The 55634-nt window shown below is 71.7% G+C and carries 55 protein-coding genes (1 of these 55 running past the window's edge); 31 read left to right on the top strand and 24 right to left on the bottom strand.

Going from position 1 to position 55634, the window contains the following annotated elements; translation table 11 throughout:
* The 3 genes in view from KDK95_RS01965 to KDK95_RS01955 are tightly spaced (at most 55 nt apart) and all read left to right on the top strand, a layout consistent with a single transcriptional unit that may run on beyond the window.
* Positions 1–80, top strand: the 3' portion of a protein-coding gene (locus KDK95_RS01965; protein WP_212516218.1) for a LysR family transcriptional regulator. Its footprint begins 874 nt before the window's first position; 80 of the gene's 954 nt are visible here — the last part of the coding sequence; the start codon falls outside the window, past its left edge; the stop codon is at positions 78–80.
* A gap of 55 nt (positions 81–135) precedes the next feature.
* The gene (locus tag KDK95_RS01960) at positions 136–825 is read left to right on the top strand and encodes an SRPBCC family protein (protein ID WP_212516217.1); all 690 of its coding nucleotides are present in this window, start codon (positions 136–138) and stop codon (positions 823–825) included.
* On the top strand, positions 822–2012 hold the full coding sequence (locus tag KDK95_RS01955) for an XdhC family protein (protein WP_212516216.1): 1191 nt from the start codon (positions 822–824) through the stop codon (positions 2010–2012). The genes KDK95_RS01960 and KDK95_RS01955 overlap by 4 nt, the downstream gene beginning before the upstream one ends.
* A 91-nt stretch (positions 2013–2103) precedes the next feature.
* On the opposite strand, the gene KDK95_RS01950 is transcribed toward KDK95_RS01955, so the two are convergent.
* The 9 genes from KDK95_RS01950 to KDK95_RS01910 all read right to left on the bottom strand — a co-directional run bounded on the left by KDK95_RS01950 (position 2104) and on the right by KDK95_RS01910 (position 13263).
* The gene (locus KDK95_RS01950) at positions 2104–2619 is read right to left on the bottom strand and encodes a hypothetical protein (RefSeq protein ID WP_212516215.1); all 516 of its coding nucleotides are present in this window, start codon (positions 2617–2619) and stop codon (positions 2104–2106) included.
* 183 nt (positions 2620–2802) lie between these two features.
* Positions 2803–4650: an AfsR/SARP family transcriptional regulator gene (locus tag KDK95_RS01945; protein ID WP_212516214.1), complete on the bottom strand. Its 1848-nt coding sequence runs from the start codon at positions 4648–4650 to the stop codon at positions 2803–2805.
* A 223-nt stretch (positions 4651–4873) separates the two neighbouring features.
* Positions 4874–6553, bottom strand: coding sequence for a CHAP domain-containing protein (locus KDK95_RS01940; protein WP_212516213.1), 1680 nt, complete (start codon positions 6551–6553; stop codon positions 4874–4876).
* 165 nt (positions 6554–6718) lie between these two features.
* Entirely contained in the window at positions 6719–8131 is a 1413-nt protein-coding gene (locus tag KDK95_RS01935; RefSeq protein WP_212516212.1) for a helix-turn-helix domain-containing protein, read from the bottom strand.
* Positions 8132–8373: 242 nt separating this feature from the next.
* Positions 8374–8868: a hypothetical protein gene (locus KDK95_RS01930; RefSeq protein WP_212516211.1), complete on the bottom strand. Its 495-nt coding sequence runs from the start codon at positions 8866–8868 to the stop codon at positions 8374–8376.
* A gap of 220 nt (positions 8869–9088) precedes the next feature.
* Positions 9089–9874, bottom strand: a complete 786-nt coding sequence (locus tag KDK95_RS01925) for a G1 family glutamic endopeptidase (RefSeq protein WP_212516210.1) — start codon at positions 9872–9874, stop codon at positions 9089–9091.
* Between the two features lie 163 nt (positions 9875–10037).
* On the bottom strand, positions 10038–11087 hold the full coding sequence (locus KDK95_RS01920; protein WP_212516209.1) for a tetratricopeptide repeat protein: 1050 nt from the start codon (positions 11085–11087) through the stop codon (positions 10038–10040).
* Positions 11088–11191: 104 nt separating this feature from the next.
* The gene (locus KDK95_RS01915) at positions 11192–12403 is read right to left on the bottom strand and encodes an AAA family ATPase (protein ID WP_212516208.1); all 1212 of its coding nucleotides are present in this window, start codon (positions 12401–12403) and stop codon (positions 11192–11194) included.
* 131 nt (positions 12404–12534) lie between these two features.
* Positions 12535–13263, bottom strand: coding sequence for a DinB family protein (locus KDK95_RS01910; RefSeq protein WP_372463249.1), 729 nt, complete (start codon positions 13261–13263; stop codon positions 12535–12537).
* A 228-nt stretch (positions 13264–13491) separates the two neighbouring features.
* On the opposite strand from KDK95_RS01910, the gene KDK95_RS01905 reads away from it, so the two are divergent.
* Complete coding sequence (locus tag KDK95_RS01905) at positions 13492–16092, top strand: right-handed parallel beta-helix repeat-containing protein (protein ID WP_212516206.1); 2601 nt, start codon at positions 13492–13494, stop codon at positions 16090–16092.
* 102 nt (positions 16093–16194) lie between these two features.
* Here the strand turns inward: KDK95_RS01905 and KDK95_RS01900 are convergent, their stop codons facing one another.
* Positions 16195–16737, bottom strand: coding sequence for an FMN-binding protein (locus tag KDK95_RS01900; protein ID WP_212516205.1), 543 nt, complete (start codon positions 16735–16737; stop codon positions 16195–16197).
* A gap of 18 nt (positions 16738–16755) precedes the next feature.
* Positions 16756–18111, bottom strand: coding sequence for a ferredoxin reductase family protein (locus KDK95_RS01895; protein ID WP_212516204.1), 1356 nt, complete (start codon positions 18109–18111; stop codon positions 16756–16758).
* Between the two features lie 215 nt (positions 18112–18326).
* On the opposite strand from KDK95_RS01895, the gene KDK95_RS01890 reads away from it, so the two are divergent.
* On the top strand, positions 18327–19094 hold the full coding sequence (locus tag KDK95_RS01890) for a response regulator transcription factor (RefSeq protein ID WP_212516203.1): 768 nt from the start codon (positions 18327–18329) through the stop codon (positions 19092–19094).
* Positions 19091–20683, top strand: coding sequence for a sensor histidine kinase (locus KDK95_RS01885; RefSeq protein WP_249160036.1), 1593 nt, complete (start codon positions 19091–19093; stop codon positions 20681–20683). Before KDK95_RS01890 ends, KDK95_RS01885 begins: the two co-directional genes overlap by 4 nt.
* Positions 20684–20699: 16 nt before the next feature.
* Here the strand turns inward: KDK95_RS01885 and KDK95_RS01880 are convergent, their stop codons facing one another.
* Complete coding sequence (locus tag KDK95_RS01880) at positions 20700–21425, bottom strand: DedA family protein (protein WP_212516202.1); 726 nt, start codon at positions 21423–21425, stop codon at positions 20700–20702.
* 362 nt (positions 21426–21787) lie between these two features.
* Between KDK95_RS01880 and KDK95_RS37585 the strand changes: the two genes are divergently transcribed.
* Both KDK95_RS37585 and KDK95_RS01870 read left to right on the top strand, forming a co-directional pair.
* Entirely contained in the window at positions 21788–22309 is a 522-nt protein-coding gene (locus KDK95_RS37585; RefSeq protein ID WP_212516201.1) for a COG4315 family predicted lipoprotein, read from the top strand.
* A 40-nt stretch (positions 22310–22349) separates the two neighbouring features.
* Complete coding sequence (locus KDK95_RS01870; RefSeq protein WP_212516200.1) at positions 22350–22808, top strand: hypothetical protein; 459 nt, start codon at positions 22350–22352, stop codon at positions 22806–22808.
* Between the two features lie 9 nt (positions 22809–22817).
* Here KDK95_RS01870 and KDK95_RS01865 read toward each other — a convergent pair whose 3' ends face one another.
* Complete coding sequence (locus KDK95_RS01865) at positions 22818–23111, bottom strand: SHOCT domain-containing protein (protein WP_372463250.1); 294 nt, start codon at positions 23109–23111, stop codon at positions 22818–22820.
* Between the two features lie 365 nt (positions 23112–23476).
* Here KDK95_RS01865 and KDK95_RS01860 point away from each other — a divergent pair, with 365 nt between their 5' ends.
* Positions 23477–23944 carry a hypothetical protein gene (locus tag KDK95_RS01860; protein WP_212516198.1) on the top strand — a complete coding sequence of 156 codons (468 nt, stop codon included), beginning with the start codon at positions 23477–23479 and terminating at the stop codon, positions 23942–23944.
* Between the two features lie 102 nt (positions 23945–24046).
* Positions 24047–24964, top strand: coding sequence for a DUF8832 domain-containing protein (locus KDK95_RS01855; protein ID WP_212516197.1), 918 nt, complete (start codon positions 24047–24049; stop codon positions 24962–24964).
* A gap of 27 nt (positions 24965–24991) precedes the next feature.
* Here KDK95_RS01855 and KDK95_RS01850 read toward each other — a convergent pair whose 3' ends face one another.
* On the bottom strand, positions 24992–25447 hold the full coding sequence (locus KDK95_RS01850) for an ArsR/SmtB family transcription factor (protein WP_212516196.1): 456 nt from the start codon (positions 25445–25447) through the stop codon (positions 24992–24994).
* 90 nt (positions 25448–25537) lie between these two features.
* Here KDK95_RS01850 and KDK95_RS01845 point away from each other — a divergent pair, with 90 nt between their 5' ends.
* From KDK95_RS01845 to ligD, 3 genes are all read left to right on the top strand, one after another.
* Positions 25538–27523, top strand: coding sequence for a heavy metal translocating P-type ATPase (locus KDK95_RS01845; protein WP_212516195.1), 1986 nt, complete (start codon positions 25538–25540; stop codon positions 27521–27523).
* Positions 27520–27978 carry a hypothetical protein gene (locus tag KDK95_RS01840; protein ID WP_212516194.1) on the top strand — a complete coding sequence of 153 codons (459 nt, stop codon included), beginning with the start codon at positions 27520–27522 and terminating at the stop codon, positions 27976–27978. The genes KDK95_RS01845 and KDK95_RS01840 overlap by 4 nt, the downstream gene beginning before the upstream one ends.
* Before the next feature lie 119 nt (positions 27979–28097).
* Complete coding sequence (ligD, locus tag KDK95_RS01835) at positions 28098–29108, top strand: non-homologous end-joining DNA ligase (protein ID WP_212516193.1); 1011 nt, start codon at positions 28098–28100, stop codon at positions 29106–29108.
* 152 nt (positions 29109–29260) lie between these two features.
* On the opposite strand, the gene KDK95_RS01830 is transcribed toward ligD, so the two are convergent.
* From KDK95_RS01830 to KDK95_RS01820, 3 genes are all read right to left on the bottom strand, one after another.
* Positions 29261–29545: a hypothetical protein gene (locus tag KDK95_RS01830; RefSeq protein WP_212516192.1), complete on the bottom strand. Its 285-nt coding sequence runs from the start codon at positions 29543–29545 to the stop codon at positions 29261–29263.
* A gap of 128 nt (positions 29546–29673) precedes the next feature.
* Positions 29674–31122 carry an MFS transporter gene (locus KDK95_RS01825; RefSeq protein WP_212516191.1) on the bottom strand — a complete coding sequence of 483 codons (1449 nt, stop codon included), beginning with the start codon at positions 31120–31122 and terminating at the stop codon, positions 29674–29676.
* 287 nt (positions 31123–31409) lie between these two features.
* Entirely contained in the window at positions 31410–31985 is a 576-nt protein-coding gene (locus tag KDK95_RS01820) for a TetR/AcrR family transcriptional regulator (protein WP_212516190.1), read from the bottom strand.
* A gap of 89 nt (positions 31986–32074) precedes the next feature.
* Here KDK95_RS01820 and KDK95_RS01815 point away from each other — a divergent pair, with 89 nt between their 5' ends.
* The gene (locus KDK95_RS01815; RefSeq protein ID WP_212516189.1) at positions 32075–33031 is read left to right on the top strand and encodes an NADP-dependent oxidoreductase; all 957 of its coding nucleotides are present in this window, start codon (positions 32075–32077) and stop codon (positions 33029–33031) included.
* Between the two features lie 189 nt (positions 33032–33220).
* Positions 33221–33937, top strand: a complete 717-nt coding sequence (locus tag KDK95_RS01810) for a sigma factor (protein ID WP_212516188.1) — start codon at positions 33221–33223, stop codon at positions 33935–33937.
* A gap of 30 nt (positions 33938–33967) precedes the next feature.
* Here the strand turns inward: KDK95_RS01810 and KDK95_RS01805 are convergent, their stop codons facing one another.
* Positions 33968–35293, bottom strand: coding sequence for a serine/threonine-protein kinase (locus tag KDK95_RS01805; RefSeq protein WP_212516187.1), 1326 nt, complete (start codon positions 35291–35293; stop codon positions 33968–33970).
* Positions 35290–36231, bottom strand: a complete 942-nt coding sequence (locus tag KDK95_RS01800; protein ID WP_212516186.1) for a universal stress protein — start codon at positions 36229–36231, stop codon at positions 35290–35292. The genes KDK95_RS01805 and KDK95_RS01800 overlap by 4 nt, the downstream gene beginning before the upstream one ends.
* Before the next feature lie 182 nt (positions 36232–36413).
* On the opposite strand from KDK95_RS01800, the gene KDK95_RS01795 reads away from it, so the two are divergent.
* From KDK95_RS01795 to KDK95_RS01765, 7 genes are all read left to right on the top strand, one after another.
* The gene (locus tag KDK95_RS01795; protein ID WP_212516185.1) at positions 36414–36758 is read left to right on the top strand and encodes an STAS domain-containing protein; all 345 of its coding nucleotides are present in this window, start codon (positions 36414–36416) and stop codon (positions 36756–36758) included.
* 117 nt (positions 36759–36875) lie between these two features.
* Positions 36876–37706, top strand: coding sequence for a DUF1206 domain-containing protein (locus KDK95_RS01790; protein ID WP_212516184.1), 831 nt, complete (start codon positions 36876–36878; stop codon positions 37704–37706).
* A 183-nt stretch (positions 37707–37889) separates the two neighbouring features.
* Positions 37890–39497: a PP2C family protein-serine/threonine phosphatase gene (locus KDK95_RS01785; protein WP_212516183.1), complete on the top strand. Its 1608-nt coding sequence runs from the start codon at positions 37890–37892 to the stop codon at positions 39495–39497.
* Between the two features lie 26 nt (positions 39498–39523).
* Positions 39524–40636, top strand: a complete 1113-nt coding sequence (locus tag KDK95_RS01780) for a cobalamin B12-binding domain-containing protein (RefSeq protein WP_212516182.1) — start codon at positions 39524–39526, stop codon at positions 40634–40636.
* Positions 40633–41316 (top strand): STAS domain-containing protein, encoded by a 684-nt coding sequence (locus KDK95_RS01775; RefSeq protein ID WP_212516181.1) that lies wholly within the window; start codon positions 40633–40635, stop codon positions 41314–41316. Before KDK95_RS01780 ends, KDK95_RS01775 begins: the two co-directional genes overlap by 4 nt.
* Complete coding sequence (locus KDK95_RS01770) at positions 41316–41699, top strand: ATP-binding protein (RefSeq protein ID WP_212516180.1); 384 nt, start codon at positions 41316–41318, stop codon at positions 41697–41699. The genes KDK95_RS01775 and KDK95_RS01770 overlap by 1 nt, the downstream gene beginning before the upstream one ends.
* A gap of 15 nt (positions 41700–41714) precedes the next feature.
* Positions 41715–42062, top strand: a complete 348-nt coding sequence (locus KDK95_RS01765; protein WP_212516179.1) for an STAS domain-containing protein — start codon at positions 41715–41717, stop codon at positions 42060–42062.
* Between the two features lie 81 nt (positions 42063–42143).
* Here the strand turns inward: KDK95_RS01765 and KDK95_RS01760 are convergent, their stop codons facing one another.
* A complete protein-coding gene (locus KDK95_RS01760) occupies positions 42144–43088 on the bottom strand; it encodes an anti-sigma factor RsbA family regulatory protein (protein ID WP_212516178.1) in 945 nt (314 codons plus the stop codon).
* Entirely contained in the window at positions 43085–43876 is a 792-nt protein-coding gene (locus KDK95_RS01755) for a DEAD/DEAH box helicase family protein (protein WP_212516177.1), read from the bottom strand. The genes KDK95_RS01760 and KDK95_RS01755 overlap by 4 nt, the downstream gene beginning before the upstream one ends.
* A 161-nt stretch (positions 43877–44037) precedes the next feature.
* Here KDK95_RS01755 and KDK95_RS01750 point away from each other — a divergent pair, with 161 nt between their 5' ends.
* Together KDK95_RS01750 and KDK95_RS01745 are read left to right on the top strand one after the other, a co-directional pair.
* On the top strand, positions 44038–44565 hold the full coding sequence (locus tag KDK95_RS01750) for a DUF488 domain-containing protein (protein WP_212516176.1): 528 nt from the start codon (positions 44038–44040) through the stop codon (positions 44563–44565).
* A 38-nt stretch (positions 44566–44603) separates the two neighbouring features.
* Positions 44604–45836 carry an NAD(P)/FAD-dependent oxidoreductase gene (locus KDK95_RS01745; RefSeq protein WP_212516175.1) on the top strand — a complete coding sequence of 411 codons (1233 nt, stop codon included), beginning with the start codon at positions 44604–44606 and terminating at the stop codon, positions 45834–45836.
* A gap of 12 nt (positions 45837–45848) precedes the next feature.
* Here the strand turns inward: KDK95_RS01745 and KDK95_RS01740 are convergent, their stop codons facing one another.
* A complete protein-coding gene (locus KDK95_RS01740) occupies positions 45849–47549 on the bottom strand; it encodes a hydroxysqualene dehydroxylase (protein ID WP_212516174.1) in 1701 nt (566 codons plus the stop codon).
* 45 nt (positions 47550–47594) lie between these two features.
* Positions 47595–47843 carry a DUF4235 domain-containing protein gene (locus tag KDK95_RS01735; RefSeq protein WP_212516173.1) on the bottom strand — a complete coding sequence of 83 codons (249 nt, stop codon included), beginning with the start codon at positions 47841–47843 and terminating at the stop codon, positions 47595–47597.
* A 195-nt stretch (positions 47844–48038) separates the two neighbouring features.
* On the opposite strand from KDK95_RS01735, the gene KDK95_RS01730 reads away from it, so the two are divergent.
* Positions 48039–48380 carry a hypothetical protein gene (locus KDK95_RS01730; RefSeq protein ID WP_212516172.1) on the top strand — a complete coding sequence of 114 codons (342 nt, stop codon included), beginning with the start codon at positions 48039–48041 and terminating at the stop codon, positions 48378–48380.
* A gap of 4 nt (positions 48381–48384) precedes the next feature.
* Complete coding sequence (locus KDK95_RS01725) at positions 48385–49476, top strand: glycosyltransferase family 2 protein (protein ID WP_212516171.1); 1092 nt, start codon at positions 48385–48387, stop codon at positions 49474–49476.
* Between the two features lie 210 nt (positions 49477–49686).
* Here the strand turns inward: KDK95_RS01725 and KDK95_RS01720 are convergent, their stop codons facing one another.
* On the bottom strand, positions 49687–50820 hold the full coding sequence (locus KDK95_RS01720) for a carboxylate-amine ligase (protein ID WP_212516170.1): 1134 nt from the start codon (positions 50818–50820) through the stop codon (positions 49687–49689).
* 98 nt (positions 50821–50918) lie between these two features.
* Here KDK95_RS01720 and KDK95_RS01715 point away from each other — a divergent pair, with 98 nt between their 5' ends.
* The 5 genes from KDK95_RS01715 (at position 50919) to KDK95_RS01695 (ending at position 55537) form a co-directional block, all read left to right on the top strand.
* Positions 50919–51206: an adhesin gene (locus KDK95_RS01715; RefSeq protein ID WP_212516169.1), complete on the top strand. Its 288-nt coding sequence runs from the start codon at positions 50919–50921 to the stop codon at positions 51204–51206.
* Positions 51181–51591 carry a PfkB family carbohydrate kinase gene (locus KDK95_RS38790; protein WP_212516168.1) on the top strand — a complete coding sequence of 137 codons (411 nt, stop codon included), beginning with the start codon at positions 51181–51183 and terminating at the stop codon, positions 51589–51591. The genes KDK95_RS01715 and KDK95_RS38790 overlap by 26 nt, the downstream gene beginning before the upstream one ends.
* The gene (locus tag KDK95_RS38785; protein ID WP_212516167.1) at positions 51540–51959 is read left to right on the top strand and encodes a PfkB family carbohydrate kinase; all 420 of its coding nucleotides are present in this window, start codon (positions 51540–51542) and stop codon (positions 51957–51959) included. The genes KDK95_RS38790 and KDK95_RS38785 overlap by 52 nt, the downstream gene beginning before the upstream one ends.
* 357 nt (positions 51960–52316) lie before the next feature.
* The gene (locus tag KDK95_RS01700) at positions 52317–53858 is read left to right on the top strand and encodes an MFS transporter (RefSeq protein ID WP_249160033.1); all 1542 of its coding nucleotides are present in this window, start codon (positions 52317–52319) and stop codon (positions 53856–53858) included.
* A gap of 161 nt (positions 53859–54019) precedes the next feature.
* Complete coding sequence (locus KDK95_RS01695) at positions 54020–55537, top strand: hypothetical protein (RefSeq protein WP_212516164.1); 1518 nt, start codon at positions 54020–54022, stop codon at positions 55535–55537.
* Positions 55538–55634 lie beyond the last annotated feature (97 nt).

The following is a 55634-nucleotide window of genomic DNA, read 5'->3' as shown; positions in this document are numbered from 1 at the left end:
AGGCGCTGCTGGCCCGCGCCTCGGGGGTGCCGGCGGACCGCTATCACCCGACGGTCCACGTGACGCTGTGGGGCACTTAAGCGATGGCTGAAGAGCCCGTTGACGGGTGGGGACACCGCGCTGATCGTGAGGTCCGTGGACTTCACCAACGAGTTCCGCGTGAGCCTGCCCCTGGAATCCGCCTGGGAGCTGCTGGGCGACGTGGAGCGGATCGCCCCGTGCATGCCCGGCGCGCAGCTGACCGGCGTCGACGGCGACGAGTACCGGGGCACGGTGAAGCTCAAGGTCGGGCCGATGACCACGCAGTACCTCGGCACGGCGACGATCGAGGAGCGCGACGCCGAGCACCACACGATGTCGCTGCGGGCACGGGGACGCGAGAGCCGCGGCCAGGGCAGTGCCGATGCGACCGTGACCGCGAGCCTGCTCCCGGACGGCGACGGCACCGTCGTGAGGGTGGCCACTGAGCTGAGGGTGACCGGGAAGGTCGCGCAGTTCGGCAAGGGGGTGATCGAGGACATCAGCCGGAAGCTGATGGACCAGTTCGCCACGTGCCTGGAGCGGAAGCTCGCGGTTCCGGGCGAGGCGTCCGCGGCGCAGTCCGCGCCCGAGTCCGTGGCCGGGTCCGCGGCGGAGTCCGCTCAACCGTCGTCGTCGCCATCGTCGCCATCGTCGTCTCCGCCCTCGGCGCGGGCGGCGGCGCCGGCGGCCGAGCCCGAAGCCGTGGACGTGCTGAGCATCGTGCGCGGCCCGCTCGCCAAGCGCGTCGTGCCCCTGGTCCTCGTGCTGGTGGCCGCGGCCATTCTGGTCAAGAAGCTGACATGAAGGACCGCCCGGCGACCGCGGACACGCTCCGCGAGATCCTCGAGACCGTGTATCCCCGGTACGTCTCGGGCGAGACCCTCGCGCTCGCCACCGTGGTCTCCACGGTCAGGAGTGCGCCGCGCGGTCCGGGCGCGGCGATGGCGGTCGCGCAGGACGGCGCGGTCGTCGGCAGTCTGTCAGGCGGCTGCGTCGAGGGCGCCGTCTACGACGCAGCCGTGGAGGTACGCGAGTCCGGCCGTCCACGGCTGCAGACGTACGGCTTCACCGGCGGCGACCTGGAGGCTTTCGAGGTCGGGCTGACGTGCGGCGGCGTCATCGAGGTCTACATCGAGCAGATCTCGCGCGCCGCGTTCCCCGAGCTCGCCGCGCTGCGGGAATCGCTGGCCGCGGGCGAGCCGGTCGCCCTCTCGACCGTCGTCGCGGGCCCCGAGGAGGGGCCCGGCAGGATCGGTTCGCGGCTCGTCGTCTGGGAGGACCGGCGGGCCGGGACGTTCGGATCGGCCGCGTTGGACGACATCGCGGCGGCCGACGCCCGCGCCCGGCTCCGTCGGGGTTCCACGGACCTCCGGCACTATTCGAGCGCGGGCCGGCGCGAGGGCGAGGAGGTGTCGGTGTTCACGCAGTCGTTCGTGGCCGCGCCGCGCATGCTCGTCTTCGGGGCGGTGGACTACGCCGCGGCGCTCGCCCGCCTCGGCGCGTTCCTCGGCTACCGCGTCACCGTCTGCGACGCCAGGCCGGTGTTCGTCACCGCGGAGCGCTTTCCGGACGCTGACGAGGTCGTGCGGCGGTGGCCGCACGAGTATCTCGAGGCCGAGCACGCGGCCGGAAGACTCGACGACAGGACCGTCGTCGCCGTGCTCACCCACGACCCCAAGTTCGACGTCCCGTTGCTCGCCGCGGCGCTGCGTATGCCGCACCTCGCCTTCGTCGGCGCGCTGGGCTCGAGGCGGACGCACGAGGACCGTCTCGCCAGGTTGCGCGAAGCGGGTCTCGGCGAGGCCGAGCTCCGGCGGCTGCATTCCCCGCTGGGACTCGACCTCGGCGGCCGCAGCCCCGAGGAGACCGCGGTCTCCATCGTCGCCGAGATCGTCGCCGAGGCACACGGCGGCAGCGGCCGGCGCCTTCACGACACCGAGGGCCCCGTGCATGCGAACAACCGCGGGCTGGCCGCCGTGGACAGCGGGTGATCGACCCGCCGCGCCGGCCGTGATGGCGCCCTCGAGGCGTAGACGTGCACGGGTTGACGAGCGCGGCGGTTCCTATCCGGTCGGGCCAGTATCAGCCGCAGTGGCCGCCGATGAAGGCGCTCGCGTATTCGGTGCCCGTATCGATGCCGCCGAAGGCCTTGATGCACACGCCCGCCGCGCTTCCGAGGGTGTTGACCGGCCCGGCATAGGAGATGTAGTTCCCGTAGTCATCGTTCGCGGTGCCCGTTACGAGCGGGTCCGAGTCCTGGCAGGTGCTCACGGTCTGCCCGGTTCCGGCGGCACACCGCGTGATATACACGTCCATCTCGTGTCGGACACCTGTGTTGTTCGTGGCGTACGCGCAGTTCTTGCCCGTCGAGGAGTCGTAGTACAGGTACAGCGTTCCGCGGGCCACATCGGTGCCTTCCACGTCGACGAGCGATGCGTGGTCCACCTCCACGCCGCTGCACAGGGACGATGCCTGGGCGGGTGCGCTGCCTGCGAAGAAGAGCCCTGCTCCGACGATCGCGCCGGTGGCGGCCAACGCGGCGGTACGGCGGAACGGGGCCGTGCGGCGGAACGCGGCGGAGGGCAGAGGAATCCTCATGGGTGTGCAACCCCTTCATGGGTGGTGGCGGTGGATCCGACGGGTGGGGCCGGCGGGTGAGGGCCGCGCGCGGTCGCCGCGCAGCCAGGGTCGAACGATCGCAGGGCCGAGTAGCGCGAGGATCGCGCCGCCGTATCGCGCCGTATCGCGCCGCCGTGACCCGCCGTCGGCTGTGACCCCCGGTCACGCATCGACGGGGCTTGCAGTCCGGGCCGGCACGAGCGCCTGTTCGCGGGCGAACTCCCTGACGAACGCGGGAAAGTGGTAGCTTCCGGACCGCGCCGTGGCGAGGAACCGGTGGTCGACCAGGCATTCGAGCACCTGCTCGGCCCTCGGCCGGGGCACGCCGAGCAGTGCGGCCGCGTCCTGCACGCTCAGGGGCTGTTTGTCGGTCGCGGCCAGGCGGGGGAGGGCGGCGGCGGCGGTCGTCGGCAGCGAGCGGTAGCTGCTGGCCAGGCAGGCCCGCACGTCGAGCTGTCCGGTCCGGAGCTCGTCGAGGCGGCGGCTCCGGTCCGCCAGGCGGTCGGCCAGAGTGCGCACGCTCCATGATGGTCTGGCCGCCAGCCGGGAGCCCGCTATACGCAGCGCCAGGGGGAGGTTTCCGCACGCGCGGTAGAGGTCCTGCATGGGCTTCGGTTCCGCGGTGATCCGATCGCGCCCCGCGATCCGGGAGACGAGCTGCGCGGACTCCGCCTGAGAGAACAGCGCGAGTTCCATATGCCGTGCTCCCGCGAGGTCGTCGAGCCGAAGCCGGCTGGTGACGAGCGCCGCGCTTCGCGGGGTGCTCGGGAGCAGCGGACGGACCTGAGCGCTGTCGGTCGCCCCGTCGAGCACGATCAGGACCCTGCGGCCGGCGAGGTGGCTGCGCAGCAGCGCGCTGCGGCCCGCGGTCCCGTCGGGAACGGACCGCGGGTCCCTTTCGAAGGCCTCGAGGAGGGACAGGAGCGCCTGGCCGGAGGGGACGCGCTCGCCGTCCTCGGTGCGCAGTCCCGTATAGAGGATTCCGTCCGGGTACGACGCGCTCAGGGCGTGGGCGATGTGGATGGCGAGGCTGCTCTTGCCGATCCCGGCACGTCCGGTGATGACGATGACCCCTCCCGCTCGCGGACCGGCCGGCCCGAGCAGGGCGACGGCGGCCGCGGTCTCCCGGTCGCGACCGGTGAAATCGGCCAGGTCGGCGGGGATCTGGAAGGGTACGCTCGGCCCGCCGGCGGTGCGGGCACGCGGTGCCCGGTCCGAGACGTCCACGGGCGCGAGCCGGGCGCGCGGTGCCTTGTCCACGACGTCCACGGGCGCGGGCACGGCCCCCGAGAGACGCCGGTGCAACGCCCGTAGGCGCGCTCCCGGAGCGACCCCGAATTCCGTCTGCAGGGTCTGCCGGATGCGGTGGTACTCCGCGTCGGCCTCGGCTCTGCGGCCGTTCTGCAGCAGGGCGAGGATCAGATGCTCGCCCAGTGACTCGCGTTCGGGGTGGGCGGATGCGAAATGCCGGAGTTCGCCGAGGGACGTGCTGTACCGGCCGATGGCGTGCTCGACCTCGAGTTTGAGCTCCAGCGTGTCCACGCGGTCCGCCGTCAGCCGGGGGCATTCGTCGCGCTGCAGCGGATCGGAGTCCACGTCGCACAGCGCCGGGCCGCGCCATTGGCCCAGGGCCCGGGTGAGGGAGCCGGACGCCAGGGCGAGGTCGCCGCGTTCGAACGCGGCGGCACCCTCCTTGCGGAAGCGGTCGAATCTCAGCAGGTCGAGCTCGTCCTCGGCGACGTCGATCAGGTATCCGCCGTCCCGGCTCAGGATCCGCTCGCCGGCCGCTCCGAGGGCCCGTCGCAGCCTCATGATGTAGTTCCGCAGGCTCAGCACGGCGCTGGCCGGCGGATATCCGTTCCACAGCAGTTCCGTGAGGCTCTCCACCGGCACCGGCTGGCCGGCGCGCAGCAGCAGCACCGCGAGTATGACGCGCTGCTTCGCCGCGGTGACCGTGCGAGCCCCGCTCTCCTCACTGATCGTCAGCGGCCCCAGTATTCCGAACTCCATACGCCAATCCCTTCCCCCGACGGCCCGCTCGGGCAGGGTCGGCGATGTGGGTGGCGCCCTGCCTGCGGGATTCACGCGGACTGCGTTGGCAGTTCTACGGGGACGCCGATTGACCGGCAAGGCTTCGGCCCGCCGGTCAATCTATGCCGGACAATCCCGGAGGCGTGCGGGTCCGGCAACCGGGCGACCGGTCCCGAACCCGCACGTCAGAGAACGGATCCGGCTAGCAGTGGCTCCAGCCGCTCGTCCAGGACGAGCCGGCGTACGAGCCGCCCCACTCCACGCAGGAGGTCGGGGCGTACTCGACGACCGGGCCGGCGTAGTCCGTGAAGGTGCCCGGGTTGCTCGCCGAACTGCCGCCTTCGACGGCGAGGGTGGCGTTCATGGACACCGCGCTCGTCGGGCTGGTGGCCATGGTGGCCACGCAGTTGTCACCCGTCGAGGAGTTGTAGAGCAGGTAGATCGTCGCACCGGACAGCGGGTGGGAGTCCACCACGCCGTAGCCGGAGCCGCAGACCTGGGTCGGGGTGTACGGGTTGGTCGAGCCCGACGGGGAGCCGCCGGCGCCGCAGTGGCTCCAGGAGCTCGTCCACGAGCTGGTCTTGTACGAGCCGCCCCACTCGACGCAGCTGTTCGGGGCGTACTCGACGACCGGCCCGGCGTAGTAGGTGAAGCTGCCGGGGTTGCTCGCCGAACTGCCTCCCTGCACCGCCAGGGTCGCGTTCATCGACACCGCGCCGCTGGCGGTGGTGGCCAGGGTCGTGACGCAGTTGTCACCGGTCGAGGCGTTGTAGAGCAGGTAGACCGTCGCGCCGGACAGGGCGTGCGAGTCGATCACGCCGTAGCCGGATCCGCACACCTGGGTCGGGGTGTAGATGTTGTTGCCGGACGGGGCCGGGGCGCCGCTTCCGCCGCCGCAGTGGCTCCAGCCGCTGGTCCACGAGCTGGTCTTGTAGGAGCCGCCCCACTCGACGCAGCTGCTCGGCGCGTTCTCGGTCACCGGACCGGCGTAATAGGTGAATGTCCCTGGATTACTTGCTGAAGCTCCGCCTTGTACCGCGAGTGTCGCGTTCATCGAGACCGCGCTGCTCGGGGTGGTGGCCAGGGTGACGACGCAGTTGTCTCCGTTTCCGCTGTTGTAGAGCAGGTAGATCGTCGCGCCGGACAGCGCGTGCGAGTCGATCACGCCGTAACCCGAGCCGCACGCGGCGTTCGGGCTGTACGGGTTCGCCCCGGAGACGGGCGGCGGCGTGTTGCCCGAACCGCTGGCGACCGGCGTGACGTAGCCGGAGATCGTCATGCCGGCGGCGCCGACGTAGTCGCCGCTCGCCCGCTCGCTCGCCGGGATGGTCACGGAGACCACCGAGGAGCTCTCCGCGAACGTCGCCTGGGAGCTGCCGCTGATGCCGTTCCAGTCCCCGTTGGCGGTGACGACGTTCCCGCTGGAGTCGACGGACGTCACGATGCCGACGTGGTCCGCCGAGCCGCCGCCCGCGTAGTCGTACACCACCGCGTCGCCGGGCTGCGGGACGTAGGAGGACGAGGTGTGCAGCGTGCCGTTGTTCTCGCCGTAGACGTAGAAGCTGCCGGCCGCGGCGGTCAGGCCGCCGGTGTAGAAGCCGGAGTTCTGCCAGACCCACTCGGCGAAGTCGGCGCACCAGAACTCGCCGGCGCCGCCGTTGCCGCTGCAGCTGGTCTCGAACTGGTCGCCCCCGAGGCTGTTCGTGCTCGGGCTGTCCGCGCAGTACCCCGCGCTCTTGCCCAGGTTGGCGGCGGCGAGGCTGGCCGCGTTGCCGCCGGCCGCCGCCGAGGCCATCGGAGCGCTCAGCGCGCTCGCGAGGCTCAGCAGCAGGATCGCCACTGCCGCGCCGGCGAACCGGCGTATGTAACGTTTGATATTCACTGTTCTCCCGTGCTGCGGGTAAGGTCCGTGCGGACCGGGCCACGAATCAGTGGCCTGCGGCGAATTGTGCGCATCGGCGGTAGCGCTCGAGTAGCCGCCGCGTAGCGCGCGAGCCCCGGAGAACGGGAGGGAGGACGGGAACGGGAACGCGAACTGGCAGGGGGGTCAGGCCCCGGACGGATACTGGCACGCCGTCTGCTCCGCCGCGGCCAGCATCGAGGTGCCGAGCGGAGCGGGGCGCAGGGCCGCCGGCCGGTCGGCCGGCAGGGAGCCCGCGGCCACGACCCCGGTCGGGCCGTCGCCGCCCAGGCACGCGACGGCGACGACGGGGATGGTCGGCGCCGGTGGGGCGGCCGCCGCGTACGGGATCCGCAGCGCCGCGTCGAACGATCCGCCTGCCGACTCCGTCAGCGCGAGCTGGTGCCACCCGGTCGGGCCGCCTCCGGGGCCGGTCGCGTAGTAGGCGGCGAATCCGACGATCCACAGATTGCCGCCGGCTGCCCGCAGCCCGACGAACCCGTCGCCGGAGTCGGCGGCCGACAGGGTCAGCGTGATCGAGCTCGGACCGGGAACGTTGTCGGGGCATGGGCGCGGCGGCAGTCCGGGCGGCGGGTTGCCGTGCACGACGGCCGAGGCCACCTCGCCTTCGCCGGGCAGTATGAACCACCGAAGATCGGGCGTATCGGCGGTGGTGTCCTTGACCACGTCGCCCAGGCAGTAGCCGGAGAACCGCAACGTGCATCCCGAGGGGATCCGCTCGCGGACGTCGGCGGACAGGCTCGCGCCCGACCGCACGTTCGCGCCGGGCCCGTAGGTCTCGCCGGAGAACCCGCCCGCCGGAGCCGTCGGCGTGGCGGGGCACCGCACGGGCTGCGTCGCACGGGCGGAGGGCGAGGCCGCCGGGGCAGCCGTGGGCCGGAGATCGAGGACTGCGAGGGGCACTACGAGGACCGCCGCGGCGAGAGCCGCGATCTTGAAGCGGGACACGCGCCTGCCGGAACGGGCCTCGGCGGCGGGTTCCCCGGACGCGGTGGCGGGCGGCGGGTCCGCGGACGGAATGTCCGCGGGAGGCTGCGGAACCGTCGGCGCAATGGGGATCTCGCCGGGATTCCCACTCAGACGCGCGTCACCGTCGTCATCGTCGTCACTGGGGTCAACGCGGCTACCGTCGCAACCGTCGTCAGCGGGGTCGCCGTGGTCACCATCGTCGCCGGAGTCGGCAGGGTCGCCGTGTCTTCCGTCGCCACCACCGTCGCCGGGGCCGCCGTCGTCACCGTCCTCGCCGGGGCCACCGTCGTCACCGCGCCGGGTCGCGAGCTGCCGGTTGACCGATTGCCAGCGCGCCCGCCAGGCCGCAGTCTCGGCGCCGCAGGCCCCTACGTAGGCGAGCGTCACCTCGAGACTGGGCAGCCTGACCCCGCCGGCGGCGTCGCTGAGGGTGCTGGCGCTGAAGCCGGCCGTCCTGGCCAGCGAACGGTATGTCGGATTCCCCGCCGCCTCGCGCACCGCGCGGAGATCGAAGGCGAAGGACTGGATCGGACCGTCCTCCGGATTGACCGGACGAGCCGTGCGCGCCATGACTCCCCCCGAGTAGACCTCAATATACGCCGATACTCAGCGTTTCGCCCCGTGTGCGCAGAGACTCTACCCAATGCCGCGCCCGGATGTCGAACAGAGGTTCGTCAGGGAAAAGACGAGGGCCCATCCGCCTTCGGCCTGCGTCTATGGTCGCCGCACACCGAGCCGGAAGGCCCTCGCCCGCATCAGTACGCCCTCGCCGTCGCCGTGAATCGCTTCACGAACTCAGGCGGGCAGCTCTTTCAGCCGCAGTGGCCGCCGAGGTTGGCGGTGGCGACGACGTTGCCGTAGTCGATCTCGCCGTAAGCCTCGACACACACCCCCGCGGCGCTCCCGAGGGTGTTCGCGGGACCGGCGTAGGAGATGTAGTTCCCGGCGTCGTAATCCTCCCCCTGGATCAGGCTGTCCGAGCCCTGGCAGTTGTACCACTCCTGGCCGGTGCCGGGCGCGCACCGCGAGACCCAGACGGTCATGCTGTGCCGGGCACCGGTGGCGTTGGTGGCATAGGCGCAGTTACGGCCGGTCGAGGAGTTGTAGTACAGGTACAGCGTTCCGCCGACCGCGCCGCTGCCGTTGATGTCGGTCATCGACGCGGAATCCACCTGCGTACCGCTGCACACGGACGACGCCTGGGCCGGCGCGCTGCCCGCGATGAAGACACCCGTCGCGGCGAGAGCGGTGGTGACGGCCAGTCCGGCGACCCGGTGCATCGCGCGGGAGGTCTTGAAACCGTTCATGGATAGAGAGCCCCTCTGTGGGTTGTGGACGCGAAAAAAGCGTCTCAGCGCCGGGTAGCGCGGACGTATCGCCGCGGTAGCCCCACCCGCCGAGGCCCAGAGAGAGCTCTGATTCACTCCGCTGATCCGGCAACGGCCTCGCCCACCGTCCAGGTTGGACAAGGCCCGCGGCCCGGGGACGGCTCCACGCCGTCCCCGGGCCGCGGCCGGGTTCAGCGGGTCAGCAGAGGTTGTCCCACGTGGTGGTGAAGTTCTCCCCGCTGCTGAGCGACGAGGTGGTGTCGCACAGCGTGCTGCCGGACTCGATCTCCATCTGGTGCGTGGTGCCCGCCGAGCCGGCCGCCACGCCGTTCACGGTGAAGGAGGTGAACGGGTCGGTGCCGCTCCACTGGGTCAGCTCGTCCGCCGCCATCTCCATGATCGCCTCTGCCGACGAGTTGGCGTCGCCGCTGGCCGTCTTGGTGACGGTGTTGGTCCAGCCCTGGGTCTCGTCCTTGAGCGTCAACGTGTACGACGTACCCGAGCGGGTGACGGCGCCGTAGAAGGTGTCGCCCGCCTTGACGGTCTTGTTGATCGTGACGAAGTTCGCCGGGTACATCTCGTACCAGGCGTAGTAGGTCTTGGTCGAGCCGGAGCAGTCCACGGAGGTGCCGGTCTGCTCGACGGTGGACGAGCTGTAGCCGTCGATGCCGACCCACGGCGACATGTCCGTGTCGGTGTCGCTGGAGCTGCAGGTGCCCGCGTTCTGCACCCAGGTCGCCGACACGCTGGTGTACGTGCCTCCGGTCACCGCGTAGCCGGACCAGTTGCTCGAGTACTCGATCTTGCCGCCGGCGCGTGCGGCGTGCGTGCCGAGGGCGGTGGCCGGCTTGAACAGCACGCCGCCGGGCACGAAGCGGCTGTGCGCGGCGGGGGAGGCGGTCGTGGCCATGGCGGGGGTGGCGATCGCCAGCGATCCGGTGGCCAGGGCGAGCGCGGCCACGGGTATGGACCAGTGCCTGATCATCAGGGAGCTCCTTCAGTTGTGGGTAGTCGGCGGCACGGACCGGAGGTGGGTCGCGGATCCGATGGGCAGCCGCCGAGGCAGGGAGGACTCTACAACGCGAGGCGGCCGCAGTGAATGGTCAGGCATGAGTGTCCTGATTCACAGTTTGGGCAGTTCAATCGGCTTAGAGCGCGTCCGGATCCCCGCCGGACCGGCGCCTGAGGGCGAGCAGCAGAAGCAGTACCGCGACGTTCAGCAGCGTCACGGAGACCCGCACCGCGGTGTATGCGCCGATCTCGACGATGCCGGGAACGACCGCGGCGATCGCGATGAGCACGGCGGACGTCGCGATGACCGCCTTGCAGGCCGAGGCTGCGCGATTCCTGCGGAGCAGCCGCACCCCTAAGGCGTCCGAGCCGTGTTTCGCCGACCACGCCGAGGCCGCGAACAAGACGAGCAGCACCGCCTCGTAGCCGACCGCGAGCGCCCGGGTCCGCCCGGGCCCGCCTGAGCGGCCGGCGATGACAGCCAGAGTCGCGATCACCGCCAGCCAGCCCAGACCCCACAGGCGGAGCAGGACCAGGGCTTCGAGGTTGCGTTGCACCGTGTGATGCTGCGGGTCGGCGCCCAGCGCACGGCGGAAGCCGCGCCTTGCGCTCGCGAACCGCCAACGACGCTCATCGAGCAGGGCCAGTCCGTTCAGTGACGGCAGATGCTGCGGATCGATCTCCAACGCGCGCAGATACGCCGCACGCGCCTCATCCTGGCGGTATCCGAGCGTGGCCAGCAGGGCACCGCACAGGTAGTGCGGCTCCGCATTCTGCGGCGCCAGCCGGCGAGCCTCTTCGGCGGCGGCCAGGGCCCGTCCGCGGTTGACGCGGTAGAGGCTCTGGGCGAGCGCCGAGAACGCGCGCCACTCGTGGGGCGCGAGCCTGACCGCCTCGGCCGCCGCGTCCGCCGCCTCCCGATGGTGCTTGATCCGGCGCAGGGCCATGGACAGGATGCGGAATCCGTATTCGGCACCCGGGTCGGCGGCCACCGCGGCCCTGGCGATGCGCACCGCCTCGCGATGCTCGCCCAGTGCCATATGGCAGCGGGCGAGCAGGCGCAACGCGACGGGGCTGTTCGGCCGGGCCGCGAGCGCCGATGCCGCGAGCTCGCGCGCCTGCGCGGCGCGACCCAGGTCGAGCAGTTGCTGGGCGCGTTGCAGATCGGTGTCGGGGTCGTTGCCCATGGATTCTCCCGGGGTGGTCCGGTCCGGAACAGCTGCTGCGTCCGCGATGCGGGTGCGGCGGGCGCCGCGTGCGGGTTCGCTGTGTCGCGGTCGGTGGCAGGTGCTCAGAGCAGCTTGCGCACATTGAGATAGTCGACCAGCTCGTCGTAAGTGCCGGATTCGTTGGCGAACAACGCGACGTTGCGGGCCGCCTCGAGCCAGGCCCCGATGGAAGGGCGGATCTGCGCGAGGGCGGATTCGAGTTCCGCCATGGTGATCGGGTGCACCGTGTTGCTCGCGGCAGATCTCATCAAGGCCAGCTCGGCCGCGGAGTCGCAGAGGTGCGCGAGGTCGGCGCCGGAATAGCCGTCGGTGCGCGTGGCCAGCGCGTCCAGCCTCAATTCACCCACCGGCCGGCCCTTGAGATGATGCCGCAGGATCGCTTCGCGGGCCGGTCGGTCGGGGGGAAGCACCAGCAGGGTGCGATCGAGGCGGCCGGGGCGGCGCAGCGCCAAATCCACGTCCCACGGCGCGTTGGTGGCGGCGAGCACGAACACGCCGTCGTTGACCGCGTCCACGCCGTCGAGCTCGGTCAGGAACTGGTTGACGACCCCGCGCGCCGCGTTGTTGGCCAGCTGGCTGCGCTTGTGGCCGAGCGCGTCGATCTCGTCGAAGAACAGTACGCAGGGGACGTTGCGTCGTGCCGCGGCGAACACGTCCCGCAGGTGGCGCTCGCTGTTGCCGATGAACATGTCGAGCACGTCGGCGAGGGTGACGGAGTGGAACCGGGCGCCGAGCTCACCCGCGATCGCGCGGGCGATGAACGTCTTGCCGCATCCCGGCGGCCCGTAGAGCAGCAGGCCGCCCCGCAGGGACTTGCGAAAGGCGCGGCTCAGCTCGGGGTTGCGCAGGGGAGCGAGGAACGCGGCTTCGATGCGGCGCTTGACCTGCTCCATGCCGCCGACGTCGGCGAGGCGGACGGTGCCGGGCACGTCGTCCGAGACGTAGTCCGGCTGCGCCGAGCCGCGTTCGCCGGCATACGCCGCCGGGACGGCGTCGGTCAGATCCCGGGCGGCGCGATCCCAGTCGTAGCCGTCGTCGTAGCCGTCGCCCTCGGACGGCGGTGCGGGCGACGTGGACAGCGCGCGCCGCATCGCCAGGAGAGCGGGAGCGAAGTTCGGCTGCTGCCCGAGGATGACGCTCAACTGCGAGATGGCCTCCTCGTTGCGGCCCGCGTCAAGGAGATGGTTCACCAGCACGAGACGTAGTGGCCCGTCCATGGGCGCCGCATCCACGGCGCGCAGCAGGCTCGCGATGATCTCCGCTCCGTCAGACATCGAGCACACTCCCCCTCCGCGGCCCGCGCACCCACCTCCGACCGCTGCCTACAGTGTCGCAGAAGTCATCTTCAACCGCTGTCCAGCATTCGCCGTCATGGGAAAAGATTGCAGTTCATTCGCGGACGGCCCTACTCAGCGCCCTGCGTCTCGATCAGGTCGAGGTCGCGGACGCAGAAGCCGTGGTGCTCGAAGGTCTCGTTGAGCACCGTGCCGAGGCACTGTCGCACTGAGCGGCCCCGGGCGTAGGGCGGCCAGACATCGTCGTCGGGCACCGGCGCCCGCGCGGCGAGCTGCACTGCGGTGACCTCATCGAGCCAGGCCTCGAGCTCGGCAATCTGAGCGTCACGCACGCCCACGATCTCGTCGAGAGTCGGATCGAGCGAGAGGTCGAGCCCGTGTGCTTCGCGGTAGGGCTCGACGGTCGTCCCGATGCCCATCGGCGTGAACAGCTCCGTCGAGCCCAGGCAGCAGCGGCGAAACCACGAGTCATGGACGAAGACCAGATGGCGCAGGGTCTGCACGGCCGACCACTCGTCGTTCACGCTGCGACGCTCGATGCCGGGCGTACGGCGCATCCGCTCGATCGTGGCAGCCCAGCCGGCATGCAGCTGACGCGATGCCTCGCGCAGATCGGCGGGGTCCTCGGAGCGCAGGAGCACCCGCACCGGATGTCGCCGGTCGAGCTCTGCCTCGACGTACCCGGTGACCTCGACGCCGTTGACGACGAGGTTGGTGACGAGCCCGTCGATCTCGGCATCCTGCATGACCACGCCGATCAGGCGTGCCCCGGTCAGATCGCACTCGCGGAACTGCGCACCCCGGAGATCCTCGTCGAAATACCGCGCCATGCTCCGCATCTTAGGGGCACGGCAGTCAGGCCGCTCGCCAACGGGCGTACCGCAACCGCCGCCGGCCCCGGCGCGGAACCCGGCGCCGAGCTAGACCGGGTGCCGTAATGGTTCCATACTCAAGTGCGTATTCTGCGCCTCGGCTTCGGGCGTAGACGGGTTTTCGTGCGTGCAGGGGTGGGGACCGCCGACTTCCGGCTCGGCCGACTCGTGCAGTGCGCAGTGGGAGGGGATGGCATGCGTAGAAGAACTCTGCGATATATCGTCGCGCTGGTCCTGAGTGCCGGTACGGCGGTCGCGACGACGGCTGCCGCGTCGGCTTCGGACAGCCACGGCGTGGGGAGCGCGAGCAGCGGCACCGCCCCCGTCACCTACTACGTGGACAAGGCCTCGCAGGACTGCTCGAACACCGGGCCGGGCACGCTGGCGCGGCCTTTCTGCACCATCCAGGCCGGTGCCGATGCCGCGCACGCGGGCGACACGGTCGCGATCGCTGCGCAGGCCGACGGTGCGAACGCGTTCGGCGAGGCGGTGACGGTGCACAACTCGGGTACCGCTTCCGCGCCGATCACCTTCGAGCCCTACGGCGGCCCGTACTTCAGCGGGAACGAGTTCGGCAACCCCGGTTTCAAGATCGACTCAGTGCACGACATCGTCATCTCCGGCCTGGAGAGCGCCGGTAGCGAGATGGTGTCGGTCGACAATTCCACCGGCATCGTCATCGAGAACTCGGTGCTCTGGGCGGACGTCGAGAACGGCGTGGCCGTGGACGTCGAGGGCGCGAGCTCGGTGACGGTCCAGCGTTCAGATCTGGGCTCGACGACGAACGACAGCAACGCCGTCGTGCTCGGCCCGGGCAGCTCCGGCGTCATCGCCGACAACCTGGTCGCGCAGAGCGGCACGGCGATCGAAGCAAACGGCACCGCGGCCGGCACGGAGATCGTGGCCAACACGATCCATGACTCCTGCGGCCCCGGCATCGAAGTGGTGGGAGCCAGTGCGCACGCCGATATCGAGAACAACGTCATCGACAACACCCACTACGGCCCCGACGAATACATAGGCTGTGATGTCGGCGGTCCCACGACCCTCGTCGCCATCGAAGGCGCCTCCGGCGCCGGTTCCGGCGTGACGGAGCAGTACAACACCGTCGCGAACGACCTGGGTGGCACCGTTCCCTTCATCTGGAACGGCACCAAGTACACGACCGTGGCGGCGTACACGGCGGCGACCGGGAACGGGGCCTCGGACTACATCGAGTCGACGGTGGCCTTCGGCGGCAACACCGTCCCGACGGACCCGGACGTCATCGGCGTCGCGAACCCGGCCGCTCCGGGCCAGCCCGCCACGGACTACTACGGTCAGAGCCCGGTCGGAGCGACGCCGGACCGCGGGGCGTTCCAGTTCCAGAACTCGACCACTGAGACGCTCGAGGCCACCGGCGCGGAGACGCAGACCGTGGACGTGAATCTCGTGGTGCAGGGCATTCCGTGGATGACGGCCGGTGCGACGCAAAACGGCGTCACGTACTCCTGGGGCGACGGCACGCCCGACACAACCGTCGGCGTCTACGGTAGTTACATCAGCACCGACTTCCGCGGCAATTTCAGCAGCGCGCACACCTACGCGCTGGCCGGAACGTTCACCATCACCGCGACGCTGAGCGACACGGCGGGCACGTTCACGAAGACCATGCAGGTCACCACGGGTGGCAGCACGTACCTGCCGGTCAGCCCGACCCGTGTGCTCGACACCCGCCGCGGCCTCGGCGCGGCGAAGGCCGCAGTGGCCGCGTACGGCACGGTCGCGGTCGACGTGACGAGCGGCGTCGCCGGGATTCCGGCCGGCGACACGATCACCGCCGCGGTCCTCAACCTGACGGCGACCCAGCCGACGAAGAACGGCTACATCTCCGCCTATCCGGCGGGCTCGTCGCGGCCGACGTCCTCCAACGTGAACTTCGCCGCGAATCAGACGGTTGCCAACCTGGCGACCGTGCGCGTGGGAGCGGGCGGCAAGGTCGACCTCTACAACGCTTCCAGCGGTTCGACACAGCTGGTCGCCGACGTCGAGGGCTACTACGTGGCCGGAGGGTCTGGCGCCGGATACGTGCCCGTGAACCCCGACCGACTGCTCGACACACGCAAGGGAATCGGCGCCGCCAAGGCGGCCGTGGCGAGATACGGCCAGCTGTCGCTGAAGGTCGCGGGTTCCGGACCGGTTCCGGCGTCCGGGACGGTCGCGGTCGCGCTCAACGTCACCGTGACCACGCCGACCGCCGGCGGTTACCTGACCGTATGGCCGGACGGCTCGTCGCGGCCGAGCACGTCGAACGTGAACTTCAACGCCGGGCAGACCCTGCCCAACCTCGTGATCGTGAAGGTCCCCCTCGACGGGAAGATCGACTTCTACAACAGTTCCGGCGGCACGGTGCAGGTGATCGCCGACGTCGAGGGCTACTACGCGGCGAGCGGCGGCGGCGCGTTCGTGCCGCTCAACCCCTCGCGTGTGATGGACACCCGCGAGTACCTCGACGGAAGCCCGTTCACCGGCTACGGCCTCCAGACGTGGAGTGTCGCTCAGGCCGGCTTCGCCGACTACGCCGCGGTGGTCATGAACGTGACCGTCACGAACACCGCCGGCAGCGGGATCGTGACCGTCTACCCGGAAGGCGACACGCGGCCGACCACGTCGAACCTGAACTTCACCCGCGGGCAGACCGTGCCCAACCTCGTCATGTCCGGGTACACCGCGGGCACCACGGGAGGCGTGAACATCTACAACGGCTCGCCGCAGGGCATCGACGTGGTGGCCGACCTGTTCGGGTACTTCTCCTGATACCAAGGTAAGGACATCGAGACCGCTGCCCGCGGTTCCGGCCTCCGGGCTCGAACCGCGGGTAGCGGTGCCTCGAGCGGTGGGGCATCAGCTGCCCGAGAGCTAGCCGGCCTGGTCCAGGGCGCTCTGCAGCGACTGGATGTAGCCCTCGCTGGTGTACGTCGCGCCGGAGATCGCGTCGATCTGCGCGCTCTGGGCGGTCATCGCCTCCTGGTTGAGCTGCGGCAGCGCGTAGGAGTTGATCTGCTGGTCGCGATCGCTGTTCTCGGGGTATTCGAGGACTTCGATGTTGGTGATCTTCTTGCCGCTCATCGTCACCTCGACCTGGATCGGTCCGTAGCGGGTGTCGACGGCGCTGCCGGTGTAGTTCTTCGCCGCGGCGGACGTGCTCGCCGCGGCCGAGGGAGAGGACGTGGCCGAGGGGGAGGACGCGGTCGGCGAACCCGAGCCGGCTGCCGTCGAGGTCGAGCCGGTCGAGCCGCTCGAGCCGCTCGAACCGGTCGAACCGGTCGAACTGGTCGCGCCGGAGTTGGCGCTCAGTCCGATCGGGGTGCTCGCGGCGGCGGTGTCGGGGTGCCCCTTGATGCCGAGGAGCAGGACGACTCCGGAAACGGTGGCGGTGCCGGCGATGATCGCGCGACGCATGGGCTGGCTCCTTCGGTCTCAGAAGACGAACGACTCGTGGTGGATGCGGTGCCGCGGCACTCCGGCGCGGCGCAGCGCGGCGATGGCCGATTCGGTCATGGCCTGCGGCCCGCACAGGAACACGTCGTGCTGGCTCAGCCTGGGCACGAGCTTGACCAGGCTCCCGGCGGTCAGCGGGTCGGGGATCTGGGTGCGCCTGCCGACCAGGAACTTCAGCCGGGCACCGCGGGCCGCGGCGATCTGCTCCAGCTCCGGGCGGAAGAGCACGTCCTCGGCGCTGCTCGCGCGGTAGAGCAGGGTCAGGTCGCCGGGGGCGGCCGGGAGCGACTCGAACAGCGAGCGCACCGGGGTGATCCCGACACCGCCGGCGATCAGCAGGATCTTGCGGGCCCGTACCCGGTCCGCGGTGAACGCGCCGTACGGGCCTTCGGCGCGGACCTTCGTGCCCGGCGCCAGCGAGGTGACGGCCGCGCTGTGGCCGCCGAGGTCCTTGACGGTGAAGCGCAGGAACTCCGGGTGCGGCGGGGCGGAGAGCGAGTACGGGTTGGCCGCCCACCGCATCCCCTTGGCCTGGAACTGGAGCCGGAAGAACTGGCCCGGCTTCGCCCGCAGTTCGTCCAGATGCCGCCCGCGCAGGATCACCGAGACCACCCCGGGTCCTTCGGGCCGCACCTCGTGGACGCGGAGCCGGTGCCTGCGGTCGCGCAGGTACGGCTGGATGAGCCGGAACCAGGCGAGGATCGCGAACGCCGCGGCGTAGTACAGGCCCCACAGGGTCGCGTACGGCTTCTCGCTGAGGTCGGCGCCGTCCTCGATCTGGTGGCTGAAGCTCAGCGCGATCGCCAGGTACGTGGCCAGGTGCAGGTAGTACCAGGTCTCGTAGCTCAGGCGGCGGCGCGCGGCGCGCGCGGAGACGATGCCGGTGCCGAGGAACAGCAGCCCGGCCGCGGTGCCCTTGATCATCGACGGATAGTCCCAGACGATGTCGACGGTCTCGCTCGTCAGGCTCTTGTGCGCCGTGATCGAGTAGCCCCAGATGATCGTCAGGGCGTGCACGGTGACGAGGCAGACCAGGTAGCGGCCCGCGCTGGCGTGCCAGCGCGCCAGCCGGTCGGCGCCCACGTGCCGCTCCAGCAGCGGGATCCGCGCCATGAGCAGCAGCAGGAGCGGGGTGAGGTACCCGGCGAGCAGCCCGGTGATCCGCCCGGCCCCGGTGATCCAGTCCGCCGCGCCCTGGACGGAGTTCGTGTCGCGCCACCACAGCGCGAGCACCGCGACGGCGCCCAGAGCGGCCACGGTGAGCGCGAGCACGGACACGGTCTCGACCGGCGGCCGGGCCCGGGAGGCTGGTCGGTGGTGTGCGGGATTCGCCATGATCTGCTCCTTCTCCCGGTCTCGGGTCCCGGATGGGCGCCATCGTCACATCGGGACCTCTCAGTTCCCTCTGAACGCGCGTCCCCGGCCGCCCTGATGAGAACTCGCCGAGTATCCGTACGCGCAGGCCAGTGGCCCTTTCGGTGCCGGCGCGCGAGGTCGGCGGGGGCGCAGAGGCTCAGAGACTTCTCATCTGGTGCGCGACAATGTGGGTGATGACCAGCGCTCAGCCGTCCGCCGCCCTCGCGCCGCGCCCGCCCTCCGGCGGCCCGTGGCGCATCCTGGTTGTCGACGACGAACCGGACCTGGTCGAGGTCGTGTGCGGCGCGGTGAGGTACGAGCAGTGGTCGGCGCTGGGGGTCTCGACCGGCGCGGCGGCGGTGTGCGCGGCGGCCGACTGGCGGCCGCACGCCGTCGTGCTCGACGTCATGCTCCCCGACCTGGACGGGGTCGAGGTGATGCGCCGCATCCACGCCGAGCAGCCGGACATCCGGGTGCTCTTCCTCACGGCGCGCGACGCGGTCGAGGACCGGGTCGCCGGAATCACCGCAGGCGGCGACGACTACGTCACCAAGCCCTTCGCCCTGAGCGAGGTGATCGCCCGGCTGCACGGCCTGCTGCGCCGCGCGGGTGCCGCAGCCGTCCCGGCCGCCGCCGAGGCGGCCGCCCCTCTTCCGCCGCACGCGCTCGTCGTCGGCGACCTGGTGCTCGACGACCAGGCGCGCGAGGTGACCCGCGGCGGCGTCCCGGTCGAGCTCAGCCCGACCGAGTTCGCGCTGCTGCGGTACCTGATGGAGCATCCGCGGCAGGTGCTGAGCAAGGCCCAGATCCTGGAGGAGGTCTGGTCCTACGACTTCGGCGGCGACGCGCACGTGGTCGAGCTGTACATCAGCTACCTGCGCAAGAAGCTGCACGACGGCCGCCCGCCGGTGATCCACACCGTGCGCGGCATGGGCTACGTCCTCAGGGCGGCCGCCTCATGAGACTTCCGCTGCGCCGCCCCCGGCCCCTGTCCCGGCTGCGCCGGCCGCGCCTTTTCCCCAGGACCCTGCGGACGCGGCTCGTCCTCGGCGTCATAGCCCTCATGGCGGTGACGTTCGTGGGCATCGACTTCGCCACCACGCGGGCCCTGAGCGACTTCCTCGTGGCCAGAGTCGATCAGCAGCTCGACGACGCGGGCGTGCGCTACGCCGTGAGCCTGGAGCGCGACGCCGGCGGCGGGGGGAACGCGCATGCCGACAGCCGGGGCGTGTCCGCGGGCACCTTGGGCGTGCGGCTGGTGAACGGCCGCGTCACCACGGCCGCCGTGGTCGACGGCGGCACCCAGGACTCCGCGACGGCGGCCGACCAGTCCGGCCAGAACAGGATGCTGACCCTCTCCGCGACCGACCAGGCCCGGCTGGCGGCGCTCACCCCCGGCGGCTCGCCGGCCACAGTGGAGCTCTCGGGTGTGGGCAGCTACCGGGTCGAGGCGTTCAGCGGCCAGGACGGCGACGTCCTGGTCACCGGCCTGCCCATGCGGCCGGTCGAGGCCACGGTGCACAAGCTCGGCGACATCGAGCTGGCCGTCTTCGCGATCGCACTGGCCGCGGCCGGAGCGCTCGGCGCGGCCTGGATCGGTCTCGCGCTGCGCCCGCTGGACCGGGTGACCCGCACCGCCGAGCGCGTCAGCAGCCTGTCGCTGGCCAGCGGCGACGTCGCGCTCTCGGTGCGCGTCCCGGACGAGGACCCGCGCTCCGAGGTCGGCCGGGTGGGGGCCTCGCTCAACCGCATGCTCGGCCACGTCGAAGACGCGCTGGAGAAGCGGCACGCCGTGGAATCACGGCTGCGCACCTTCGCGGCGGACGCGAGCCACGAGCTGCGCACCCCGGTCGCGGCCGTCCGCGGCCACGCCGAACTCGCCCTGCGCAGCCCCGAACCGATGCCGGATTCCGTCCGGCGCTCCCTCACCCGCATCGATGCCGAGTCCCAGCGCATGGGCGTCATCGTCGAGGACCTGCTGCTCCTGGCCAGGCTGGACGCGGGCCGGTCGCTCGCCCGCGAGGAGGTCGACCTGACCAGGCTGGCCCTGGACGCCGTCGACGACGCCCGCGCGGCCGGTCCGGCCCACCGCTGGCGCCTCGACCTGCCCGAGCGGCCCGTCGTGCTGGTCGGCGACCGGCACCGGCTGGCGCAGGTGGTGGCGAACCTGCTGGCGAACGCGCGGATCCACACCCCGGAGGGGACGGCGGTGACCTTGCGGGTCGCGGTGCCGGCCGCTCCCGGGGAAGCCGGCGGGAAGGGCGGCGCCGTGGTCCTGTCCGTCACGGACGACGGCCCGGGCATGGATCCGGAGCTGGCCGCCCGCGCCTTCGACCGCTTCGTGCGCGGCGACAAGACCCGCTCGCGCGCCTCCGGGGGCACCGGCCTCGGCCTGGCGATCACGCGCGCCATCGTCGAGGCGCACGGCGGCCAGGCCACGCTGACGACCGCGCCCGGCCGCACGACCGTCGAGCTGACCCTGCCGGGCCCCGTCCGGTCGGAGAGCGCGGAGCGGCCCGACCCGACGCCGAACGAGGAATGCGTCGGATAACCGCAGGCGGCGAGCCTCAGCGGTCCTTTTCCCGCGCAGGGGCGGGCGCCGGTTCGGCGACGGCGTCGGGGGCCAGGTCTAGCTCCACGTCCGTCTCGTCAGCGGTGGCCGCCGCCTGGCCGCGTGCACGCGCCCGGCGCCGTCGCCGGATCACGAACAGGACGACGAGTACGGCGGCGGCGCCGAGGAGGTAGAGCGAGTAGCGGCTCACCCCGTCGTAGATCGCGGTGATGTGGTCGCCGGCGAGGTAGCCGACCGTGGTCCAGGTCGCGACCCACAGGGCGGCGCCGACGGCGTTGTAGAACAGGAACTTCGCCCAGTGCATGCCGGTGATCCCGGCGATGATGCCGTTGGCCTGGCGCAGGCCCTCGATGAACCGCGCGACGACGACGATCTTTCCGCCGTGCCGGTTGAAGAAGGTCTCGGCCTTGTCCAGGCGTTCCTCGGTGAGCTTCACATAGCGGCCGTAGCGCAGCACGAGGGCGCGCCCGCCGAAGTGGCCCACCGCGTAGCCGACGTTGTCGCCGAGTATCGCGGCGAAGAACGCGACCACCGCGACGGTGACGATGTTCAGCCGTCCGGCCCCGGCGTAGACGGAGGCGGCGATCAGCACGGTCTCCCCGGGTGCGGGCACGCCGAAGTCCTCGACGAACAGCAGGAACGCGACGGCCGCGTATCCCCAGTGGTCGAGCAGCGGGGCGAGGGCCTGGAGGAACCCGGGCAGTTGGACGGGTGCGCTCACCGGTGAGCGGTCTCCTTCTCGGACGTGTCGCTGAATCAACGGGTGGAACTGCTGAGCGGGTAACCGGCCGGCCGGCCCGTACACCTGCGCGCGGGCGGCCGATCCGCCGGGTCCACGTCCAGATCCACTTCTACATGCCTGTAGTACTTCTACCGTAGCGTAGATCGCGAGGCGCGGTTCGAGGGCGCGTTCGCAGGTTCGAAGCCTGGCACGGTCCCTCGCATCTCCTCCGGATGCGCCCGCCGATGAACCAGCGGCTGTGCACATACGTCCTGATGGCCGAAGGAGCCTTCGGACGAAATCGGACGAACTGCGCGCCGCCGCACGTGAGCGGCCTCCCAGTTCCAGCCTAGGGAGCCATCGTGAATCGTCTCGCCCTCTTCGCCGTCGGTGCCGGCGCACTCGCCGCCGTCGCCGCCGGCTGCAGCAGTTCCACCACGTCGACCGCGTCCGGCTCGGGCGGTTCGGCCACGACGAGCAGTGGCGCGGCCATTGTGAAGACCGCGAGCTCCTCGCTCGGCACGGTCCTGGTGGACGGCTCCGGCCGCACGCTGTACATGTTCAAGCACGACACCGGCAGCTCGCCGACGTGCACGGGTTCGTGCGCCTCCATCTGGCCGCCCGACGACACGACCGGCACGCCGCAGGGCACCGGCGTGAGCTCGTCGATGCTCGGCACCACGGCGAGCACCACCGCCCACGCGACCCAGGTCACCTTCGACGGCCACCCGCTGTACTACTACTCGGGCGACTCGAAGGCCGGGCAGGTCAACGGGCAGGGCGTACAGGGAATCTGGTTCGCCGTCAGCCCCTCGGGCAGCGCGATCACCACGACGCCCGCGCCCAGCACCAGCAGCACGGGCAATGGCGGATACGGCTACTGATCCCCGACCATCCGGCGGGTGGTGGAGGGCCGCCGCGGCGGTGATCGCGACCGTCGCGGCGGCCGTCGCCGGCGGTCTGGCCGGCGGCGCGGCCCGCACCGACGGCGCAGCGCCCCCGGCCCGACCGGCCGCCGCGTACCTGGCGATCGCGCAGGCGGGCAACGCGCGGCTGGAGACCGGCTTCGACCGGCTGCACGGACCCGACCGCGCCGATCCAGCCACCGCCGACGCGGACCTGCGCGGCATCGCCGCCACCGAGCACCTCTTCGACCAGCGCCTCTCCAGACTCGCGCTCCCGGCCGGCCCCGAGCGCTGGGCACGGACGCTGATCGGCGTGAACGAGGCGCGTGTCGCGTTGACCAGGCAGGCCGCGACGAGCCGTACGCCCGCGCAACTCGCCGGGTACCAGGCGCCGCTCACCGCGGCCAACGTGCCCGTCGAACAGGCCGTGCGAGCGATCCGCGCCTCACTCGGCCTCCCGCCTCCGGACACCGACTAGGTGTACTGATCACGAGGACGGGTGCCGGTCGCGCAGCACGGCCAGGCGCGTGGCGTATTCGTGTTCGTCGATCTCCCCGGCGGCGAAGCGCTCGGCGAGGATCTGCTCGGGGTTGCGGCGCGGTGCGGGAAGGGCGGTGGGGCCGGCGCCGGCGCCCGGGTTGTGGGCGGTGCGCGGGCCGGCCAGTGCGCGGGCGATCAGGATTCCCACGCCGACGATCACGGCCCAGAACAGGAGCATCCCGATGATCATGGCGGTGTATCCCCACGCGCCGGGATGGCCGTCGCCGTACCAGTACATCATCACGCCCACGCTCCTGTCGGTTCGCTGAGGCCAGCGCGTCCTGTCGCCTTCATGCTCCGCCGGTGGCGGGTTGCGGGGCACGGTCGGAGAGCCACCCGTAGAGGGGACGAACGTCCCGTTCGGGGAGCTGCGGACGGACTGCAGGCGGCCGGGCGACTGCGGCCGGCTCCGGACGGGTGCGGTGGCGCGGGTCGGCGACACGCACGGCCAATTCACCGATGCACCGGCAGCCGGATGTCCGTTTCGCATAGAGTCGTGCGCGGCAGGGTTCTGACGGCGAGCGAGGAGGGCGGCGGATGGAAGCGCGAGTTCAGGCCGCACTCGACGCGCCTACGCGAGGCTCGCACTTCGGCAGACCGCTGCGGTTGCTCGCCATACTCGTTCTGCTCGGACTGTGGCTGATGCACGGTGTGTCCGCCACGACCGGGGCGGGCTGCCACGGCGTGCCGGTCATGATGTCGATGTCGATGTCGATGTCGATGTCGATGTCGACGTCGGAGTCGATGCCGAACTCGGTGAGCGCCTCGGCGGCCGATTCCGGCTCGACTGTGGCTGCGGATCAGATGATGCGCGTCGACCCCCGGGCCCAGGCCAAGAGCGCCGATTCCCTGCGTGCCGAGTCGGGGGAGACCTGCCTTTCCGGCCAGCCGCCGTCACAGCGTGACATCCTGCTCGGCCTTCTCGCATGCCTCACTCTGGCCGTTCTCGGCTGTGGCGCGCCGACTTGGCCACCGCATGATGCGTGGGGCGCGGCGTGCCGACCCCGGCGCCGCGGTCCACCGGGTCGCGCGGGCAGGGTGCTGTTGGCCACGGTGTGCATTTCGCGGACGTGATCGGGCCCTCGCTTCGTCCGGGCTGGTTCCGGACGGGCAGACGCGCCCCCTGTCACCGTGCGCGAAATCTCTCGCGCCCGTCGCGAAAGTCGAACCGAACTCATGCGTACCCTGCGATCTACCCTGTCCCGGCACGCCGGCGCTGCCGGACTCGCCACCCTGCTCGCCGTCGGCCTCGGCGCCTGCGCCGCGAACACCGCACCCGCCGCCGACTCCTCCGCCTCCGCCAGCACCGCCGCCTCTGCGACCACGAGCGGGATGCCCGGCATGTCCGGCATGGACGAACCGATGTACACCGGCAACGGCCTGTCGGCCTCGTCAGGCGGGTTCACCCTCGTTCCGGCCGACGCCACTTCAACGCTCCCGGCGGACCGCGCCGTCACGCTCTCGTTCCGAATCGAGGACGCCATGGGCATGGCGGTCACCTCGTTCCAGGACGACCAGACGAAGCTCATGCACTTCTACGTCGTGCGCTCCGACCTGGCCGGCTTCCAGCACGTGCATCCGACGATGGCCGCGGACGGCACCTGGAGCGCGAGTCTCGCAGCCATGCAGCCCGGCGCTTACCGCGCCTACGCCTCGTTCATCACCAAGAACAGCGGCGGCACCGCGGTAGCGCTCGTGCTGAGCGAGCAATTCACGGTCGCCGGAACGGTATCGACAGCCGCGGCCCTACCTGCGCCGTCCGCCACCACCGAAGTGGACGGGTACACCGTGGCCCTCTCCGGCGACCTGATGTCCGGCATGCAGCACACCCTGACCGCGACCATCACGAAGGACGGCGTACCGGTCACCGACCTGCAGCCCTATCTCGACAGCTACGCGCACCTCACCGCGTTCCACCAGGGCGACATGGCCTTCGCCCACCTGCACCCGCAAGGCACCGTGAACGGCGACCACGGCGGACCGACCCTCACCTTCGAGGCGACGATGGCCGAAGCCGGCGACTATCGGCTCTACCTGCAGTTCCAGACCGGCGGCGTACTGCACACCGCCGCGATCACCGTCCACGCCGCGTAATCCGCTCGGCCGCCGGATGACGCCGGATTAGACGAACGCTTCGCCTGCGGACTCGGACTCGGACTCGGCGGACTCAGACTCGAACCCGGAGCCGGACTCGGTCTCCGCCGCGGTGACCTGGTCGCGCAGTCCGAGCCGCAGGTGCTCGCTGTGGTAGACGGCCTCGTCGAGGAGCGCGGCGACGTGGTTGTCGTAGAGGGCGTAGCGGTTGTTCTTGCCCTGCCGGGTGCCGGTGACCAGTCCGAGGTGCCGCAGAAGGCGGAGTTGGTGGGAGACGGCCGACTGCTCCATGCCGATCTCGCGGGCCAGCTCCGTGACCGTGCACGGGCTGCGGCGCAGCCGGACGAGGATGAGCAGGCGGCTCGGCGTCGCCAGGGCCTGGAGCGTCTCGGCGACCTTCGCCGCGGAGGCGGCGTCGAGCTCGGCGGCCTGCGGAGCGCGCTCGCGGTCGGTGTTCTCGTGCTCTGCGGTGACGTGCCCCATACGGACAGGCTACCAGGAGTGTTCGCATGAAGAAGTATTCATGCGATCCGGTAGAGTGGGACGGGTACCCGCCCCGACCCGAGGACCGCCATGCCCGCCGACGTACTCGATCTCCAGGCCACCGCCGTGCCCGCGGCCGGCCCCGCCGCGCCCGTCCGCACCCGCGGCGCGGGCGTCTGGACGCTGCCCGAGGTGCGCTGGGCGGCCCTGGCCACGGCGTTGTTCCTGGTCGGCCTGATCGCTCACTTCACGGGTGCGCCGGCGTGGCTGGCCTGGGCGTTCTTCCTGGCATGCTATGCGGCGGGCGGCTGGGAGCCGGGGCTTGCCGGGCTGGGGGCGCTGCGGGAGAAGACCCTCGACGTCGACCTGCTGATGGTGCTGGCGGCGATCGGCGCCGCGGCGGTCGGGCAGGTGCTCGACGGCGGGCTGCTGATCGTCATCTTCGCCACCTCCGGCGCGCTGGAGGCGGCGGCCACGCATCGGACGGCGCAGGCGGTGCGCGGGCTGCTGGATCTCGCCCCGGAACGCGCGGTGCGCGTAGCCGAGGACGGCGCCGAGGAGTACGTCGAGGCCGCCGCGTTGAAGGTGGGCGACGTGGTCCTGGTGCGTCCCGGTGAGCGGATCGCGGCAGACGGGCAGGTGACCGCCGGGGCGAGCGAGGTGGATCAGGCCACGATCACCGGCGAGCCGCTGCCGGTCGCGAAGTCGGAGGGCGACGAGGTGTTCGCGGGGACGCTCAACGGCACCGGCGCGCTGCGCGTGCGGGTGGACCGCGAGGCGTCGGAGTCCGTCGTCGCGCGGATCGTCGCCATGGTCGAGGAGGCCTCCGAGACCAAGGCGGCGACGCAGCTGTTCATCGAGAAGGTCGAGCAGCGCTACTCGATCGGCATGGTCACCGCGACGCTGCTGCTGTTCGCGATCCCGCTGCTGGCCGGTGCCGCGTTCCAGCCCAGCCTGCTGCGCGCGATGACCTTCATGATCGTCGCCTCGCCGTGCGCGGTCGTCCTGGCGACGATGCCGCCGCTGCTGGCGTCGATGGCCAATGCCGGACGGCACGGCGTGCTGGTGAAGTCCGCGGTCGTGATGGAGCGGTTCGGCACCGTCACGCGCGTGGCGTTCGACAAGACCGGCACGCTCACCGAGGGCACCCCGCGCCTGGCGCAGATCAGGGTCCTGGCCGGCTCGGATCTGACCGAGCAGCAGATCGTCGCGCTCGCCGCCGCCGCCGAGAACCCCTCCGAGCACCCGCTGGCGCGCGCGATAGTGGCCGCCGCGCGCGAGGCCGGACACACCCTCGTGCGCGCCAAGCACTTCGCCGCGATCCCCGGCCAGGGGGTGCGCGCGACGGTCCAGCGCCACCAGGTCGAGATCGGCAGCCCCTCGAGCCTGCACACGACGCCGAACCTCGAGCTGACGGCCGAGATCGAAGACCTCGAGGGCACCGGGCACACGGCCGCGCTCGTGCGCGTGGACGGCAAGCCGGTGGCCGTGTTCGGCATCGCCGACCGCATCCGCCCGGCCACGGCCGACACGGTCACCCGGATCACCGCCGTCACCGGCAGCGAACCGCTGCTGGTGACCGGCGACAACCGGCGCGCCGCCGGACTGCTCGCCGGCCAGGCCGGAATCACCGAGGTGCGCGCCGAACTCCTGCCGCAGGACAAGGTCGGGGCCGTACGCGAGCTCGAGGCCGCCGGCCAGCGCGTGCTGCTGGTCGGCGACGGCGTCAACGACGCTCCCGCGCTGGCCGCCGCGCACGTCGGCGTCGCGATGGGCCGCGCCGGGTCGGACCTCGCCCTGGACACCGCCGACGCGGTGATCATGCGCGACGACCTCGCCACCGTCCCGGCCGTCATCACCCTCTCCCGGCGCGCCCGCGGCGTCGTGAAGGCGAACCTGGTCATCGCCTCCACGATCATCCTCGGGCTCGTGACCTGGGACCTCGCGGGCCACCTCCCGCTCCCGCTCGGCGTGCTCGGGCACGAGGGCTCCACCGTGATCGTCGGCCTCAACGGCCTGCGCCTGCTGCGCAAGTCCGCCTGGACCCGGGCCCTCGGCGCCGCGGTCCGCCGATGAGCGGCAGAAAGAAGGCGGCGGAGAAGCGGAGCCCGGAGAAGCGGAACCCGGAGCAGCGGAGCCCGGAGAAGCGGAAGGCCGAAGCGGCCGCGGCCACCGTCACCGTGTGCCGCGGCTGCTGCTGCGGACGGCCCGAGAAGAACCCCGGCACCGACCACCGCGCCCAGCTCACCACGCTGCGCGAACGCCTTGGCGCACACCGGGTGCGCGTCTCCGACTGCCTGGACGTGTGCGAGCAGTCCAACGTCATCGTCGTCTCCCCGGCCCCGGCCGCACGCGCCGACGGCGCGCGCCCGGTCTGGCTCGGCCTGATCCACGACGCCGACGCCGTCGCCGACATCGCCGACTGGATCCAGGCCGGCGGCCCCGGCCTGGCCGAACCGCCCGCGATCCTCGACCTCTACCGCTTCGCGCCCTCCCGCCGCATCCGCGCCGAATCAGGGATCGAGGCGTAACCTGTCGCGCGCTGCCCGCGTTCGCCGGCTGCGACGGCCACCACGTTTCGGGGTAATTCGGACGGGCACCCGGGCGTCACGCTGCGGCACTTCGCCGCGGCCGAGGACGGTGGTCACTGGTGACGGGGTTGCTCGATGAGCTCGCGCAGGACGAGGCGGGACGTTTGCGCCCGGCCTCGGATTCCCCGGGAACGGCGATGCTCGCCACGCTCTCGGATCGGCGGGAGTTCGACGGGGGCTGGATCCTGGAGCGCAAGTTGGACGGGGTTCGCGCGCTGGCCACGCGGGAAGGCGGGCAGGTCAGACTGCTCTCGCGCGGTGCGAAGCCGTTCGACGCGGCGTTCCCGGAGCTGGCCGAGGCCCTGGCGGAGCAGGACTGCACCGACTTCACCGTGGACGGCGAGATCGTCGCGTTGCGGGACGGCGTCACCGACTTCTCCCGCCTCCAGCAGCGGATCGGGCTCACGAACGCACGGGCGGCGCGGGCGACCGGCGTGAGCGTGACCTACTTCGTCTTCGACCTGCTGCGGCTCGACGGCCGCGACACGACGCGGTTGCCGCTGCTGACCCGCAAATCGCTGCTCCACGACGCGCTCAGCTTCCGCAGCCCCTTGCGCTACACAACGCACCGCAAGGCCACGCGCGACACGAATCCCGTGCTGGAGGAGGCCTGCGCGAAAGGCTGGGAGGGCTTGATCGCCAAGCGTGCGGACTCGGCGTACGTGCACCGGCGTTCGCCCGACTGGCTCAAGCTCAAGTGCGGTCGCGGCCAGGAGTTCGTCGTCGGCGGCTTCACCGAGCCCGCCGGCAGCCGCGTCGGCTTCGGCGCGCTGCTGCTCGGGTACTACGACGGCGACCGGCTGCGGTACGCGGGGAAGGTCGGGACCGGCTGGGACACGCGGACGCTGCGGTCGTTGCGCGCCGAGTTGGACGAGCTGGAGCAGGACACGTCGCCGTTCGCCGGGACGGTGCGCGAGCGGGGCGCGCACTGGGTGCGTCCGGAGTTCGTGGCCGAGATCGGCTTCACCGAGTGGACGCGCGACGGGATGCTCCGTCACCCGCGCTACCTCGGGCGGCGTACCGATAAGCGCGCGCGTGACGTGGTGCGGGAAGAGCCGGCGGGCCGGTGACGGGAGCCGCGCTGGCGGTGCGGTCGCCGCGGTCGCGAAGTCCGGCCGGACTGAGGATCGGCGGCCCGGCTGAGCGCATCAGGAACCGGTGATGCGCTCGCGCAAGCGCCGAAGTCCGGCCGGGCTGAGGATCGCCGGCCCGGCTGAGCGCATCAGGAACCGGTGATGCGCTCGCGCAAGCGCGGTAGATAGTCGTCGAACGCCGCGGCCATGTCGTCGAGGTCGACCATCGCCGGAAGGTCGATGGCCGGCTGATGGGCCAGCAGAAGCGCCGCGCTCTGCTCGACCACGCGCCGGCCGTCGTCCTCCGAGGCGCCGATCTTCGCGAGGACCTCGGGCGTCACCCGAAAACGCGACTCCTCGACGCCGGTACTGTGCCGGACACGCACGAGATAGTCGTGATCGCCGAGTGCCTCGACTTCGATCTGCTCGGACATCCCGGGCCTCCTTCATCTCGCGGCTCGAGCCCTCGGCCTCGATCTCAGCCTAACTCCGGGCTCATCGGCTCGGGCGACGCCGCGCCAGGCGGTGAGGCCCGCCAGGCGGGTGGGGTCCGGCCGGCGTCCTAGAACCCGATCTGCTCGCGGTCCGCGCTCTCCTCGGTGATCTTCTCGGCGGCGGTGATCACGTCGGCGTCGTGCTCGGCGGCGATCTCGTCGAGGCTGCGTCCCGCGGTCTCCGGGATCAGCAGCGTGAGCAGGATGCCGAGCACCGAGAATCCGGCGGAGAGCTTGAGCGCCCCGGCGGTGCCGAGGTCGCGCTGGATGACCGGGAAGAGGAACACGCCGATGAACGCGCCGACCTTGGCGAAGCCGGAGGCGATGCCGTGCGCCGTGGAGCGGATGGCGGTCGGGAAGGTCTCGGCGCCCATCACGAACGTGGTGGTGTTGGGGCCGAACTCGGCGAAGAAGTAGCTGATGCCGAACAGGATCAGGAACGGCAGCACCATCGTCGTGATGCCCGGGATGACGCCGATCAGCAGGAACGCCAGGCCCATGCAGGCGAAGCCGATCAGCTGCAGGCGCCGGTGGCCGATCCGGTCCATGTAGACGACGGCCAGGTAGTAGCCGGGCACGGCGGCGACGGTGAAGACGATGAGGTTCAGTGCGAGGGTCTGCGTCAGCGTGTGGGTGCCGGCGCCGAGCACGCTCTTGACGATCAGCGGTGCGGAGACCGAGTTGCCGTAGTAGGCGTAGTCGAACACGAACCAGCTGCCGGCGGTGCCGAGCAGGGTCAGCAGGTGGCGCCGGTTGGTCAGCAGCGTGGCGAGGCCGGGCTTGGCCGCGGGCGCCGGCGCCGGGTTCGAGCCGTTCGCCCGCACCTGGCCGTCGGTGTAGGCGTTCAGGTGCGCGGCCGCGGCCGCGGCGTCCCCGCGGACGGCGGCGGTGTAGCGGGGGGACTCGGGCATCTTGTGCCGCAGGTAGATCACGCACGCGGCGGGGATCGCGCCGAAGCCGAGCAGCAGCCGCCAGACCAGCGCGTGGTCCACGCCGCCCGCGAGAAGTGCCAGGCCGGCGGCGTATCCGGCGATGGTGCCGAGCGCCTGCATGGAGAAGACCATGCCGACCAGGCGGCCGCGGTTGCTGCGGTTGGCGTATTCGGTCATCAGCACCGCGGAGACCGGGTAGTCGCCGCCGACGCCGATGCCGAGGATGAACCGGAAGACCAGCAGCCAGGCCAGGTTCGGCGCGAACGCCGAGGCCAGCGCGCCGAAGACCATGAGGATCGCCAGCAGCCCGTAGGTGCGCTTGCGCCCGGCCAGGTCCGCGACGCGTCCGAAGAAGAACGCGCCGAGAAACGCCGCGAGCAGCGAGATCGAGTTGATCAGCCCGGTCTGCGCCGTGCTCAGGTGCCACTGCGCGGCGATCAGCGTGCTGGCCGCCCCGACGATGAACAGGTCGTAGGCGTCGGTGAAGAAACCCATCCCGGAGGTGAGCACCGCACGCCGGTGGAATCTGCTGAGCGGGGCCTCGTCCAGGGCATGGGCGATCCCGGCAGTCGTACTGTTCGGCATGGGTGAGCGCATCCCGTTTCGCGTGGGTTAACAACAGGGGTACACACGTTAAAGTGCGCCCGCGCGGGAAACGGGTCCCCGCGAGATGGCAGAGTTGAGGCGACTTTCAGGTAAACAACAGATGAACACATCTGCCGTGCGCTGCGGACCGGCCTTCCCCGTCACACCCGGTCATCCCGCGGCTCGCCACCAGTGAGGAACCCTGTCCCGACTCTCGTCCCCGGTGAGGAACCCTGTCCCGGCGCTCGTCCCCGGTGAGGAAGCCTGTCCGGTGGCTGACGTGGCGGTTAACGGCTGACTGGCCGTAGGCCGTCGAGGAGGATGTCGAGAAGGCGGTCGGCGGTGACGGCGTGGCCGGGCTGGTGCGCGACGGTGAAGATCCCGATCAGGCTCGCCGCGACCTCCTCGGCGGTGACGTCGGGCCGGAGGTCTCCCGCGGCGCGGCCTGCGTCGAGGATCGATGAGATCGCGTTCAGCAGCTCGTCCCGGGTCCGGGCGTGGCCGACGGCGCCGGAGTCGATGACCGTCAGCAGGGTGTCGAGCATGCCGTTCTTCGTCGCGATCCAGTCGCCGAACAGGTCCATCCAGCGCCGCATCGCCACGGCCGGGGCCGCGTCGGCGAGCAGGTCGCTGGCGCCGTTCGTGAGGCGCACGACCTGGTCGCGGTAGACCGCCTCCACCAGGGCCTCGCGGGTTGGGAAGTGGCGGTAGAGCGTCCCGATGCCGACGCCGGCCTCGCGGGCGATGGCCCGCATCGATGTCTCCGCGTCGGCCGAGGCGAAGACCCGCGTCGCGACGTCGAGCAGCTGCTCGCGGTTGCGCGCGGCGTCGGCCCGCGGCGACCGCGGCTCCGAGTCTGTCAAGCGGATCACGCTCCGGTTGTGTTAGCTTGCTCCAAGCGGAGCATAGTCCGTTTCAGCGCCGCTCGACGATTACGAGGAGACGAGGACGCATGCAGCAGCACGACGAGGGATTTCGCGGCGGCACGAGCCGGGCGGTCCGGCTCGAGTCGTTCGGCGGCCCTGGCGCACTGGCCGTCCAGGACGTGCCCGCACCGGAGGCGGGCGACGGGCAGATCCGCGTCCGCGTGACGGCGGCCGGCCTGAACCCGATGGACTGGTTCATGACCTCGGACGCCGAGACCGCGGCACGGTTCGGCCTGAGCCTGCCCTGCGGGTTCGGGACCGACTACGCGGGCGTCGTCGACCAGGTCGGCGGGGGCTCGAAGGGATACGCGATCGGCGACCGCGTGTTCGGAGCCGCGTTGTCCCGAGCGGTCGCCGACTACGTCGTGGTCGACGCGGACGGGACCATCGTGAGCGGCGTCGCCCATCACACCCCGGACGGCGTCGACGACCGTACCGCCGCCACGCTCTCGATCGCCGGCAGCACCGCCGCCGCGGCCCTCGCCATTCTCGATCTCGGCCCGGACGACACGGTGCTGATCGGCGGCGCGGGCGGCGGCGTCGGCGTGTTCGCGGTCCAGTTGGCGCGCATCGCTGGTGCGCGAGTCATCGGGACCGGTTCACCGTCGAGCGCGCAGTATCTGCGAAGCCTCGGCGCCGACCCCGTCGCGTACGGCGACGGCCTGGCCGCCAGGGTCCGAGGCCTCGATGCGCGCCCCCTCACCGCCGCACTAGACCTGCACGGGACGGACGCGGTGCACGTCGCCCGGGAGTTGGGAGTCCCGGACAACCGCATCTGCACCATCGCAGCCGTGGTCGACGGCATCCCGGCCGCCAACGGAGCCAGCGCCGGCCCGGATGCGCTCGAGAACATCGCACGCCTCGTCGCGGCCGGCCGCCTGCGCGTACCGATCGCGGCGACCTTCCCGGTCACCGACATCCGCGCCGCCGTCGAACTCCAGGCCTCCCGCCATGCCCACGGCAAGGTCGTGGTCGATCTCTGACCTCCGGGTTGAGGGCACGCGCTGGGCCGGTGAGTGCGCGTGATGCGTCGGCGGGCCGAGGGGAGCGGCTACAGTTGTGGCGTACATCACATCATCGTCTGGATGGTCGGAAGCGTCTTCAGTGTGGAGCACTGCGTTCGACTCGACTGAGCCGGGCGGAAGCGCCTGCGGGGCAGTCGCATAGGAGACATGCACATGATGGGGGAGGAGGAGTTCGACACCTTCTATTCGGTGTCGTACTCCAGCTTGGCCGGCCAGCTATACGCGATGACCGGCGACTGGGCCGAGGCCCAGCAGGTCGTCCAGGAGGCGTTCGTCCGGGCGTGGGATCACCGATCGAGCTTCGATCTGGAGGCGGCGCCGGACTCGTGGGTCCGGACCGTGGCCCGGCACCTAACGGGCTCGCGGCGGCGTCGCGGGCACGAGCCTTCGTCGGGTCTGGCGGGGCAGGAGCCTGTTCGGTTCGTCGAGGCGCTGCGCAGGCTCGGGGACGATCAGCGCCACTTCGTCGTGCTGCACTACCTGTGCGACCTGGGCATCGAGGACATAGCGGCCGAGACCGGGGTGACGATCGAAGCGGTCCGGGCCGGTCTGGCTCGCGGCCGGGCTGCGCTGGCCGTGGCGCGTGACGGGGAGCTGCCCCATGAGGAACTCGTCGGCGAGCTCTACGACTTCGCCAACCGGAACGCGCATCCGCGCCTGACCGCGCAACGGGTCCGCGAGCAGGGCGACCGACGACGGCTGAGCCGCCGGAGTGCGACGGTGGGCGGCGCCGGCGTGCTCGCTCTCGCTGGAGTCGTCGTCGTAGCGCTCCTCGCGGGCAGCCCCGCCCCGCCGAGAGTGGCGCCGACGGCCGGGCATCCCACGGGCGCGCACCGCGTCGCCGCGAAGCAGTCACGGTCCTGACGCACCGGGGCGGCGGCGGAACGTGCGCGGCTATCCGCCGTGCTTTCCATGGCCGCGTCCGTGACCGTGCCCGTTCCGACCACTGTTCGCGGCCGCGGCTGCGGCCGGAGCCGCAGCGGGAGCCGCCGCCGTGCTTCCGGACCCGGCCGCCGTCGTGCCTGCGCCGGCCGCCGTGCTGCTCGCCGTGGCCGCCGCGTTGACCGAGATCTTGCTGTTGCCCGGCGATATCTGACCGCTCGGGGTGGACGGACGCGGTGAGACGGTCTTGGTCGACGCCGTCGGGCTCTCGTCCGTCTGGCTCAGCGGAACCACGATCGAGGCCGCAAGCGCCGCGCCGGCGGCGGCGAGGGAGACCGCGAGCCGGGTACGGCGGCGCGGGCGGTGGACCGGGCGCGTCAGATCCTCGTCATCCGCCGCCGCCGCGGTGGTCGCCACCGAGGCCGCTGACGACGCCGCCGATGCGGACGGCCCGAGGCTTGCGAACGCGCCGGCGACCTCACGTGCGCTCGGCCGGTCGTTCGGGTCCTTGCGCGCGCAAGCCTGGTAGAGCGCGTCGATCTCCGTCCGCCTTCCGCCGGTCAGCGGCAGTGCGGGAGGATCGGAGAGCAGGTGCGACATCCCCAGCGCGGGAAGCTCCCGGTCGGGATACGGGGCATGGCCGCTCAGGCACCAGTAGAGCAGGCAGCCGAGTGCGTAGACGTCGGACGCGGGCTGCGCGGGGGAACCGCGCCACTGCTCGGGAGCCATGCAGGCGGGCGTGCCGATCACGACCTGTCCGGTCAGGTCCGCGTCGGTCGCGCGGCGGGAAATGCCGAAGTCGAGGAGCACGGCGCCGCGCGCGGTGAGCATCACGTTGCCGGGCTTGACGTCGCGGTGCACCACGCCGGATGCGTGCGCGGTGGCGAGGGCGTCGGCCACCTGCCCGCACACCGTCAGCGCCTCGGACGTCGAGATCGGCCCGCGCTTGAGCCGAGAGCCCAGGCTCTCGCCGCTGAGGAGCTCGGTCACCAGGAACGGGCAGCCGTCCCCGTTCTCGTCGCCCTCGTCGCTTTCGACGAAGTCGAAGACGGTGACGATCAGCGGATGGCGCAGGCCGGCGAGCAGCCTGGCCTCCCGCTCGAGGCGCTCGCGCTCGTGGCCGCCGCCTTCGCCGGCGACGCGCGACAGCGCCTTGACGGCCACCTCACGGCCCAGCGCTTCGTCGCGGGCTGCCCAGACGTGCGCGGTACCCCCGGATCCGAGGGGCCGCAGCAGGCGGTAGCGCCCGGAGACGAGCCGGCCGCGCTCCCATCGCGTCCACCGTGCCGGGAAACCGCCCTCCTCCTCGATCCGGTGCGCCAGATCGGCCGCGGTCATGAGATGTCTCCGTCGCACGGCGGGATGACGGCGATCGGGGCCGACGAGCGCGACAGCAGCGCCTCCGCGACCGACGAAAGACCCAGCGAGAGCGGCCCGTGGTGGTGTGCGCCGAGCACGACCAGCCGCGCGTCGGCGCCGGCCTCCGCGAGCGCGGCGGCCGGATCGCCCGCCGCCGCGCTGATCTCGACCTCGACGTCCGGGTACTTCGCCCGGTAGGGCTCGATCGCTCGCGCCGCGTCCGCCGCCTCGTCCGCGTCGCTGTCAGAGGTCTGCACCGGGGCCGAGACGACGCCCGGGCCGCTGATCCCGAGAGCCATGGCGCTCATCGGAGCGGCCGCCATAGTCGGCGGTACCGCCGGCGTCCACGCACGGATGACGCGCAGCGGAGCGGCATAGCGTCGCGCCGCTGCGAAGGCGTAATCGACGGCCGTGTCGCTCGGGCTTGGACTCGCGCCGAACACGACGGCGCCGTCGACTTGCTCGGGCTCCGGGCCGCGTACGACCACCACCGGCCCCTCCGGGTGCAGCGCGACCGCACGGCTGACCGAGCCGAGAAGCAGTCCCTTGATCACGCCGTGGCCCGAGTTGCCGATGACGACCAGCACGTCCGGGGCGCAAATCCCGAGGAGCATGTTGGTGGGGGAGGCCGGCGAGAACTCGGCGTTGACCTCGAGGTCCGGGTACCGCTCGCGAATGCTCGCGGTGAGGCCGGAGACCAGTTCGCGCCCGGCGGCCTGCAAGTCCGCCGCCAGCTCCGGCGGCTCGTACGGCGCCACGGCGGCGGTGGGCAGGTGCAGAGCGTGGGCGAGGGTCAGCGGCACGCCGCGCATCGATGCCTCGCGCGCGGCCCAGAAGGCGGCGTGCCCGGAACTCTCCGAAGCATCGACGCCCACGACGACACGGTGCGTTTCCGACGGGTCAATGTTCGCAGTCATGCGTTGATCGCCTTTCCATACCGGCCACGTCATTTCGCCGAAACCAGGGTCGGCGCCCGCGTATGCCCGCTTGCCCGGGTTCCATGCGCCCGGCGGCCGGCGGGCCCGGCACTGACCAGCTGATTACTTCCGTGGCTGACGGGTACTCGGGCCCCGCAGCGTAGAGAGCGGAGCATGGAGCGATGGTCGTGGACAAAGAGTTCGAAGTGGTCGTCGAGGCGGTTGAGCACGACCGGGTCGTGGTCGCGGTATCGGGTGACCTCGACCTGTGGGGTGCGACGAAGTTGCACCGGCCGCTGATGGACGCGCTCGACACCCCGGTGGTGGTCGTCGACCTGAGCGAATGCGGATTCTGCGACTCCTCGGGTCTGCGCACGCTGGTGCAGGCGCTCGCCTGGGCGGGCCAGGAGGGCGTGTCCATCCGGTGGGCGGGTGTCGGCACGCCGGTGCTGCGCGTGTTCGAGATGGCCGGGCTGCTGTCCGAGCTGAGCCTGTACCCCGACGTGCCTTCGGCGCTGAAGGGCTGAAGAGAGCACGCGGAGCAGGCGGAGCAGGCGAATTAGGCGGGTGCGACGGTGGGTTCACTCGGATGGCCGGATCAGTCGGACCGGTCGGGTCAGTCGGATAGGTCTGATCGGGAGCCGATGACGGACTTCGGGCGCGCCCGCGACCGTGCCCGCGCGATGGTTTCGAACGCCGACGCCGAGGACGCGGTCGGCGCCCTCGGCCGCGTGGGCCTCGTCGCGCGCGGGCTGGTCTACCTGCTCATCGGCTGGATCACGCTGATGATCGCGCTCGCCCGCCGCTCGACAGAGGACGATCGGACTGGCGCTCTCGAACTGCTCGCGGGCAAGCCGTTCGGGTTCATCGTGCTGTGGTTTCTGATCGTCGGATTCGCCTGCATGGCGGTGTGGATGGCGGTATTGGCAGCAAGGCCGGATCAGCGCGGCGAGCGCGGCGCCGGGGCCCGGGTGGCGGCGGGATTCACGGCGCTCTTCTACGCCGTCGCCGGGTACACCACCGCGCGATACGCGGTGACCGGGCACGCGAGATCCACCAACCAGGTCTCGACCGACTACACCGCGGTCGCGATGCGGCGTGCAGGCGGCCAGATCCTGGTCGCGGCGGTCGGCGCGGGCCTGGTGATCGGCGGGGCCGTGATGATCAAGCACGGGATCGGCAGGCGGTTCGCGAAGGACCTCGACACCGGCTCCATGCCCGCCGCCGCCCGTCGCCCGGTCGTGTGGCTCGGCGCGGCCGGGCAGGTCTCGCGCGCGGTCATCGCGGTCGCGGCCGGCGCGTTCCTCATCGACGCGGCCGTCACCTACGACCCCGCGCAGGCCCGCGGCGTGGACGGCACGCTGCGCGCCTTCGCCTCCGCGCCGCTCGGACCGCTGGTGCTGATCCTCATCGCCGCCGGTCTCGTCTCGTTCGGCGCGTACTCGCTGTGCGAGGCCAGGTGGCGACGACAGTGATCGCGCGCGAGGCGGGAGTTGCCGGTTCGGCGCATGGTTTCGGCGTTCGCGGGCAATCGTTGATCCGCGAGATCGGGTAGCGCGAAAGCGGTCAGGCGCGGCTGACGCGTCCATCCCGGCCGGGCTCCGGCTAGGGTAGGACGGGCGGTGCGCGCCTTACGTATTGCCGGAAGGGAGGTGTCCATGCAGGTGGAATCGGGTTTGGACGATCCGCGGGCGGGGATCGCGACGGCGCTCGCGGCGTCCCCGTTCCCGGTCGTCGTGGTCGACGCGGCGGGTGTGGTGCGGGAGGCCAACGCCGCGGCCGTCGACTCGGTGCCGGGCGTGCTCGTCGACGCCTCCTTCGCGCAGTGCGCGCCGGAATGGCTCGTCCGAGCGCACGACGCGGGGGAGACCCAGGCCGTCGGCCCGGTCGGCGAACGGGTGCTGCACGGGCGGGTGAGCCTGTGGCCCGGCGGAAACACCGCCTGGTGGCTCTCCGACCGGACCGAGTACGAAGCCCTGCAGGGGGACCTGACCCGGGAGCGCGAGAGCAAGGCGTTCCTGATCGAGGCGTCGAACCGGCTGCTCGCCTCCCTGAACGTGGAGAAGACGACGGCCACGGCGGCGTCGCTCGCGGCGGAGCACCTCGCCGAACTCGCGATCGTGGTGGCTCCTCCGGCGCGGCGCGGCCTCGCGCTCACCTGCGCACGCCGCGGCGGCCCGGTCACGACCGAGGTGCGCAGGCTCGATCCCGCCGAGGTTCCCGGGCTCGCCGAGGCCCTGCAGGGCTTCCCGCCGGTGCCCTCGCGCTGGCTCGACCCGGCCGCCGCACCCGACTGGCTCGTCCCGGACGGATTCGGCCCCGTCGGCTCGCTGGTGGTGACGCCGCTCCCGGGCAACGGGGTGCCCGCCGGGGCGCTGATCCTGCTGCGCGGCGCGCGCAGCGGCGAGTTCACCGAGGACGAGGAGGCCTTCGCCCGCCTGTTCGCGGCGCGCGCCGGAGCGGCGATCAGCGCCGGCCTGCTCTTCGCCCGGCAGTCGACCGTCGCCCGGGTGCTGACGGACGAACTCGTGCCGCCCGTGCTCAGCCGCGTCGACGGCATCGAGCTCGCCGGCGGCTACCGGCCCGCGCTCGGCGACGAACGTGTCGGCGGCGACTTCTACGACTTCCATCCGCCGACGCCGCAGGATCCGAACGCGCTGATCGTGCTCGGCGACGTGTGCGGCAAGGGGATCGAGGCGGCCGTGCTCACCGGCCGGATCCGCAGCAGCATCGCGGCTCTGCGCACCGTCGAGTACGACCACGTCCGCATGCTGCGCCTGCTCAACGGCGCGCTGCTCAGCTCGCGCCACACCCGCTTCGCCACCATGGTCCTCGCCTCCGTGCGCTCGGACGGCGAGAACGTGGTCGCGCGGGTGACCTGCGCCGGCCACCCGCCGCCCCTGGTGGTGCGGGCCGACGGCGCGGTGGAGGAGGTCCGGAGCCGGGGGACGCTGATCGGCGCCCTGACGACGGTCAGCGCCGAAAGCAGCGAGGTGGTGCTCGCGCCCGGCGAGACGTGCCTGCTCTACACCGACGGGATCACCGAAGGGCGCGGCGGGGCGACCGGCCGCGAGATGTTCGGCACCGCGCGGCTGGCGCGCGTTCTCGGGGAATGCTCCGGCATGCCCGCCGAAGCCGTCCTCGAGCGCGTTCAGATGGTGGCCGCGCAGTGGGCCGGATCCGAGCCGCACGACGACACCGCGGTGATCGCCATCACCGCGCCGCTCTGGCCGGCCAGGACCGGCGAGGCCGTCGCCGAGGCCTGACGTACCAGATATCGAGGGAGGTTGAGATGCACCAGGCCGCCGAGCAGACGGCGACCGCCCTGCCCGCGCCCCCGCGGCAGACGTCCGGGTCCGCCGACGGCGTGAGCGCCGAGCAGCGACAGGCCTACTGGGACGCGCTGATCGCGCGCGACGAGCGCACGGCGTGGGGCGTCACCAGGCGGGCCCTGGAAGACGGCGTCGATCCCGAGTGCCTGCTGCTCGACCTGATCGGCGGCGCCCAGCGCCGGATCGGGACCGACTGGGCCGCCGCCCGGCTCTCCGTGGCCCAGGAGCATGCCGCGACCGCGATCGGGGACCGGGTCGTCGCCGCCCTCGCGGCGCATCCGGGGTTCCGCGACGCCCAGGCCCCGGCGGCCGGCCGCGTCGCGGTCGCCTGCGCCGACGGCGAGTGGCACGCCATGCCGGCCCGCCTGCTCGCGGAGGTGCTCGCGCTGCGCGGCTGGCAGGTCGACTTCCTCGGCGCCCACGTCCCCGGCCCGCACCTGGTCGCGCACCTGCATCAGAGCGGCCCCGACGCGGTCGCGCTCTCCGCCTCCCTCGCCACCCGCCTGCCCGCCGCGCACGCCGTGATCACCGCCTGCCAGGCCGCGGGCGTCCCGGTCCTCGCCGGCGGCGCGGCCTTCGGCCCGGACGGGCGCCACGCGCGGCTGCTCAACGCGGACGGATGGGCCGGCGACGCGCGCGCGGCCGCCGAGTCGCTCCAGTCGGCCCTTCCCCGGCCGCGCTCCCCGCACCAGGCCGTGGACGATCTGCCGCACCTGTCCGACCAGGAGTACACGCTGCTGCGCCGCGGCCGGCTCCAGTTCGCCGCCGCGATCCTCGCGGACCTGCCCGCGCGCTTCCCGCGCATGCGCGACTACAGCGAGAGCCAGATGCGGCACACCGAGCAGGACATCGACTCCATCCTCGAATACCTGGCGTGCGCAACGTACGTCGACGACGCCGAACTGTTCGTCGCCTTCAGCGGCTGGACGCGCGAGATCCTGCAGGCGCGCGGCGTCCCGGATCACGCGCTGACGGCAGGGCTCGAGGCCGCCAGGGACCGCCTGCGCGAGTTCCCGCGGGCGGCCGGGTTCCTCACAGCGGCCCTGGAGGACCTGAAGGAGGACCGCCGGTGAGCCATCTCGGCTCCGCGCGGCCGATCGCGCGGGTGAGGAGCGACGCCGGCGGCGCGCCCGGCCTGGACCTGCACGGCGAGCTCGACCACGACACCGTGGACGACTTCCGCGAGGCGCTGGACGCGGTGCTGGCCGCGACGCGTCCCGGGGAGTCGATCGTCGTCGACTGCGGTCGGCTCGAATTCTGCGATTCCACCGGCCTCGCGGCGCTCCTGATGGCGCAGCGCGACGCGGCGTCCCGGGGCGCGGGCATCACCATCAGCGGGATGACCGACTACCTGCGCGGACTCCTCGCCGTGACCGGTGTCAGCGCCCTGTTTCACGAATCAGGCGCGCCGTTCGGGGGCGCCACGCTGGAACGGCGCGAGGGAAGGGCGGTGGTCCGTCTGCACGGCGAGATAGACGACGACTGCGCGGACGAGGTCAGGAGCGCGCTGGACGAGGCGGCCGGCTCGTCACCCGCCGGGATATCCGTCGACGTGGCCGGGTTGCGGTTCGCCGATTCGACGCTGCTGCACCTTCTCCTGAGCGTGCGCGAGCGCGTCCCGGTCCGCGTACTGGGCCCGCTCCGGCCGGCGGTGCGGACGCTGCTGGAGGCCACGGGGCTGATCAGGGTGTTCGATCTCGCCGAAGGCGACGGCGACGTCGGCGGCGTCGATCCGCAGGAGGTGCGGGCTTGATGGACATGACACTCTCACGCTTCGAACTCGTCTCCGACGGCCACAGCATCGCGCAGGCCCGGGCGGCGGCCCGGCGGTACCTGGCCGAGCACTGCCCGTGGGCTCCGGCGGCGGCGGTCGCCCTGGTCGTCTCCGAGCTGGTGACCAACGCCGTGCGGCACGCATCCGGCTGGTGGCGCCTGCGCATCACCGCGGACGAGCAGCGGCTCGTGGTCGAGGTCGAGGACGAGAGCGCGGATCCGCCGCGCCGGCGCCCCTTCTCGACCGCCGGCGAGGGCGGGCTCGGTCTGGTGATTGTCGAGAAGCTCACGAACAAGCTCGAGGTCCGGCCGAACCCGGCGGGACCCGGCAAGACGGTGTACGCCTACTGGTTCAAGGCCTGAGAGAGGGCGGCAGACATGGACGGGAACCAGCCGTTCGCGGTGACAGTGTCCCACCCGCGCGAGGGCCGGGCGGTGCTCTCGATCCGCGGCGATCTCGACCTCGCCAGCGCGCAGGCGCTGCGCGAGCCGCTCGCGGAGAGCCTTTCGCGCAACAGCCTGGTGGTGATCGAGATGGGCGCGTGCGGCTTCATGGACTCATCCGGCCTGCGCGTCCTGCTGGCCGCGGCGCAGCGCGCCGGTCAGGCGGGAGGCGCCCTGCGACTGGTCGAGGTGGGGCCGGAGGTGGAGCGCGTGATCGAGATGACCGGCCTGCTGGAGACGTTGCCTATATTCGCCGACGTGGACGCCGCGCTGGCCGAGTAGCGGCCATCGCGGCTTACGCGTGCCGGTCGGCGCGATCGATCCAGAGCCGGATGCGCGTTCCCCGGCCCGCGCTACCGCGGCTTACGCGTGCCGGTCGGTGCGATCGATCCAGAGCCGGATGCGCGTTCCCCGGCCCGGGGCCGAGCGAAGCTGCACGAGGTCGCAGAGCTGGTTGACGAACCAGAGGCCGCGGCCGCCGAGCTGGCTTGCCGGGGGGCGGCGCTGGCCGACGAGCGCGTCGGTGATCACGCCGTCGTCACGCAATTCGCAGATCAGCGCGTCCTCCTGCGCCCACACGACCAGAGTCCCGGTTCCGCCGCCGTAGCGGATGCTGTTGGTCGCCACCTCGCTCACCGCGAGGATCAGCTCGCGCGTCCGCTTGAGCGGCAGGCCGTGGGCCCGGGCGAAGGAAGCGACCTTGTCGCGAACCGCCGACAGCTCGTCGATCGTGAAGGTCATGCACTCCACGGCCCCGGTCGGCGCGGTCAGATCGTCCTGCGCGTACGGCTCGAGGAAGTAGTCGGCGACCGGGGAATAGCCGGTGCCGTCCCATACCTGCGGGTGGCAGCGGGTGAGGGATTCGATCGCCGAGGCCGATTGCAGCCCCGTGTCCACAGGGCACAGCAGCGACCAGGCCGGGGCCTTGGCGAAGGCCTGGTTCAGCAGCCATTCGGCGTAGCGCGCCTCGCCCTCGTACGCCGAGCCGCGCTGCGTCGCGGTCGCGTCGTTGATGCCGTGCACGGCGCGTCCGTCCGTGCGCCGGTCGATCCAGTCCTGCCACGCGGGGATCAGGCGACCCGGGTTACGGCCGAGCGCGGCGGTGTCCATGAAGGTCACGCCGTCGTCGGAGGGCAGGTGCGAGCCGAGCAGGGCGCGGCGCTCCTGCGACGTCGCGACGAGGACGGCTGCCCCGGCTGCGCGCGCCTGTTCGATGTACGAGAGCGTGCCGGCGACGTACTGCTGCTGGCCCGCGTACGGGTAGATCATGTGCAGCAGGCCCGGCGAGGCGGCGGTGATCTGGCTCATGACCGCACCTGCACCGCGACACCGGAACCGCCGTAGCCGGACAGTTCCCACGTCCACCGGACGGTCTCGTTCGCGCGATCGAGCAGCACGGACGCCCCAGCGGTGGCGGCCACGGTCTCCACCAGGGCCCGCCACGCCGCCGCCTCGACGAGTTCGAGCCGCTCGCAGCTCAGCTGAAGGTGGGGCGCGCGCAGAAGGGCCCCGCGCAGTGCCGCGGTGAACGCGCGCAGCGAATCGAACCCGACACTGCCTTCGAGGGCGTAGCAGTGCGCGCCGGTCGGCCGCAGACGGAACCCGGACGCACTCTGCCTCACGTCGCTGGACGCGCCGACGACCCGCGAATGCACGGCCGCGATATCGCCGAGCAGCGTCGGCTTCCACAGCGGGGTCCGGTAGGCGCAGACGACGCCGGTATCGGCGTCGGCGGCCAGCTCGGCGAGCTCCAGTTCGACCGCGACCACCTCGGCCGCCGGCGCGTCCAGCGAGGTCAGGCACTCCATGGACGCCAGGACCCAGGGCGTGCGACCGGCGCGGCGAGCTTCGTACACGCGATCGCGTACGGCAATGAGGGCGGCGAGGGTGTTGCGTGACGTCGCGGCCGGGCTCTCGTCCTCGCTACCGCCGTGACCGGTCTCTTCTTCGTCGAGGACGATCAGGCCACCCGCGTGCCGACGAGCGTGCGCCGTGAGCGCATCGCGGCCTGTGGCGTAGTCCTGCGCCGACGCCGCCCGCCAGCAAACGTGCTCGCCCGCTGCCAGGGCCCACGGCTCGATCATGGTCTGCGTCACCGGTCCATTATCCCGTCCCCTGAGATGCCACGGCGTCACGCCCCGCTCCCGGAACTGTCTGCGCCGAGTTGCCCCGCTGCGCGCGCGCAAACGGGGTTCGGCGCTGCGGTTGTCCGGGCACTCGGGATCACCGAGGCTGGAGTCGAGTCCGAGGTGGCGAGATGAACGACCGGATCTGGACCATAGGGCACTCGACGCGGGAATTCGAGGAGGTCGTGGCCATGCTGCGCGAACACGACGTCGAATGCCTCGTCGACGTCCGCTCGTTCCCATCGTCGAGGAAGTTCCCGCAGTGGAACAAGGCGGCGATCATCGCCGCCCTTCCCTCCGACCTGGAGTACCGGTGGCTCGCCGACCTGGGCGGAAGGCGGCACACGCCCGTCGGCGTGTCGAGCCCGAACGGCGCCTGGCGGGTCAAGGCGTTCCGTGACTACGCCGACTACATGGCGACCGAGGGATTCGGAAAAGGACTGAACGAGCTGCTCGACGTGGCACGGCACAGCCGCTCGGCGATCATGTGCAGCGAGGCGGTACCGTGGCGGTGTCACCGCCGGCTGATCACTGACGCACTGATCGTCGAAGGTGCGCAGGTCGTCGACATCATCTCGCCCACCGACGCCCGAACCGCCGTCCTGAATCCGACAGCAGTGCTCGACGACGGCGTCCTGACCTACCCGCCGCGACCATGAACAGGCATGAACGGCGGGAGTCCGGAGACTCTGGAGGCGTGCCAGTCAGCGGCGCCTCTGAGGTCATCGTCGTCGGCGCCGGGTTAGCGGGTCTGACCTGCGCGGCGGACCTGTGCGCGGCGGGGGTGTCCGTGCGCGTGCTCGAGGCGGGGGACCGGCCCGGCGGCCGTATGCGCACCGACGTCCGCGACGGCTTCCGGCTCGACCGGGGATTCCACATCTTCAACACCGACTATCCCCAGGTACGTCGCCACATCGACGTGCACGCGCTCGACCTGCGCGGTTTCGCTGGCGGATGCCTGCTCTGCACGGATTCCGGCCGGCACCTGCTCGGCCATCCGCTGCGGATGCCGGGAGCTTGGCACGAGGCGGTCCCCGGCCACCTCGCCTCGGCCGGCGACCTCGCCAGGGTCGCCGCGTGGTGCGCCAAAGAGCTCGTCACCCCGGTCTCGCGGCTTGAGGCCGCCAAGGACACCAGCGCACGCGCGGCCCTCGAAAAGGCCGGCCTGTCCAAGCCCTTCATCGACGGTGTGCTGCGGCCGTTCTTCGCCGGCGTCTTCTTCGATACCGAACTCGCCACCTCCAGCCGCGTGCTGCACCTGGTGTGCCACAGCATGCTGCGCGGCACGATCGCGCTGCCGGCAGAAGGCATCGGCGCCGTCCCGCTCCAACTCGCCGAAAGGCTGCCAGCGGGTGCCCTCGAACTCGAACGCCCGGTCACGCAGCTCACCGACGCGGGCGTATTGCTCGCCGACGGTACCGAGCTACCGGCGGACCACGTCGTGATCGCCACGGATCCGGCGACCGCCGGAGACCTCGCGCCCAGCGTGCAGGTGCTCGATTCCGTGCCCGTCACCACGTACTACCACGCGGCCCTACGTCCGCCGACGAGCGAGCCGATCCTGCTGATCGACGGCACACTGCGCGTGCTCACCACGATCGTGATCTCGAACGCGCTGCCCGCCGCCGCGCCGGAAGGCACCGCCCTGATCGCGACGTCCCTCGCCACCGCTGCCCCGCCGCCCGAAGCCGTCGTGCGCGAAAGGCTGGCGGAGCTCTACGAGACGGACACCTCCGACTGGCACGAGGTGGCGACCTACCGGATCGCGCGTGCGCTGCCGCGGATGGACCCGCCGTGGCCGCTCACCCGGCCCTGCCGGATCGGCCCGGGACGGTACCTGTGCGGCGATCACCGGGCCACCGGGTCGGTGCAGGGCGCCATGGCCAGCGGAGCGCGAGCGGCCCGCGAAGTCGTCGCCGCACTCGGCTGAACCGGACCTCCGTCAGACGTTGCCGACGTCGAGAATGTGCGGCAGGCCTTGGCTCCACCGCTCACGATCGACGTCCTTCGCGCGCGCGAACTCAGGCAGCTCGTACCTGTCGAACGTCTCGACCGGGAACGATTCGGCGCCGCCGTTCGCCGCCTTTAGCAGGGCATTGACAGCGCGGCGGGCGGCCTCGTTCGCGGTCTCCATCGTGGCGAAGTCGACGTTGCTGTAGGTGCGCACGTAATCGGCGGCGAGGAAGAGGTTGCCGATGGCCGTGGACGCCTCCGGCCGCAGATCCCAGGAACCGGTGCTGTTCATCAGGAAGGGCTCGTCGTTGCGCAGCCCGTGCTCAGCCTCGATGATCGCCTCGTCCAAGTACCAGGAGTGGACCATCGAGTCTTCGAGTACGACGTCGCCCTCTTTGTTCAGATGAGCCTGCATCTGGGCCCAGACTTCGCGGGCGACCTCCTGCCGGGTGCACGCGCGTGCGGGCTTGCCGTAGAGCAGTCCGGGAGTGTCCCAGTCGGAGATGACCACGGACAGCGACTCCCGGGCCCGGCCGTCGCCCCACGTCTGCGCGAACGGAGCGCCCCAGAACCTGGATTGCGCGACGGACGCGAGCTTCCAGGGCGCGTCGATGTGGAAGACGTGGCCGGGGAAGGCGGGCACTGGACGGCGTAGGAAGTACTGAATTCCGTTGGACCACGTGTGCTGGAGCCGGTCCATCGCGGCCAGCCGCGGATCGGCCGTGCGCAATGCGGCGTTCCACAGGCGCACGGCCCGGTCTGCGGGGACGGCCGCGACGAACCAGTCGGCGTCGATACGGGTGGTGGTGCCGTCGGCGGCGCGGGCTCGGGCCGCGGTCACCCGTCCGTCGCGCACCTGCAGATCCTCGATCTGCCGGCCGAAGGCGAAGCGCACGCCGAGCGATCGCAGGTGGGCGACCCACGGGTCGATCCACGCCTCGCTGGTGGGTGCGTTGAAGACGCGGTCGAACGCGGCAGCACTGCCGAGCCCGAAAACGCTGAAGAAGATGGCTTCGAGCCCCTGGCCCACGGTGCGCACGCTCGCGGTGCGCGGCTTGAGCGCCTCGAGGATCTGCACGCCGCCGCCCCAGATCCGCTGGTAGTCCTCGGACATCCGTGCGGCCTGGATGTAATCCCACCAGCCCGTATGCTCCCATTGCCCGTACTGCCGCCCGTCGCAGCTGCAGAACAGGACGCTGACCTTGCCCGCGAGGAAGAGCAACTCGGCGGGCGGCAGCAGCGGATGGTCGTCGAGAAGCTGGGCGAGGGTGCTGACGAGGAAGCCCGCGTTCTCGCGCACCGGTGTCGAGAGGTTCAGATCTCCGGGCCGGAGCGGGATCGGGACGCCGGCCCGGTCGCCCGCGCGGGCGAGATCGAACCGCGGCACGGGTGCCAGACGGTCCTCGACCGTCGCGTCGGGCGCCACGGGGATGCGGCGCAACGTGTCGGGCAGGTGGTGGTAGAAGCCGAGCACCATCCGGTGCCCGTGCTCGCCGGGCAGGTCGCGCCGGCCCCCGGTGCCGGTGTCGGGGACGAACAGGGACCTGGCCTTGCCGCCGGCCACGCCCCGCCGCTCGTAGACGGTCACCTCGAAGCCCCGCTCGGCGAGTTCGTGCGCGGCGGTCAGCCCGCCGACTCCCGCGCCGAGGACGGCGACGCGGCGGCCGGTCGAAGCGGAGTTCTCGGCCATGGTGCCCTCCCGGACGCCGCGGCCGCACGCCGCGACGCAGCTCGATCAGCCGCTTTGCCCCTGCTCCGAACGGCTGGCCAGACTCCGCTCGATCACGGCGTGCACGAGGGCGAAGACCGCCCCCTGGAGCGCCGCGGCGAGCAGCACCGTCCGCCAGGAGCGGGCGGTGTCGGCCGGATCGGGCACCTCGCGTCCGCCGTCGGCCTTGCGCCACAGCGAGCGGAAGGCGACGCCGACGGCCGAACCGGCGAGGAGGCCGACCGGCTTGACGACGAGCAGCTTGCGTGTGTCCACGACTCCGACTCCCATCCCAGGCTCCGTCGCCGCGGGTCCGGTCCGCGGCGATCACAGGGGTGGTTGCCCCGATCTTCGGCGTCAAACAACCGACCCCTGAGCGGCGTAGCGCGACCCGGCCCATCGACCGTCGTTTCGCGTCGGCGCGACCCGGGTACGCGGCGGGCCCGTGACCGAGAAGAGACGAGAACGACGATGCTAGTCACCGATACCGCCGCCGAGCTGATCGACGAGCTGACCGACCGGCCGGGGGTGGTCCAGAGCCTCGGCCTGCGGATCACGGCGGGAGCCGGAGCCGGGGCCGGCGCCGACGGCGACGGCGGCGAGCAGGCGGACGCCGGGCGGACGGACGGCGCGCAGTTCGCGTTCGCGGTGACCGACTGCCCGGGACCGCTGGACGAGGTGCTGCCCGTGCGCGGCGGCCGGCTCTACCTCGACGCGGCCGTGGCCGACGGCCCGACGGACAAGATCCTCGACGCGCGGCGGTCCGACGACGGGCAGATCGTCTTCCACATCGGCGGCGAGCGGATCGGCTGACCCCGTGGACCGCGCCGGCTCGACCGCCCTGCGCACGACGGTGGTGATCGCCACCCGTGATCGGGCGGCGGAGCTGTGCGCGGCACTCGAACGGCTCGAGGCCCTGCCGGAGCGCCCGGCCGTCACCGTCGTGGACAACGCCTCGGCCGACGGCACACTGCGCCGCGTCGGCCACCGCTTCCCGTTCGTCCGGCTCATCGGCCTGCCGGAGGACCGCGGCGCCTCGGCGCGGACGATAGGGGCGCGGCTGGCCCGCACGCCGTGGATCGCATTCTGTGATGACGGCTCCTGGTGGTCGGCCGACGCGCTGGCCCGCGCCGCGCGGTACCTCGCGCGATCCCCGAGACTCGCCCTGGTCGCCGCCTGCGCTAAAAAGATGGCCGAGCCGGGCGGCCCCGCCGATCCGGCGCCGCGCGGGCCGGCGGCCGGCCCCCTGCCGGGCGGTCCTGGCGCATCCGGCCCTGGGGCATTCGGCGGTGGGGCATCCAGTCCCCGGGCATCCGGCGGTTGGGTATCCGGCCCGCGGGCATCCGACCCTGGGGTATCCGGGACTGCGCCATCCGGGCCGGGGGCATCCGGGCCTGAGGTATCCGGCCCTCGGGCATCCGGGCCTGAGGTATCCGGCCCTCGGGCATCCAGCCCGGCGGTGCTCGGCTTCCCCGGGTGCGCCGCCGTCGTGCGCAGGGATGCCTACCTCGACGTCGGCGGCTTCCATCCGCTGCTCTGCCCCAGCGGCGGGGAACGGCTGCTGTCCTACGATCTCGCCGCCGCGGGCTGGGACCTGGCGTATCAAGCCGACGTCGTGGCCTACCGCCAGCCCGCGGCGGCCGAGGACGCGGCTGCCCGACGCGCTCTCGACCTGCGCGACGACGCGCTGATCGGCTGGCTGCGCCGCCCCATGGCGCGGGCGCTCGGCTTCACCGCCGATCTGGCGCGCCGAGCCGCAGAGGACGACGCGGCCCGCCGGGCCCTGCGCACGCTGTGCGCCGGCCTGCCGACCGCCCTGCGCGAACGCCACCAACTGCCTCCCGCGGTCGAGGCGCGTATCCGGCTACTGGAGGACTGCGGGTCAGGCACCCACGCGCTACCGGCCTGACGCCACCAGCTGCCCCCCGCGGTCGAGGCGCGTATCCGGTTACTGGAGGACTTCGGGTCTGGCACCGACGCGCTACCGGCCTGACGCCACCAGCTGCCTCCCGCGGTCGAGGCGCGTATCCGGCTGCTGGAGGACTTCGAGGGAGCCGACGGCGCGCTACCGGCCTGAGGGCGTAGTACCGAAGCCTGCGGTCGCCGGCCGTCGAGCTCGTCAGCTCCCGTCAGCCGGAACGTCCGTCGTCTCGGCGGCGAGGTGGTCGACGAGGCCGGTCCACGAGCGGGTGCTTGCGTATACGGCGCGCTGCCGGTCGGCGCCGTTGCCCTCGCGCAGCAGCCGGCGCAGCGTGGCGGCGGCGAAGGGCAGGTCGCCGAGGGCTTCGAGTGCGGGTCCGGCGCGCAGCATCAGCGCGTCCAGGAGCGCGGGTACCGGGACCTCGGTGTCGGTCGCGGGATCGAACAGCCGCGCGGCCAGGCCGTGCCGACAAGCCAGGAGGTGGTTCTCGGCCAGGCGCCTGTCGTCGATCCGCTCCGCGATCTCGGCGGCACCGTCGCGCGCGAGCAGGTCCGTGGCCAGGGCCCGCAGCAGCACGGCGAGCAGGACGGTGGTGTCGAGGTCGCCGTTGACGTCGGCCACCCGGATCTCCAGCGTGGGGAAGTGCTCGCTCGGCCGCGCGTACCAGTAGAGCATCGCCCGATCGAGGATCACGCCCCGGTCGATCAGATCCTGGACGTGCTTGTCGTAGCCCTCTTCGTCGAGCACGGGCGCCGGGCCGACGGTGGGCCAGCGTCCGTAGGTGTAGCCGCGTCGGCTGACCCAGCCCGTCTCCTCCTCGGCGGCGAACGGCGAGTTGGCTGTCAGCGCCTGGAGCAACGGCAGCCAGGGCCGAAGCCCGGCGCTCACCGTCAGGGCCTCGCCCCGGCTCAGGGAGCCGATGTGGACGTGGCAGCCGCTGATCTCGCAGTCGGCTGCCGAAAGCACCGCGCCGAGGTGCTCGGCGACCTTCAGGTAGCGCCCGTGCTCGCGGATCGGCAGCGGGCGGCTGGTGCGGATCGCGCACGGGCTGGCGACGAGCAGGCAGCCGGCGCGGGCCGCCGCGCCGGCGGCCGTCCGGCGGCAGCGGGCGAGATCGTCGCGCAGCTCGTCGGCCGTGCCGCACGGTCGGCTCCGGGCCTCGAGCTGGGAGAGGTAGAACTCGCTGGCCACCTGGTCGCCGATCTCCTCGCGGGCGAGTGCGACGACCTCGTCCGACCGCGCGGCAGCCATCCGGGTACCCGCATCGGCGAGCAGGAATTCCTCCTCGACCCCGAAGGTCAGCCGGTCCCTGCCGAAAACCTGCTCAACCACGGCGCCTCCGTCGGTGTGTGATCCGGGAGCGGCCGGGTACCCGCTCGGCGGCTGGTTACGCCCTGGCCCCGGACGTACACCATGGGAAGGACACGCACATGTTGAGGCTCACCGACACCGCCGCCGACCTGATCGGCAAGCTGAGCACGCAGCCCGACCTGCCCGACACGGCGGGACTGCGCATCGAATCGGCGTCCGCGCCGGGCACGGAGGGCGGCCTGGCCGCCGAGCTGGCCCCCGGCCCCGGACTGGACGACCAGGTGGTCGAGGTGCGCGGCGCGCGCGTCTTCCTCGACGCCGAGATGGTCGACCACCTCTCCGACAAGGTGCTGGACGCCGAGACGAAGGAGGACGGCCAGGTTGCCTTCCACGTCAGGCAACAGTGAGAGCACCGGTGAGAGCAGGCCGAGCTCCGTCGTCGTCTGCGGCCCGGTCGGGCGTGATCTGGTGCTGCTCGTCGCCGAGGTACCGGACGCCGGTACCTCGGCAGCCGTCCGCGAGCGGCGCGAGGTACTCGGCGGGAAGGGGGCCAACCAGGCCGTGGCGTTCGCACGCCTCGAAACGGACGTGGCCCTGGTCGGCGCGGTGGGCGACGACGACGCGGGCGCCGACGTTCTCGCGCGCGCCCGCGCCGACGGTATCGACGTGTCCTGCGTCGCGCGGCGGGCTGCCGCGTCGTCCTCGACGGCGCACCCGGGGACGAGCACCGCGAGAAGCTTTTGGGGCTGGCCGACGTCGTGCGCGCGGATGCGCATGAGGCCGAATTGCTGACCGGCACGCACATCGAGGACGAGGCGGCCGCGCTGCGTGCCGCGAAGGACCTGCTGCGGCAGGGCCCGAGCCTTGTCGCGTTGGCCGTGGAGGGCGGCGGCAATCTGTTCGCCTGGCCGGACGGGCACCGGTACTTCCCGCTCGACGAAGTCGAAGCCGTGGACACGACGGGTGCCGGCGACGCACTGGTGGCGGCGCTGGTCACGGGACTTCACCGGGGCCTGTCGCCGCAGGAGGCGGGAAAAACCTGGGCGGTGGCGGCGGCATCGCTGACCGTGGAGCATCCCGGCGGGCGCCCGCGGCTGACGCCCGGATCGCTGCTGGCGCGCGTCGAGCGTCAGCAGGGGCGGGGCGCCGAGGACGGCTGACCCGCGCCGAGGACGTTTGACCCACGTCGAGGACGGTTGACCCGCGTCGAGGACGGTTGACCCGCGTCGAGGACGGTTGACCCGCGCCGAGGACGTTTGACCCACGTCGAGGACGGTTGACCCGCGTCGAGGACGGTTGACCCGCGCGTCCTCGCCCCGGCTCGCGCCATTCCGCCGCTCGGATGCACGCTGGATAGATGCCGTGCCGTGCCCGAATCCGACCCCGAACCTGTGGCCGACCCTGACCCCGACCCCGAACCGGTGCCCTAACCTGTGCCCGGACCCGAACCTATGCCCTAACCCGAACCCGAACCCGAACCTGCATCAGCTCGCCGATCGCGCGGAGGTATGGATCGCATGGATAGGAAATGGTGGACGCTGCTGGCGGTGTGCGTCGGGACGTTCATGCTGCTGCTCGACGTCACGATCGTGACCGTGGCGCTGCCCGATATCCAGCACGCGCTGAACGCGAGCTTCAGCGACGTCCAGTGGGTCATCGACGCGTACGCCCTCGCCCTCGCTTCCTTCCTGCTGACCTCCGGTGTCCTCGCCGACCGCTACGGGCGCCGCCGGCTGTTCCTGATCGGTTTGGTGATCTTCACCGCAGGCTCGCTGCTCTGCGGCGTGGCCCAGACGTCGGTCATGCTCATCGTCTCCCGGGCCGGGCAGGGCGTCGGCGGGGCGATCATGTTCGCCACCTCGCTGGCCCTTCTCGGCCACAGCTTCCGCGGCCGGGACCGCGGCGTCGCATTCGGGCTGTGGGGCGCGATCACCGGCGCGGCCGTCTCGCTCGGCCCGATCCTCGGGGGAGTGATCACCACGGGAATCAGCTGGCGCGGCATCTTCCTGGTCAACATCCCCATCGGCATCGCCGCGGTGGTCGTCACCCGCCTGCGGGTGGACGAATCGCGGGTGGCCCACCCCGGCACCCTCGACCTGGCGGGCTTCGCGCTGCTGACCCTGGGTCTCGTCGGCCTCGTGTACGGCCTGATCCGCGCCGGCGAGTCCACGTGGAGCGATTCCGGGGCGATCATCTCCCTGGTGGTCGGCGGCGTGCTGCTGATCGCATTCGTCTTCGCCGAGCTCAGCGTCGCCCACCCGATGTTCGACCTGAGCCTGTTCCGCAAGCCGACCTTCGTCGGCGGCCTGGTCGCGGCCTTCGCGATGAACGGCTCGCTGTTCGCGATGTTCCTCTACCTGGTGCTGTACCTGCAGAACGTCCTCGGCTACTCGGCACTCGCCACCGGTACGCGGATGCTGGTCTCCAGCGGATCGCTGCTGGTCGCGGCCACGATCGCGGGCAGGCTCAGCGAGCACGTCCCGGCCCGCTGGCTGATCGGGCCCGGGCTGATCGCCGTCGGCATCGGACTGCTGCTGATGACCGGCCTGACCGCGAGCAGTTCGTGGACGCACCTGATCCCCGGCCTGATCGTCTCCGGCCTGGGCGCGGGGTTCGTCAATCCGCCGCTCGCCTCCACGGCCATCGGCGTCGTCGAGCCAGAACGCGCGGGCATGGCCTCCGGCATCAACTCCACCTTCCGCCAGGTCGGCCTCGCCACCAGCATCGCCGCTCTCGGCTCGATCTTCACGACAGAGTTGCGCAACGAGCTCGCCAACGCGCTCGCGGGCACGCCGCTGGCCGCGCGCGCCGACCAGATCGTCAGCGCCGTCCGCCAGGGCCAGACCGGCTCGGGCAGCAGTGCTCTTCCACCGAACATGCGCGCCGAACTGCAGACCGCGATCCGCTCCAGCTTCACCGGCGCGCTCAACGACCTGTTCCTCGTCACCGCCATCCTCGCGCTGGTCGGCGGCGTGATCGCCGGTGCGCTCATCCGCAGCAAGGACTTCATCGCGCGCGAACCGGCCCCCTCCGAGCGCGACCGCGCCGCGGCGGCCTAGGTGTTCTGTCCTCTGCGGCTGTCAGGGCCTTTCGGCCCTTGAGCTACCGGCGGCGGGTGGTTTCCTCCCGGTGAGCCCGTTGATCCGGACGGGTGAGAGCGGTTCGTCGGTACGGAGCGTTGTCGCGGAGAGGGGGTTTGCCGCCCGGATAAATGGGAGACATGATCCGACTCTCTCTGATCCGATCTCGCGCCCTCCTCGCGCTGACCGCCACCGCGCTCATGGTCGCGTCGAGCGCGACAGCCGCCGAGGCCGCATCGATTCAGCCTTCGGACGCTTCACAGGCGAAGTTCCTGGCCGCCGAAGGGCCCCATTCGGCATCCGGCACCGGCTGGCAGACGGCGCGGTTCCTGCGGCAGTTGGGCAGGTACGGCTACGTGTCCCAGTCGGGCGCCGAAGCCGTGTTCGACCTCAACGAGCGGTACTGCTCCGGCGCCGTGTTCAGCGGCATGTGGCCCAACCCGCAATCGCCGTACATCGTCACCCGGCTGCCGGAGGTGCCGGGCCAGGCACCCAACACCAACCCTCCCGTCAGCTGGCGGCTGCGCCAGGACGAGGCCGTGGTGCTGATCGGAACGACGCCGCCCCCAGAGGAGTACTACTCCTTCGACCTCACGATGGTGCGGGGTTCGCTGCAAACCGGCCCGGTCCTGTGGACCTCGATCGGTGACCCGATCAACCTCAAGACGGTGCGCACGACCGGCCCGACCCCGTTCGGCCGGTCGTTCGCGCTGGTGATCACGGGCAACCGGCGCACGCAGGCCAAGGTCGACAAGATGCTGGCCGCTTCCGGCCTCGGCGCCGCGACGAACAACATGACGATTCCCCCCGCCATGTTCCGGCTCGGCCTCGACGCGGGCGCCGACCAGTTCCTGCTCGGCATGCGCACCTCGGCGCCCCTTCCCGGCTTCGAGCAGGCGCTCGAGCGGTACCGGGCGACGCCCCCGCTGCAGGTCTTCCGGGTGCGCCCCGGCGGTTCCGGCAACCAGACGCAACCGGTGTACCTGCCCGACCCGCTGCCCGTCCCCAATCTCCGCGTCTCCGGCACCGGTGCCACCGAGCTCAACCTCAACCCGACGCTGCAGCTGCTGCGGCAGCGGATCATCGACGCCCACCCGGGATACAACGCGACCGATGGCGTGGTGGAGCGCGGCTTCGAGGAGTCCTACCCGGGCCTGCAGGACAAGCTGGTGATCGACCCGCCGACGACCGGAGTGGGAGCCCTCTCCAACGACGCCGACGACCCGATCACGCCCAACTTCGCGCTGCCGGAAGGTTCCTTCCTCGTGGCCTACGGCACGAACCACTCGGCCACCGGGCAGGCGGCCTACTCGAGTGTCACGGTCTACGCCGATGAGAAGGCGGCGGTCGCACTCGCCGCCGAGAACAACCTCAACCTGTACGGCAGCGCGCGGGACTTCATCGGCGACCAGAAGAACGCCGACAAGTTCTACGCCTGGACGTTCAGCCGCGCCGGCGACGGCGGGCCGACCGGCGCGCACGTCACCATGCTCCCGTCGACGAACTCCGACTTCTGCGCGCAGTACGGCGGGAACCGGCCGGTCGACCTGAGCACGCTCCGCCTCGTCGCCCGCGCCTACATGCAGCCGGCGACGCTCAGCCGCCCCGCGCTCTCGTCACTCCTGCTGGACCGCGTCCTCGTCTTCACTCCGAAGTAGGACACCTGAGAAGCCTGCGACAGTAATCGCTGACCCGCCACTGCTGATGGTTGACCTGTCCCTTATACACATCTCCGAGCCCACGAGACTGCAGCTA

The sequence above is a fragment of the Actinospica acidithermotolerans genome, assembly GCF_018139625.1.
Classification (GTDB): domain Bacteria; phylum Actinomycetota; class Actinomycetes; order Streptomycetales; family Catenulisporaceae; genus Actinospica; species Actinospica acidithermotolerans.
Note: the sequence above shows the minus strand (reverse complement) of the source record. Positions and strands in the feature narration are given on the sequence as shown.

Bases quoted from the DNA above. Each gene is read 5' to 3' on its own strand.
- KDK95_RS01790 (WP_212516184.1), top strand. From the start codon at position 36,876: ATGACGGACTTCGGGCGCGCCCGCGACCGTGCCCGCGCGATGGTTTCG.
- KDK95_RS01915 (WP_212516208.1), bottom strand. From the start codon at position 12,403: ATGTCTGACGGAGCGGAGATCATCGCGAGCCTGCTGCGCGCCGTGGAT.
- KDK95_RS01800 (WP_212516186.1), bottom strand. From the start codon at position 36,231: ATGACTGCGAACATTGACCCGTCGGAAACGCACCGTGTCGTCGTGGGC.
- KDK95_RS01900 (WP_212516205.1), bottom strand. From the start codon at position 16,737: ATGCGTCGCGCGATCATCGCCGGCACCGCCACCGTTTCCGGAGTCGTC.
- KDK95_RS01890 (WP_212516203.1), top strand. From the start codon at position 18,327: ATGACCAGCGCTCAGCCGTCCGCCGCCCTCGCGCCGCGCCCGCCCTCC.
- KDK95_RS01950 (WP_212516215.1), bottom strand. From the start codon at position 2,619: ATGAGGATTCCTCTGCCCTCCGCCGCGTTCCGCCGCACGGCCCCGTTC.
- KDK95_RS01815 (WP_212516189.1), top strand. From the start codon at position 32,075: ATGCAGCAGCACGACGAGGGATTTCGCGGCGGCACGAGCCGGGCGGTC.
- KDK95_RS01730 (WP_212516172.1), top strand. From the start codon at position 48,039: ATGCTAGTCACCGATACCGCCGCCGAGCTGATCGACGAGCTGACCGAC.
- KDK95_RS01795 (WP_212516185.1), top strand. From the start codon at position 36,414: ATGGTCGTGGACAAAGAGTTCGAAGTGGTCGTCGAGGCGGTTGAGCAC.
- KDK95_RS01750 (WP_212516176.1), top strand. From the start codon at position 44,038: ATGAACGACCGGATCTGGACCATAGGGCACTCGACGCGGGAATTCGAG.
- KDK95_RS01905 (WP_212516206.1), top strand. From the start codon at position 13,492: ATGCGTAGAAGAACTCTGCGATATATCGTCGCGCTGGTCCTGAGTGCC.
- KDK95_RS01825 (WP_212516191.1), bottom strand. From the start codon at position 31,122: ATGCCGAACAGTACGACTGCCGGGATCGCCCATGCCCTGGACGAGGCC.
- KDK95_RS01740 (WP_212516174.1), bottom strand. From the start codon at position 47,549: ATGGCCGAGAACTCCGCTTCGACCGGCCGCCGCGTCGCCGTCCTCGGC.
- KDK95_RS01935 (WP_212516212.1), bottom strand. From the start codon at position 8,131: ATGGCGCGCACGGCTCGTCCGGTCAATCCGGAGGACGGTCCGATCCAG.
- KDK95_RS01770 (WP_212516180.1), top strand. From the start codon at position 41,316: ATGGACATGACACTCTCACGCTTCGAACTCGTCTCCGACGGCCACAGC.
- KDK95_RS01760 (WP_212516178.1), bottom strand. From the start codon at position 43,088: ATGAGCCAGATCACCGCCGCCTCGCCGGGCCTGCTGCACATGATCTAC.
- KDK95_RS01805 (WP_212516187.1), bottom strand. From the start codon at position 35,293: ATGACCGCGGCCGATCTGGCGCACCGGATCGAGGAGGAGGGCGGTTTC.
- KDK95_RS01945 (WP_212516214.1), bottom strand. From the start codon at position 4,650: ATGGAGTTCGGAATACTGGGGCCGCTGACGATCAGTGAGGAGAGCGGG.
- KDK95_RS01845 (WP_212516195.1), top strand. From the start codon at position 25,538: ATGCCCGCCGACGTACTCGATCTCCAGGCCACCGCCGTGCCCGCGGCC.
- KDK95_RS01930 (WP_212516211.1), bottom strand. From the start codon at position 8,868: ATGAACGGTTTCAAGACCTCCCGCGCGATGCACCGGGTCGCCGGACTG.
- KDK95_RS01780 (WP_212516182.1), top strand. From the start codon at position 39,524: ATGCACCAGGCCGCCGAGCAGACGGCGACCGCCCTGCCCGCGCCCCCG.
- KDK95_RS01925 (WP_212516210.1), bottom strand. From the start codon at position 9,874: ATGATCAGGCACTGGTCCATACCCGTGGCCGCGCTCGCCCTGGCCACC.
- KDK95_RS01885 (WP_249160036.1), top strand. From the start codon at position 19,091: ATGAGACTTCCGCTGCGCCGCCCCCGGCCCCTGTCCCGGCTGCGCCGG.
- KDK95_RS01700 (WP_249160033.1), top strand. From the start codon at position 52,317: ATGGATAGGAAATGGTGGACGCTGCTGGCGGTGTGCGTCGGGACGTTC.
- KDK95_RS01850 (WP_212516196.1), bottom strand. From the start codon at position 25,447: ATGGGGCACGTCACCGCAGAGCACGAGAACACCGACCGCGAGCGCGCT.
- KDK95_RS01695 (WP_212516164.1), top strand. From the start codon at position 54,020: ATGATCCGACTCTCTCTGATCCGATCTCGCGCCCTCCTCGCGCTGACC.
- KDK95_RS01840 (WP_212516194.1), top strand. From the start codon at position 27,520: ATGAGCGGCAGAAAGAAGGCGGCGGAGAAGCGGAGCCCGGAGAAGCGG.
- KDK95_RS01910 (WP_372463249.1), bottom strand. From the start codon at position 13,263: ATGCGGAGCATGGCGCGGTATTTCGACGAGGATCTCCGGGGTGCGCAG.
- KDK95_RS01830 (WP_212516192.1), bottom strand. From the start codon at position 29,545: ATGTCCGAGCAGATCGAAGTCGAGGCACTCGGCGATCACGACTATCTC.
- KDK95_RS01715 (WP_212516169.1), top strand. From the start codon at position 50,919: ATGTTGAGGCTCACCGACACCGCCGCCGACCTGATCGGCAAGCTGAGC.
- KDK95_RS01865 (WP_372463250.1), bottom strand. From the start codon at position 23,111: ATGATGTACTGGTACGGCGACGGCCATCCCGGCGCGTGGGGATACACC.
- KDK95_RS01810 (WP_212516188.1), top strand. From the start codon at position 33,221: ATGCACATGATGGGGGAGGAGGAGTTCGACACCTTCTATTCGGTGTCG.
- KDK95_RS01895 (WP_212516204.1), bottom strand. From the start codon at position 18,111: ATGGCGAATCCCGCACACCACCGACCAGCCTCCCGGGCCCGGCCGCCG.
- KDK95_RS01855 (WP_212516197.1), top strand. From the start codon at position 24,047: ATGCGTACCCTGCGATCTACCCTGTCCCGGCACGCCGGCGCTGCCGGA.
- KDK95_RS01920 (WP_212516209.1), bottom strand. From the start codon at position 11,087: ATGGGCAACGACCCCGACACCGATCTGCAACGCGCCCAGCAACTGCTC.
- KDK95_RS01765 (WP_212516179.1), top strand. From the start codon at position 41,715: ATGGACGGGAACCAGCCGTTCGCGGTGACAGTGTCCCACCCGCGCGAG.
- KDK95_RS01785 (WP_212516183.1), top strand. From the start codon at position 37,890: ATGCAGGTGGAATCGGGTTTGGACGATCCGCGGGCGGGGATCGCGACG.
- KDK95_RS01955 (WP_212516216.1), top strand. From the start codon at position 822: ATGAAGGACCGCCCGGCGACCGCGGACACGCTCCGCGAGATCCTCGAG.